At 69.2% G+C, this 57,671-nt stretch carries 40 protein-coding genes, 1 tRNA gene and 1 pseudogene (2 of these 42 only partly in view); 25 read left to right on the top strand and 17 right to left on the bottom strand.

Annotation, left to right across the window (positions count from 1 at the left end; translation table 11 throughout):
• The 13 genes from DIZ27_RS01065 to DIZ27_RS01125 all read left to right on the top strand — a co-directional run.
• Window positions 1-527, top strand: the 3' portion of a protein-coding gene (locus DIZ27_RS01065; RefSeq protein ID WP_109376343.1) for an ABC transporter permease. The gene continues 493 nt to the left of window position 1, outside the view; the window shows 527 of its 1,020 coding nt (coding positions 494-1,020); its start codon lies beyond the left edge, outside the window; it ends in the stop codon at window positions 525-527.
• A gap of 17 nt (window positions 528-544) precedes the next feature.
• A complete protein-coding gene (locus DIZ27_RS01070) occupies window positions 545-1,594 on the top strand; it encodes a substrate-binding domain-containing protein (RefSeq protein ID WP_109376344.1) in 1,050 nt (349 codons plus the stop codon).
• An 80-nt stretch (window positions 1,595-1,674) separates the two neighbouring features.
• A complete protein-coding gene (locus DIZ27_RS01075) occupies window positions 1,675-2,901 on the top strand; it encodes a Gfo/Idh/MocA family protein (protein WP_109376345.1) in 1,227 nt (408 codons plus the stop codon).
• Between the two features lie 15 nt (window positions 2,902-2,916).
• Complete coding sequence (locus DIZ27_RS01080) at window positions 2,917-3,915, top strand: sugar phosphate isomerase/epimerase (protein ID WP_109376346.1); 999 nt, start codon at window positions 2,917-2,919, stop codon at window positions 3,913-3,915.
• 268 nt (window positions 3,916-4,183) lie between these two features.
• The gene (locus DIZ27_RS01085) at window positions 4,184-7,897 is read left to right on the top strand and encodes a ThuA domain-containing protein (protein WP_109376347.1); all 3,714 of its coding nucleotides are present in this window, start codon (window positions 4,184-4,186) and stop codon (window positions 7,895-7,897) included.
• A 143-nt stretch (window positions 7,898-8,040) separates the two neighbouring features.
• A complete protein-coding gene (locus DIZ27_RS01090) occupies window positions 8,041-9,234 on the top strand; it encodes an inositol-3-phosphate synthase (protein ID WP_109376348.1) in 1,194 nt (397 codons plus the stop codon).
• Entirely contained in the window at window positions 9,231-10,304 is a 1,074-nt protein-coding gene (locus DIZ27_RS01095) for an SCO3242 family prenyltransferase (protein ID WP_109376349.1), read from the top strand. Before DIZ27_RS01090 ends, DIZ27_RS01095 begins: the two co-directional genes overlap by 4 nt.
• Window positions 10,301-11,215, top strand: coding sequence for a sugar phosphate isomerase/epimerase (locus DIZ27_RS01100; RefSeq protein WP_109376350.1), 915 nt, complete (start codon window positions 10,301-10,303; stop codon window positions 11,213-11,215). Before DIZ27_RS01095 ends, DIZ27_RS01100 begins: the two co-directional genes overlap by 4 nt.
• A 14-nt stretch (window positions 11,216-11,229) precedes the next feature.
• Window positions 11,230-11,973: an EboA domain-containing protein gene (locus DIZ27_RS01105; RefSeq protein ID WP_109376351.1), complete on the top strand. Its 744-nt coding sequence runs from the start codon at window positions 11,230-11,232 to the stop codon at window positions 11,971-11,973.
• A complete protein-coding gene (locus tag DIZ27_RS01110; protein ID WP_109376352.1) occupies window positions 11,973-12,866 on the top strand; it encodes a TatD family hydrolase in 894 nt (297 codons plus the stop codon). Before DIZ27_RS01105 ends, DIZ27_RS01110 begins: the two co-directional genes overlap by 1 nt.
• A gap of 3 nt (window positions 12,867-12,869) precedes the next feature.
• On the top strand, window positions 12,870-14,075 hold the full coding sequence (gene eboE / locus DIZ27_RS01115) for a metabolite traffic protein EboE (protein WP_109376353.1): 1,206 nt from the start codon (window positions 12,870-12,872) through the stop codon (window positions 14,073-14,075).
• Entirely contained in the window at window positions 14,072-15,478 is a 1,407-nt protein-coding gene (locus tag DIZ27_RS01120) for a nucleotide pyrophosphatase/phosphodiesterase family protein (RefSeq protein WP_109376354.1), read from the top strand. Before eboE ends, DIZ27_RS01120 begins: the two co-directional genes overlap by 4 nt.
• A 132-nt stretch (window positions 15,479-15,610) precedes the next feature.
• On the top strand, window positions 15,611-16,828 hold the full coding sequence (locus tag DIZ27_RS01125; RefSeq protein ID WP_109376355.1) for a sugar phosphate isomerase/epimerase: 1,218 nt from the start codon (window positions 15,611-15,613) through the stop codon (window positions 16,826-16,828).
• 143 nt (window positions 16,829-16,971) lie between these two features.
• Here DIZ27_RS01125 and DIZ27_RS01130 read toward each other — a convergent pair whose 3' ends face one another.
• From DIZ27_RS01130 to DIZ27_RS01145, 4 genes are all read right to left on the bottom strand, one after another.
• Entirely contained in the window at window positions 16,972-18,357 is a 1,386-nt protein-coding gene (locus tag DIZ27_RS01130) for an OFA family MFS transporter (protein WP_109376356.1), read from the bottom strand.
• 118 nt (window positions 18,358-18,475) lie between these two features.
• The gene (locus DIZ27_RS01135) at window positions 18,476-20,677 is read right to left on the bottom strand and encodes an acetate--CoA ligase family protein (protein ID WP_258308175.1); all 2,202 of its coding nucleotides are present in this window, start codon (window positions 20,675-20,677) and stop codon (window positions 18,476-18,478) included.
• A gap of 4 nt (window positions 20,678-20,681) precedes the next feature.
• Window positions 20,682-21,914 carry a formyl-CoA transferase gene (gene frc, locus DIZ27_RS01140; RefSeq protein WP_109376357.1) on the bottom strand — a complete coding sequence of 411 codons (1,233 nt, stop codon included), beginning with the start codon at window positions 21,912-21,914 and terminating at the stop codon, window positions 20,682-20,684.
• A gap of 11 nt (window positions 21,915-21,925) precedes the next feature.
• Entirely contained in the window at window positions 21,926-23,608 is a 1,683-nt protein-coding gene (locus DIZ27_RS01145) for a thiamine pyrophosphate-binding protein (protein ID WP_109376653.1), read from the bottom strand.
• Window positions 23,609-23,822: 214 nt separating this feature from the next.
• Here DIZ27_RS01145 and sucC point away from each other — a divergent pair, with 214 nt between their 5' ends.
• The 4 genes from sucC to DIZ27_RS01165 all read left to right on the top strand — a co-directional run bounded on the left by sucC (window position 23,823) and on the right by DIZ27_RS01165 (window position 27,692).
• Window positions 23,823-24,953: an ADP-forming succinate--CoA ligase subunit beta gene (gene sucC / locus DIZ27_RS01150; RefSeq protein WP_109376358.1), complete on the top strand. Its 1,131-nt coding sequence runs from the start codon at window positions 23,823-23,825 to the stop codon at window positions 24,951-24,953.
• An 11-nt stretch (window positions 24,954-24,964) separates the two neighbouring features.
• Window positions 24,965-25,849, top strand: a complete 885-nt coding sequence (sucD, locus tag DIZ27_RS01155; protein WP_109376359.1) for a succinate--CoA ligase subunit alpha — start codon at window positions 24,965-24,967, stop codon at window positions 25,847-25,849.
• 76 nt (window positions 25,850-25,925) lie between these two features.
• Entirely contained in the window at window positions 25,926-27,476 is a 1,551-nt protein-coding gene (locus tag DIZ27_RS01160) for an aldehyde dehydrogenase family protein (protein WP_109376360.1), read from the top strand.
• Between the two features lie 131 nt (window positions 27,477-27,607).
• Window positions 27,608-27,692: transfer RNA gene (locus tag DIZ27_RS01165), tRNA-Leu, on the top strand.
• 245 nt (window positions 27,693-27,937) lie between these two features.
• On the opposite strand, the gene DIZ27_RS01170 is transcribed toward DIZ27_RS01165, so the two are convergent.
• Together DIZ27_RS01170 and DIZ27_RS01175 are read right to left on the bottom strand one after the other, a co-directional pair.
• Entirely contained in the window at window positions 27,938-29,839 is a 1,902-nt protein-coding gene (locus tag DIZ27_RS01170; protein WP_146228892.1) for a hypothetical protein, read from the bottom strand.
• Window positions 29,836-30,840, bottom strand: coding sequence for a hypothetical protein (locus DIZ27_RS01175; protein WP_146228893.1), 1,005 nt, complete (start codon window positions 30,838-30,840; stop codon window positions 29,836-29,838). The genes DIZ27_RS01170 and DIZ27_RS01175 overlap by 4 nt, the downstream gene beginning before the upstream one ends.
• A gap of 21 nt (window positions 30,841-30,861) precedes the next feature.
• Here DIZ27_RS01175 and DIZ27_RS01180 point away from each other — a divergent pair, with 21 nt between their 5' ends.
• The gene (locus tag DIZ27_RS01180) at window positions 30,862-31,182 is read left to right on the top strand and encodes a helix-turn-helix transcriptional regulator (protein WP_109376363.1); all 321 of its coding nucleotides are present in this window, start codon (window positions 30,862-30,864) and stop codon (window positions 31,180-31,182) included.
• Between the two features lie 211 nt (window positions 31,183-31,393).
• On the opposite strand, the gene DIZ27_RS01185 is transcribed toward DIZ27_RS01180, so the two are convergent.
• Window positions 31,394-31,915 carry a hypothetical protein gene (locus DIZ27_RS01185; RefSeq protein ID WP_109376364.1) on the bottom strand — a complete coding sequence of 174 codons (522 nt, stop codon included), beginning with the start codon at window positions 31,913-31,915 and terminating at the stop codon, window positions 31,394-31,396.
• A 278-nt stretch (window positions 31,916-32,193) separates the two neighbouring features.
• On the opposite strand from DIZ27_RS01185, the gene DIZ27_RS01190 reads away from it, so the two are divergent.
• Complete coding sequence (locus DIZ27_RS01190) at window positions 32,194-32,961, top strand: IclR family transcriptional regulator (protein WP_181383327.1); 768 nt, start codon at window positions 32,194-32,196, stop codon at window positions 32,959-32,961.
• Between the two features lie 24 nt (window positions 32,962-32,985).
• Here the strand turns inward: DIZ27_RS01190 and DIZ27_RS48665 are convergent, their stop codons facing one another.
• Window positions 32,986-33,432: an NUDIX hydrolase gene (locus DIZ27_RS48665; protein ID WP_375231924.1), complete on the bottom strand. Its 447-nt coding sequence runs from the start codon at window positions 33,430-33,432 to the stop codon at window positions 32,986-32,988.
• 343 nt (window positions 33,433-33,775) lie between these two features.
• Here DIZ27_RS48665 and DIZ27_RS01195 point away from each other — a divergent pair, with 343 nt between their 5' ends.
• Entirely contained in the window at window positions 33,776-34,318 is a 543-nt protein-coding gene (locus DIZ27_RS01195; RefSeq protein WP_258308176.1) for a hypothetical protein, read from the top strand.
• A gap of 40 nt (window positions 34,319-34,358) precedes the next feature.
• Here the strand turns inward: DIZ27_RS01195 and DIZ27_RS01200 are convergent, their stop codons facing one another.
• Entirely contained in the window at window positions 34,359-35,555 is a 1,197-nt protein-coding gene (locus DIZ27_RS01200; protein WP_146228894.1) for a PIN domain-containing protein, read from the bottom strand.
• A gap of 208 nt (window positions 35,556-35,763) precedes the next feature.
• On the opposite strand from DIZ27_RS01200, the pseudogene DIZ27_RS01205 reads away from it, so the two are divergent.
• Window positions 35,764-35,907, top strand: a pseudogene (locus tag DIZ27_RS01205) (DUF397 domain-containing protein); the annotation flags it as partial.
• 256 nt (window positions 35,908-36,163) lie between these two features.
• On the opposite strand, the gene DIZ27_RS01210 reads toward DIZ27_RS01205, so the two are convergent.
• The 8 genes from DIZ27_RS01210 to DIZ27_RS01245 form a co-directional block, all read right to left on the bottom strand.
• Complete coding sequence (locus DIZ27_RS01210; RefSeq protein WP_109376367.1) at window positions 36,164-39,262, bottom strand: DEAD/DEAH box helicase family protein; 3,099 nt, start codon at window positions 39,260-39,262, stop codon at window positions 36,164-36,166.
• Window positions 39,263-41,254: a site-specific DNA-methyltransferase gene (locus DIZ27_RS01215; RefSeq protein WP_109376368.1), complete on the bottom strand. Its 1,992-nt coding sequence runs from the start codon at window positions 41,252-41,254 to the stop codon at window positions 39,263-39,265.
• Between the two features lie 45 nt (window positions 41,255-41,299).
• A complete protein-coding gene (locus DIZ27_RS01220; protein WP_181383329.1) occupies window positions 41,300-42,070 on the bottom strand; it encodes a DUF4391 domain-containing protein in 771 nt (256 codons plus the stop codon).
• Complete coding sequence (locus DIZ27_RS01225) at window positions 42,067-45,243, bottom strand: helicase-related protein (RefSeq protein WP_219933577.1); 3,177 nt, start codon at window positions 45,241-45,243, stop codon at window positions 42,067-42,069. The genes DIZ27_RS01220 and DIZ27_RS01225 overlap by 4 nt, the downstream gene beginning before the upstream one ends.
• Before the next feature lie 277 nt (window positions 45,244-45,520).
• Window positions 45,521-46,885 (bottom strand): AAA family ATPase, encoded by a 1,365-nt coding sequence (locus DIZ27_RS01230; protein ID WP_109376370.1) that lies wholly within the window; start codon window positions 46,883-46,885, stop codon window positions 45,521-45,523.
• Window positions 46,882-48,393, bottom strand: a complete 1,512-nt coding sequence (locus DIZ27_RS01235; RefSeq protein WP_109376371.1) for a hypothetical protein — start codon at window positions 48,391-48,393, stop codon at window positions 46,882-46,884. The genes DIZ27_RS01230 and DIZ27_RS01235 overlap by 4 nt, the downstream gene beginning before the upstream one ends.
• Window positions 48,390-49,508: a hypothetical protein gene (locus tag DIZ27_RS01240; RefSeq protein ID WP_109376372.1), complete on the bottom strand. Its 1,119-nt coding sequence runs from the start codon at window positions 49,506-49,508 to the stop codon at window positions 48,390-48,392. The genes DIZ27_RS01235 and DIZ27_RS01240 overlap by 4 nt, the downstream gene beginning before the upstream one ends.
• Window positions 49,509-49,586: 78 nt before the next feature.
• Complete coding sequence (locus tag DIZ27_RS01245) at window positions 49,587-50,480, bottom strand: hypothetical protein (protein ID WP_109376373.1); 894 nt, start codon at window positions 50,478-50,480, stop codon at window positions 49,587-49,589.
• Between the two features lie 136 nt (window positions 50,481-50,616).
• On the opposite strand from DIZ27_RS01245, the gene DIZ27_RS01250 reads away from it, so the two are divergent.
• From DIZ27_RS01250 to DIZ27_RS01265, 4 genes are all read left to right on the top strand, one after another.
• A complete protein-coding gene (locus DIZ27_RS01250) occupies window positions 50,617-52,257 on the top strand; it encodes a PD-(D/E)XK nuclease family protein (protein ID WP_109376374.1) in 1,641 nt (546 codons plus the stop codon).
• A complete protein-coding gene (locus DIZ27_RS01255; RefSeq protein WP_258308177.1) occupies window positions 52,254-53,429 on the top strand; it encodes a hypothetical protein in 1,176 nt (391 codons plus the stop codon). Before DIZ27_RS01250 ends, DIZ27_RS01255 begins: the two co-directional genes overlap by 4 nt.
• Complete coding sequence (locus DIZ27_RS01260; RefSeq protein ID WP_109376376.1) at window positions 53,422-56,859, top strand: signal recognition particle; 3,438 nt, start codon at window positions 53,422-53,424, stop codon at window positions 56,857-56,859. The genes DIZ27_RS01255 and DIZ27_RS01260 overlap by 8 nt, the downstream gene beginning before the upstream one ends.
• An 84-nt stretch (window positions 56,860-56,943) precedes the next feature.
• Window positions 56,944-57,671: the start of a pPIWI_RE module domain-containing protein gene (locus tag DIZ27_RS01265; RefSeq protein ID WP_109376377.1), read on the top strand. 2,143 nt of this gene lie beyond the right edge of the window; only the first 728 of its 2,871 coding nucleotides appear in the window; the start codon lies at window positions 56,944-56,946; its stop codon lies off the right edge, out of view.

Here is a 57,671-nt window from a genome sequence, read left to right on the forward strand (position 1 = left end):
GGACCCAGGTCGTCACCGTCGACGGGGTCCTCAATCTCGGTGAACGCGACTCCTACGTCCTCGGCATCCCGCCCCTGGTCCTGGTGTTCGCGGCGGTCACCGTCATCGGCTGGCTGGTGCTCAACCGGACCACCTTCGGGCGCCGCACCGTCGCCGTCGGCGGCAACCCGGAGGCGGCCCGGCTCGCCGGCATCGACGTCCGGCGCCAGCGGCTGTACCTCTACCTGCTGTCCGGGCTGTGCTGCGGCATCGCCGCCTTCCTGCTGATCGTCCTGGCCGGCTCCGGCCAGAACACCAACGGCAACCTCTACGAACTCGACGCCATCGCCGCCGCGATCATCGGCGGCACCCTGCTCACCGGAGGCCGCGGCACCATCGTCGGCTCCGTGCTGGGCGTCCTGATCTTCACCACGATCACCAACATCTTCGCCCTGAACAACCTGCAGAGCGACGTCCAGCAGATCGCCAAGGGCGCGATCATCGTCGCCGCCGTGCTGGTCCAGCGCCGTACCGCGAGCACGACCTGACGAAAGGGTTCACCGCCATGCCAGAGCCGACGCCTTTCACGAGCCGCAGAGGGCTGCTCTTCTCAGCCGCCGCCGTGTCCGCCGGTGTCCTCGTCACCGGCTGCACCAGCAACGAACCGAGCGACGCGAAGCCGACCGCCGCCGACCGGCCGGCCGCCGACGACAAGCCCGGCAAGCCGGTCACCATCGGCTTCGCCGGACCGCAGGCCGACCACGGCTGGCTCAACGCCATCAACGACCAGGCCAAGAAGCGCGCCGAGAAGTACTCCGACGTCACCATGGAGACCACCGAGGGCTCCAACGACACCGCCCAGCAGATCGGCCAGATCGAGACCCTCATCAACAAGAAGGTCGACGTCCTGGTGGTGCTGCCCGCCGACGGCAAGGCGCTCACCCAGGTCGGGCTGAAGGCGATGCGCGCCGGCATCCCCGTCGTCAACCTCGACCGCATCTTCAACACCCCGCAGGCATACCGCTGCTGGATCGGCGGCGACAACTACGGGATGGGCCTGAACGCCGGGCACTACATCGGCGAGAAGCTCAAGGACACCCCGAACGCCCGGGTCATCGAACTGGCCGGCCTGGACAACCTGGAGCTCACCAAGCAGCGCACCCAGGGCTTCGACGACGCACTGAAGAACTACCCCAACATCAAGAAGGTGGCCCGCCAGGCCGCCGAGTTCACCGTAGAGTCCGGTCAGGCCAAGATGGCCCAACTCCTCCAGGCACAGTCGAAGTTCGACGCACTGTGGAACCACGACGACGACCAGGGCGTGGGTGCGCTGCGGGCCATCGAGCAGGCCGGGCGCGACGACTTCCTGATGGTCGGCGGGGCGGGCGCGCTCTCCGCCTTCGAGGCGATCAAGGCGGACAACGGCGTCCTGAAGGCGACGGTGCTGTACCCGCCGTCGATGGCCGCCTCCGCGATCGACCTGGCCCGCGCCCTCGGCCAGGGCAAGGGCGTCGGCGGCCTCGCCGAGTTCGAGATCCCCACCTCGCTGACCTGCTACTCGGCCGTGGTCGACAAGGAGAACGTCGACCAGTACATGCCCACCGGCTTCAAGTGAGGAGCTCCGCCCCACGGGCCTGACCAGCCCACCGGGCGGGGCCCACCCCCGCCCGCCACGACGACGAGGAGGACAACCGTATGGCACAGCCGCAGCAGTCAGATGGGGCAGACGGCACAGAAACGGGGAAGCCACCCCTGCGCGTCGGCATGGTCGGCTACGCCTTCATGGGTGCCGCCCACTCCCAGGGCTGGCGCACCGCGGGCCGCGTCTTCGACCTGCCGCTGAGCCCCGAACTGGCCGTGATCTGCGGCCGGGACGCCACCGCGGTGCGCGCGGCGGCCGACCGCCACGGCTGGGCGGACACCGAGACCGACTGGCGTGCCCTGGTCGAACGGGACGACGTCGACCTCGTCGACATCTGCACCCCGGGCGACAGCCACGCCGAGATCGCGGTGGCCGCCCTCGCCGCGGGCAAGCACGTGCTGTGCGAGAAGCCCCTCGCCAACACCGTGGCCGAGGCCGAGGCGATGGTCCGCGCCGCCGAAGAGGCCCAGGGGCAAGGCCGGTTGGCGATGATCGGCTTCAACTACCGCCGGATACCCGCGACCGCGCTGGCCCGGCGGATGGTGGCCGAGGACCGCATCGGCACCCTGCGGCACGTACGGGTGGCGTACCTGCAGGACTGGCTGGTGGACCCCGCGTTCCCGCTGACCTGGCGGCTGCGCCGGGAACAGGCCGGCTCCGGCTCGCTCGGCGACCTCGGCGCGCACATCGTCGACCTGGCGCAGTACCTGGCGGGGGAGCCGCTGGCGGGCGTCTCCGCGCTCACCGAGACGTTCGTCCGCCGGCGGCCGCTGCCCACCGGGCCCACCAGCGGACTGGCCGCCGTCGATGCCGTCGGGGCTACCGGCACCGGCCAGGTCACCGTCGACGACGCCGCCCTGTTCACCGGCCGCTTCGCCTCCGGCGCCCTCGCCTCCTTCGAGGCCACCCGGTACGCCACCGGCCGGAAGAACGCCCTGCGCATCGAACTCAACGGCGAGCGCGGCTCCTTGGCCTTCGACCTGGAACGGCTCAACGAGCTCTCCTACCACGACGGGACCGAGCCCGGCGCGCACGCGGGGTTCCGCCGCATCCTCGTCACCGAACCCGACCACCCCTACCTGGACGCCTGGTGGCCGCCGGGCCACGGCCTCGGCTACGAGCACACCTTCGTGCACCAGGCCCGCGACCTGGTCCACGCGGTCGCCGACGGCCGCACACCCGAACCCTCCTTCGCCGACGGGCTGCAGGTGCAACGCGTGCTCGCGGCCGTGGAGGAGAGCGCCGAGAAGAACTCCCTCTACACGCCGATCGCCGCCTGAGGAGGACGGATACCGATGCCGCGCAACTTCACGCTGTTCACCGGGCAGTGGGCGGACCTGCCCCTGGAGGAAGTCTGCCGACTCGCCCGTGACTTCGGCTACGACGGTCTCGAACTCGCTTGCTGGGGAGACCACTTCGAGGTCGACAAGGCGCTCGCCGACCCGTCCTACGTCGCCTCCCGCCACCAGCTCCTCGACAAGTACGGCCTCAAGTGCTGGGCGATCTCCAACCACCTGGTCGGCCAGGCGGTGTGCGACGCCATCATCGACGAACGCCACCAGGCCATCCTGCCCGCCAGGATCTGGGGCGACGGCGAACCCGAGGGCGTACGGCAGCGGGCCGCCGCCGAGATCAAGGACACCGCGCGCGCGGCAGCCCGCCTCGGCGTCGACACCGTCATCGGATTCACCGGGTCGGCGATCTGGCATCTGGTCGCCATGTTCCCACCCGCTCCCGAGTCGATGATCGACCGCGGCTACGAGGACTTCGCGACGCGCTGGAACCCGATCCTGGACGTCTTCGACGCCGAGGGCGTGCGGTTCGCGCACGAGGTGCACCCCAGTGAGATCGCGTACGACTACTGGACCACCGTGCGCACCCTGGAGGCGGTCGACCACCGGCCGGCCTTCGGGCTCAACTTCGACCCCTCCCACTTCGTGTGGCAGGACCTCGACCCGGTCGGCTTCCTGTGGGACTTCCGCGACCGGATCTACCACGTGGACTGCAAGGAGGCCCGCAAGCGCCTCGACGGCCGCAACGGCCGCCTCGGCTCCCACCTGCCCTGGGGCGACCCCCGGCGCGGCTGGGACTTCGTCTCCGCCGGCCACGGCGACGTCCCCTGGGAGGACGTCTTCCGCATGCTGCGCTCCATCGGCTACCAGGGCCCCGTCTCCGTCGAATGGGAGGACGCCGGCATGGACCGGCTCCAGGGCGCCCCGGAGGCGCTGACCCGGCTCAAGGCCTACGACTTCGAGCCACCCAGCGCGTCCTTCGACGCCGCGTTCAACAGCTGAACCGCACGCCCGACGGCAGGTCGGGGGCGGGGGCCGGAGCATCCGCCGGTCCCCGGTCCGACCTGCCCGGATCCCGCTTTGTCCTGTGTTGGGGAAAAGTTCGACCAGCCCTGGCCCAAGGGGTGTTCGTTCCGGAAGAACGCGGTTACCGTCCCTGAAGTGTTCAGGACACCCACGCCTCCGGGGTGACGGCGCACCCCGGCATCCGCACGCACCGCACGTCTTCGCACTGTTCCGTACGGCCCCACCCCGTTCCCGGAGGGACTTCGTGCACAGAAGCAGACTCAAACCCACCCACACCACGAGGCGTCCCAGACTTCGCACCACCCTCGCCCTGTTCACCGGCCTGATGCTGGCCGTGGGCGCCCCGGCGACCGTCGCCGGCGCCCATCCGGGCCACCCGGAGCACGACGAACCGGCAGCCGCCGAGGGGCAGTTCCAGCAGGTACCGCTCGCCAAGGGCGAGCCCGAGACGGGCGAGCCGATGTCGCTCGCCGTGCTCCCGAACCGCAGCGTCCTGCACACCTCGCGCGACGGCACACTGCGCCTCACCGACCAGGGCGGCGTCACCAAGGTCGCCGGCAAGATCCCCGTCTACAGCCATGACGAGGAGGGTCTGCAGGGCGTCGGCATCGACCCGGACTTCGAGAACAACCGGGCGATCTACCTCTACTACGCCCCGCCGCTCGACACCCCCGCGGGCGACGCCCCGGAGACCGGCACCGCCGAGGACTTCGAGAAGTTCGACGGTGTCAACCGCCTCTCCCGGTTCGTCCTCAACCCCAACGGCACGCTGGACATGGCCAGCGAGAAGAAGGTGCTGGACGTTGAGGCGTCCCGCGGCATCTGCTGCCACGTCGGCGGCGACATCGACTTCGACGCCGAGGGCAACCTCTACCTGTCCACCGGCGACGACACCAACCCCTTCGCCTCCGACGGCTTCACCCCGATCGACGAGCGGCCCGGCCGCAACCCCGCCTTCGACGCCCGCCGCAGCTCCGGCAACACCAACGACCTGCGCGGCAAGATCCTCCGCATCAAGGTCGCCGAGGACGGCTCGTACACCGTCCCGGAGGGCAACCTCTTCGCCCCCGGCACCGAGAAGACCCGCCCCGAGATCTACGCGATGGGCTTCCGCAACCCGTTCCGGATCAGCGTCGACGAGAAGACCGGCACCGTCTACGTCGGAGACTACGGCCCCGACGCCGGCGCCGCCGACCCGAAGCGGGGCCCGGCGGGACAGGTCGAGTTCGTCAAGGTCACCGAGCCCGCCAACTTCGGCTGGCCGTTCTGCACCGGCGACAACGACGCCTACGTCGACTACGACTTCGCCACCAAGACCTCCGGCGAGAAGTTCGACTGCGACGCCCCGAAGAACACCTCGCCGCACAACACCGGTCTCACCGACCTGCCGCCTGCCCAGCCCGCCTGGATCCCGTACGACGGCGGCTCCGTGCCCGAGTTCGGCAGCGGCTCCGAGTCCCCGATGGCCGGCCCGGTCTACCGCTACGACCCGGACCTCGACTCCAAGGTGAAGTTCCCCGAGGCGTACGACGGCGACTTCTTCGCGGGCGAGTTCGGCCGCCGCTGGATCAAGCGGATCGAGCAGACCGAGAACGGCTCCGTCGCGAAGATCAACGACTTCCCGTGGACCGGCACCCAGATCATGGACATGGAGTTCGGCCCCGACGGCGCGCTCTACGTCCTGGACTACGGCCTCTCCTGGTTCCAGGGCGACGACAACTCCGCGCTGTACCGGATCGAGAACGCCCAGGACGGCTTCTCCCCGATCGCCGAGGTGAGCGCCGACAAGACCTCCGGCGCGGCCGGCCTCAAGGTGGCCTTCACCGCCTCCGCCAAGGACGCCGACTCCCCGGACCTCACCTACAGCTGGGACTTCGGCGACGGCACCAAGGGCGAGGGCCTCACCCCCACCCACAAGTACAAGAAGGTCGGCACCTACAACGCGACCTTCACCGCGAAGGACCCCGAGGGCAACACCGGCAACGCCAGCGTCCGCATCGTGGTCGGCAACACCGAGCCCAAGGTGACGATCGACGTTCCGGGCAACGGCAGCCTGGCCGCCTTCGGCGAGCCCGTTCCGTTCAAGGTGACCGTCACCGACCCCGAGGAGAAGGTCGACTGCTCCAGGGTCAAGGTCGTCTACAGCCTCGGCCACGACTCCCACGCCCACGAGCTGACCAGCGAGACGGGCTGTGAGGGCACCCTCAAGCCGCCCGCAGGGGACGGCGGTCACGACCCCAACGCCAACATCTACGGTGTCGTCGGCGCCAGTTACACCGACGGCGGGGCCAACGGGCAGGAGGCCCTGACCGGCACCGCGCGCACCGTGCTCCAGCCGCTGCACCGCCAAGCCGAGCACTTCACCACCCAGTCGGGCGTGAAGACCTTCGACAAGACCGCCGCCAACGGCGGCAAGACCGTCGGCGACATCCACGACGGCGACTGGATCTCCTTCAGCCCCTACCGGTTCGACGGGCAGAAGAAGATGACCGTGCGGGCCTCCTCCGGCGGCGCCGGCGGCTTCGTCGAACTGCGCACCGGCTCGCCCGACGGCAAGCTGCACGGCTCGGCGTACATCCCGCCGACCGGCAGCTGGGAGACGTTCCAGAACGTCGACGTGCCGCTGCGGTCGCTGCCGAAGAAGACCACGGAGATCTACCTGGTCTTCCGGGGCGGCGACGGCGCGCTGTACGACGTGGACGACTTCGAGTTCTCCACCCAGCCGTTCAAGGGCGGCAAGAAGGTCCTGGTCTTCTCCAAGACCGCCGGCTTCCGGCACGACTCCATCCCGGCCGGCATCGCCGCCCTCAAGGAACTCGGCACCCCGGCAGGCATCACGGTCGACGCGACCGAGGAGGCCGGACAGTTCACCACGGCCAACCTCGCCAAGTACGACGCGGTGGCCTTCCTGTCCACCACCGGCGACGTTCTGGGCGCCACCCAGCAGAAGGCGTTCGAGAACTACGTCAAGAACGGCGGCGGCTACCTGGGCATCCACGCCGCCGCCGACACCGAGTACGACTGGGAGTTCTACGGCGGCCTCGTCGGCGCCTACTTCGACTCGCACCCGGCCATCCAGAAGGCCACCGTGCGCGTCGAGGACCACGACCACCCGTCCACCGCGCACCTGGACGACGCCTGGGAGCGCACCGACGAGTGGTACAACTACCGCACCAACCCGCGTGAGCAGGCCAAGGTCCTCGCCACCCTCGACGAGACGACCTACCAGGGCGGCACCATGAAGGGCGACCACCCGATCGCCTGGTGCCAGAGCTACGGCGGCGGCCGCTCCTTCTACACCGGCGGCGGCCACACCAAGGAGTCCTACGCCGAGGAGGCCTTCCGCGCCCATCTGCTCGGCGGTCTGCAGTACGCCACCGGCCAGGTCAAGGCGGACTGCAAGCCCGGCAAGGACTACCGGAAGATCTTCAACGGCCAGACCCTGGACGGCTGGAAGCAGGCCGGCCCCGGCAAGTTCAACGTCAAGGACGGCACCCTGGAGACCGAGGGCGGCATGGGGCTGCTCTGGTACCAGGCCAAGGAGCTGAAGTCGTACTCCCTCAAGCTCGACTGGAAGATGCGGGGCGACGACAACTCCGGTGTCTTCGTGGGCTTCCCGGCCTCCGACGACCCCTGGTCCGCGGTGAACAAGGGCTACGAGATCCAGATCGACGCCACGGACGCGCCCGACCGCACCACGGGCTCCGTCTACTCGTTCCAGTCGGCGAACATCAAGGCCCGTGACCAGGTCCTGCGTCCGCCCGGCCAGTGGAACTCCTACGAGATCAAGGTCCAGGGCGAACGGCTCCAGGTGTTCCTCAACGGAGTCAAGATCAACGACTTCACCAACAAGGACCCCGAGCGGAGCCTGACCGACGGCTACATCGGCCTCCAGAACCACGGGGCCGACGACCAGGTCTCCTTCCGCAACATCCAGCTGAAGGAGCTGCCCTCCTAAGGGCGACCGGAACGGCGGCGGGCGGAGGACGCCGGACCTCCGCCCGCCGTCCGGCCGGGCCCCGCGCCCGGCACCCCGCCGGGCCCCCGCGGGCCCGCTTCCGGCGCCTCACACCCGGTTCGCGTACGACAAGGAGGCTGCCCATGTCCGCCGAACCGTCCCTCCCCACCCCCGCCCCCACCTCCGTCCCCTCCCCGGCCCCGCGCTTCGGCGTCTGGCTCATCGGGGCGCGCGGATCCGTGGCCACGACCGCGATCGCGGGCTGCGCCGCCGTCGCCGCCGGACTCCACCCGCCGACCGGCATGGTCACCGAGACCCCCGACTTCACCTCGTGCGGCCTGCCGCCGCTGTCGTCCCTCGTCTTCGGCGGCCACGACACCGTCGACTGCCCGCTGCCCAAACGTGCCGAACACCTCGCCGCCGGCGGTGTCCTGCCGCACGGCCTGCCCTCCGCCGTGCACGCCGAACTCGTCGCCGCCGACCGGGAGATCAGACCCGGCGGCCCCCTGCCCGGTGCCACGGACGGCGGCTCGGAGCGCCACGACGACGAACTGATCGACGTGTTCGCCGACGACATCCGCGACTTCGTGCGCCGCCAGGGCCTCGCGGGCGCCGTCGTGGTGAACGTCGCCTCCACCGAGCCCGCTCCCGCCGACGGCTCCCTGCCGCCGAGCTCCCGCTACGCGGCGGCAGCCCTGCGCGCCGGCTGCCCCTACGTGAACTTCACCCCCTCCACGGGCCTGCACCACCCGGCACTGGCTCCGCTCGCCGAGTCCTCGGGTCTGCCGTACGCGGGCCGCGACGGCAAGACCGGGCAGACCCTGCTGCGCTCCGTGCTCGGCCCGATGTTCCTGCAGCGCGCCCTCGCGGTGCGCGCCTGGTCCGGCACCAACCTCCTGGGCGGCGGCGACGGTGCCGCCCTCGCCGACCCCGCGGCCGCCGCCGCCAAGAACGCCGGCAAGGACCGCGTCCTCGCCGACACCCTCGGCACCACCCCCGAGGGCGAGGTCCACATCGACGACGTACCCGCGCTCGGCGACTGGAAGACGGCCTGGGACCACATCGCCTTCGACGGCTTCCTCGGCGCCCGCATGGTCCTGCAGACCACCTGGCAGGGCTGCGACTCGGCGCTCGCCGCGCCGCTCGTCCTCGACCTGGCCCGGCTGGTCGTCCGCGCCCGGCAGCGGGGCCTGTCCGGCCCGCTGAGCGAGCTGGGCTTCTACTTCAAGGACCCGGTGGGGGACGGCCCGTCCTCGCTGGCCGAGCAGTACGCGGAGCTGAGGCGCTTCGCCGGGCGGCTGCGGGACGGCGCCGACGAGCACGGGGTACGGCGATGAGCCGCGCGGCCGCCCCGGCACGGGACACGCCCGCGCCGGCCGGGCCGACGGCGACGGACGGCCCGGCCCCCGGGAACCCCGCCACGCCCCTTTCCGGCCCCGCGCCCCGCACCTCCCGCCCCCGCTCCGGCCGCGCGGGCGCCTGGGCCGAACTACTGCGCCTGCCCGCGCTGTTCACCGTCCCCGGCGACGCCCTGGCCGGCGCGGCGGCGGCCGGCGCGCGCCCCGGGCCCCGCACCCTGCTCGCCATCGGCTCCTCCCTGTGCCTGTACGAGGCCGGCATGGCCCTGAACGACTGGGCGGACCGCGCCGAGGACGCCGTGGAACGCCCGCACCGCCCGCTTCCGTCCGGCCGCATCCGTCCGGTCGCCGCTCTCACCGCCGCCGGTGTCCTCACCGGCGCCGGACTGGCGCTCGCCGCCGGTGCGGGACGCCCCGCCCTCGCGGTGGCCGCGCCCCTGGCGGCGACCGTCTGGGCCTACGACCTCGCCCTGAAGCACACCCCCGCCGGTCCCGCGGCCATGGCCGCCGCCCGCGGACTGGACCTGCTCCTGGGCGCGGCCGCCACCGGCGGCGGCACCCGGGCCGCGCTGCCCTCCGCCGCGCTGCTCGGCACGCACACCCTCGCGGTCACGGCCGTCTCCCGCCGGGAGACCACCGGCGGCTCGGTCCTGGCCCCGCTGGCGGCCCTCGCGACGACGGGGGCGCTGACACGACTGGTCACCCGCCCCACCCGACCCCCGGCAGGCCGACGGGCAGCAGCCGCCCCCGGCCTGCCGGGCTCCAGCCCGGCCGAGGGCCCGCCCAGGGCCACCGGCGTCCTCACCACCGCCCTGGGCACCGCCTACGCCGCCACGGCCGCCCGGCCCTACTTCCACGCCACGCTCAACCCCTCGCCCCCGCTCACCCAACGCGCCGTCGGGAGCGGCATCCGGGCCACGATCCCGCTCCAGGCCGCGCTCGCCGCCCGCTCCGGCTCGGCCGTCACCTCCCTGCTCGTCGCGGCCCTGGCCCCGGCCGGCCGGATGTTCGCGAGGAGGTCCGGCATGAGGAAGGTGAGCATCACGTGAGCCGGAACCCGGACGGCGTTCCTTCGCCCCCTCTCCGCTTCGGCTACGGCACCAACGGCCTCGCGGACCTCCGCCTCGACGACGCCCTCGCCCTGCTCGCCGACCTGGGCTACGACGGGGTCGGACTGACCCTCGACCACATGCACCTCGACCCGCTCGCCCCGGACCTCGCCGCCCGCACCCGCCGGGTCGCGCACCGGCTGGACGCGCTCGGGCTCGGCGTCACCGTGGAGACCGGCGCCCGCTATGTGCTCGACCCCCGCCGCAAGCACGGCCCGTCGCTGCTGGACCCCGACCCGGACGACCGCGCCCGCCGCGCCGACCTCCTCCTGAGGGCGGTCCGCGTCGCCGCCGACCTCGGCGCGCACGCCGTGCACTGCTTCAGCGGCACCGTCCCCGACGGCACGGACGAGGACACCGCCTGGGAACGCCTCGCCGAGACCCTCACCCCCGTCCTGGACGCCGCCGCCACCGCCGGCGTCCCGCTCGCCGTCGAACCCGAGCCCGGCCACCTCCTCGCCACCCTCGCCGACTTCCACCACCTGCGCCGCACGCTCGGCGACCCCGAACCCCTCGGCCTCACCCTGGACCTCGGCCACTGCCAGTGCCTCGAACCCCTCCCGCCCGCCGACTGCGTACGCGACGCCGCCCCCTGGCTGCGCCACGTCCAGATCGAGGACATGCGCCGCGGTGTCCACGAGCACCTGCCCTTCGGAGAGGGCGAGATCGACTTCCCGCCCGTCCTCGCGGCCCTCGCCGCCACCGGCTACCAGGGCCTGACCGTGGTCGAACTGCCCCGCCACTCCCACGCGGGGCCCCACTTCGCCGAACGCTCTCTCCCGTTCCTCCACCGGGCCGCGGCGGCGTCCCCCCGCACGAACCGCTCGGGCGAGCCCTCCGCCACCCACTGAAGGGAGCCACCCCCATGACGCAGCCACACGCCACCCACGCCACCCGGGACGCGGACGGCACCCCCGCCGGGCAGGACCCCCAGGGCACCACCCCCGCCCACGTCCCGCCCGCCGACCTGCGCGCCGCCCTCACCGCCGAGCTCGGCGGAGCCGCCCGCGCCTGGCTCGACCAGGCCCTCGAAGAGGCGGCCGGCCGGCCCGGCGCCCACGGGCCCCTCTCCATCTGGGAGCTGCGCCTGGCCGAGGCCGGCCGCCGCTGCGGCGCCGCCCACGCCGACGCCGCCCGCGTCCTGATCCTGCACGCGGCCCGCGCCGACCTCGAGGCGCTGACCCGGGTCTACCACCAGGGCACCGCCGACGAACGCCGGGCCGTCCTGCACGCCCTGCCCCACCTCGTGCCCGGCCCCGACGCCCGCCCGCTCGTCGAGGACGCGCTGCGCACCAACGACACCCGGCTCGTCTCCGCCGCCGTCGGCCCGTACAGCGCCCGGCACCTCGACGCCCACGCCTGGCGGCACGCCGTACTGAAGTGCCTCTTCACCGGCGTCTCCCTCGACCACGTGGCGGACCTGCCCCGGCGCGCCCGGGGCGACGGCGAACTCGCCCGCATGCTCGGCGACTACGCCGACGAACGCACCGCCGCGGGCCGCCCCGTCCCGGAGGACCTGCACCGCGTACAGGCACTGATCCGGTCCGAGCCCGCCCCCTCGACGCCCGCCACGGACGACCCCCACGGCCCCCACGGCAAGGAGTCCTGATGCGCCTCTTCGACCCCCACATCCACATGACGTCGCGGACCACCGACGACTACGAGGCCATGTACGCGGCGGGTGTCCGCGCCGTCGTCGAGCCCGCCTTCTGGCTCGGCCAGCCCCGCACCTCGCCGGCCTCCTTCCTCGACTACTTCGACGCCCTCCTCGGCTGGGAACCCTTCCGGGCCGCCCAGTACGGCATCGCCCACCACTGCACCCTCGCCCTCAACCCCAAGGAGGCCAACGACCCGCGCTGCACGCCCGTCCTCGACCTGCTGCCCCGGTATCTCGTCAAGGACAACGTCGTGGCCGTCGGCGAGATCGGCTACGACTCCATGACGCCCGCCGAGGACACCGCGCTCGCCGCCCAGCTCCAGCTCGCGGCCGACCACGGCCTGCCCGCGATGGTGCACACCCCGCACCGCGACAAGCTCGCCGGTCTGCGCCGCACGCTCGACGTCGTCCGGGAGTCCGCGCTGCCCGTGGACCGTGTCCTGGTGGACCACCTCAACGAGACCACCGTCAAGGAGGCCAAGGACAGCGGCTGCTGGCTGGGCTTCTCCGTCTATCCCGACACCAAGATGGACGAGGAGCGGATGGTCGCGATCCTGCGCGCCCACGGCCCCGAGCGGGTCCTGGTCAACTCCGCGGCCGACTGGGGAAAGAGCGACCCGCTCAAGACCCGCAAGGTCGCCGACCTGATGCTCGCCGAGGGCTTCACCGAGGACGACGTCGACCGGGTGCTGTGGCGCAACCCCGTCGCCTTCTACGGACTCAGCGGCCGGCTGGCCCTCGACGTCACCGCCACCGAGGCCACCCACGAGGGCAACTCCATCCTGCGCGGCGCGCCCAGGGACGAGCCCGCGCGGGCCGCCGGCACCCCCGCCGCGGAGGCGTGAGCCATGCGCTTCCGCCACCCCGACGGCTCCACCGTCCACCTGGCCTACTGCACCAACGTCCACCCCGCCGAGACCCTCGACGGCGTCCTCGCCCAGCTGCGGGACCACTGCGAGCCCGTCCGCCGCCGCCTGGGCCGGGACAGGCTCGGCATCGGCCTGTGGCTCGCCAAGGACGCCGCCCACGCCCTGGTCACCGACCCGTCCGCGCTGCGCGGCCTGCGCTGCGAACTCGACCGGCGCGGCCTCGAGGTCGTCACCCTCAACGGCTTCCCCTACGAGGGCTTCGGCGCCGAGGAGGTCAAGTACCGCGTCTACAAGCCGGACTGGGCCGATCCCGAGCGCCTGGAGCACACCACCTCGCTGGCCCGCCTGCTCGCCGGACTCCTCCCCGACGACGTCCCCGACGGCAGCATCTCCACCCTGCCGCTGGCCTGGCGCACCGCCCACGACCCGGAGCGCGCCGAAACCTCCCGCGCCGCCCTGCGCACCCTCGCCGAACGCCTCGACGCGCTCCAGGAGCTGACCGGGCGCTCCATCCGCATCGCCCTGGAGCCGGAACCCGGCTGCGTCGTCGAAACCACCCACGACGCCATCGAACCGCTCACCGCGATCGACCACGACCGCATCGGCATCTGTGTCGACACCTGCCACCTCGCCACCTCCTTCGAAGACCCGCACACCGCCCTGGACGACCTCACCCGGGCCGGCGTCCCCGTGGTCAAGTCCCAGCTCTCCGCCGCACTGCACGCCGAACAGCCCCACCTCCCCGAGGTCCGCGAGGCCCTGGCCGCCTTCGCGGAACCCCGCTTCCTGCACCAGACCCGCACCTCCCCCACTCTCGACTCCGCTCGAGCGGGAGGGACCCCCATCGCCGCCGGACTGCGCGGCACCGACGACCTCGCCGAGGCCCTGGCCGGCGACGCCCTGCCCGACGCGGCACCCTGGCGCGCCCACTTCCACGTCCCGCTGCACGCGGCCCCCACCGCACCCCTCACCTCCACGCTGCCCGTCCTGAAGGCCGCCCTGACCCGGCTCGTCGGCGGCCCGCACCCGCTCACCTGCCACCTCGAGGTCGAGACCTACACCTGGCAGGCCCTCCCACCCGAGCTGCGGCCCCGGGGCCGCGCCCAGCTCGCCGACGGCATCGCCGCCGAACTCACCCTCGCCCGCGACCTGCTGACGGACCTAGGCCTGAAGGAACTCCCATGACCCCGGACCCCACAGCGGACCCCACCGCCGGCCCCACCCCCCTCCTCGTCCTCGACGTCGTGGGTCTCACCCCCCGCCTCCTCGACCACATGCCCCACCTCAAGAAGCTCGGCCAGTCCGGCTCCCGCGCACCGCTCGGCACCGTGCTGCCCGCCGTCACCTGCGCCGCCCAGTCCACCTTCCTCACCGGCACCCTCCCCTCCGAACACGGCATCGTCGGCAACGGCTGGTACTTCCGCGAACTCGGTGACGTCCTGCTGTGGCGCCAGCACAACGGACTCGTCGCCGGGGACAAACTCTGGGACGCCGCCCGCCGCGCCCACCCCGGCTACACCGTCGCCAACATCTGCTGGTGGTACGCCATGGGCGCCGACACCGACATCACCGTCACCCCCCGCCCGGTCTACTACGCCGACGGCCGCAAGGAACCCGACTGCTACACCAGGCCCCCGGCCCTGCACGACGAACTCACCGAAGAACTCGGCACCTTCCCGCTCTTCCACTTCTGGGGCCCCGGCGCGGACCTCGTCTCCAGCCGGTGGATCATCGACGCGACCCGCCACATCAACCGCACCCGCCACCCCGACCTGACCCTCTGCTACCTCCCTCACCTCGACTACGACCTGCAGCGCTTCGGCCCCGACGACCCGCGCTCCCTGAAAGCCGCCGCCGACCTGGACGCCGCCCTGGCCCCGCTCCTGGACGACGCCCGCGCCGAGGGGCGCACCGTCGTCGCGCTGTCCGAGTACGGCATCACCCGGGTGAACCGGGCCGTGGACATCAACCGCGCCCTGCGCCGCGCGGGCCTGCTGGAGGTACACACGCAGGACGGCATGGAATACCTCGACCCGATGGCGTCGCGCGCCTTCGCGGTCGCCGACCATCAGATCGCCCACGTCTACGTGCGCCGCCCCGAGGACCTCGACGCCACCCGGGCCGCCCTCGAAGGGCTCCCCGGGATCGAGCAACTCCTCGACGACGAGGGCAAGAAGGCGCACCACCTCGACCACCCGCGCGCCGGCGAACTGGTCGCCGTCGCCGAACCCGACGCCTGGTTCACGTACTACTACTGGCTCGACGACGAGCGCGCGCCCGACTTCGCGCAACTCGTCGAGATCCACCGCAAACCCGGCTACGACCCGGTCGAGCTCTTCATGGACCCCCTCGACCCGTACGTCAAGGTCAAGGCGGCCACTGCACTGGCGCGCAAGAAGATCGGCATGCGCTACCGGATGGCGGTCGTGCCCCTCGACCCCTCGCCTGTTCGGGGCAGCCACGGCCGCCTCCCCGCGAGCGACGACGACGGTCCGCTCCTCATCTGCTCCACCCCCCGTGCCGTCGGCGACCGCGTCGCGGCCACCGATGTCAAACAACTCCTGCTCCGGCTCGCCGGACTCGGCTGACGCACCACCACGGCTGACGCACCACCACGCAGCCCCTCCGAGATCCAGCTACGGAGAGTGAAACACACGGTACTGACAACGGCCGGTCCCGGCAGGACCGGAACCGGCCACGACCGAAAAGGCAGGCCACTCGTGACCCTGTACTCCGACCCCTCCCGCGCCGAGACCGTCACCGCCTCGGCCACCGACGCCCCGGACGAGGGACTGCGCCGCTCCCTGGGCGTGGACCGGCGCCGTTTCCTCAGCACCTGCACCGCCGTGGCGGCCGGGGCCGTCGCGCTCCCCGTCTTCGGGGCCGCCCCCGCCCTGGCCCACGACCGCGGCAGAGACCACGGCCACGGGCACGACCACGGTCACGGGAGCGGCGGGCAGGTGCTCGTCCCGCCGCACAAGCGCGGCATCATCCTCTACACCGTCCGTGACGCCACCGGCCGCGACCCCCTGTCCACCGATCTGCCCTCCGGCTTCCGCGAGGTGTTCAAGCAGCTGGCCCGCCACGGCTACCGCCAGGTGGAGTTCGCCGGCTACAACCAGCACGCGAACGCACCCGGCGGCGCCAGTCTCGAATCCGTCGCGGGAGCGAGGCTGCTGCGCTCCTGGCTCGACGACTACGGCCTGCGCGCCCAGGGCAACCACGGCTTCATCCCGTCCTCCTGGCCGTTGACCACGACGGACCTGGACACCTTCAAGAAGCACCTCGAGATCGCCAACATCCTCGGCCTGGAGCACATGGGCACCGGCGGCGACCCCACCGGCAGCTCCCACCGCGCCGACTGGGACGTGGCCGCCGACAAGTGGAACGCCCTCGGCGCGATCGCCCGCCGCGAGGGCATCAAGCTCTACACCCACAACCACGACGGCGCCTACGGCTTCCTGCTCGACGGCGGCCCGCTGGACGACCAGGGTCGGCCGACCCGCAGTTCGGGCATCCGGAAGCTGGAGTACTTCCTCAAGATCACCGACCCCAAGGCCGTCTGGCTGGAGATGGACATCTTCTGGGCGCACGTCGCCCAGTACAAGTTCCACACGTACACCGCCCACGACGGCTCCACGCGCAGGAACGTCTTCGACCCGGCCGGCCTGGTCGCCCGCAACAACAAGCGCTACCCGCTGTTCCACGCCAAGGACGGCGTCGTCAGCACGACCAACGGCATGGGCTACGAGATGGTGCCCTTCGGAACCGGCGTCATCGACTACACGACGTTCTTCTCCCGGGTCGGGCAGCGGAACTACCACAACCCGATGGTCGAGGACGACACCGCCCCGAGCGCCACCGACCCCGGGCAGTCGCTGCGCGAGGCCAAGATCAGCTACGACAACCTGGCGGCCCTGCGCAAGCGTCGCCGCTGACCGGGAAAGCGCACACGGACCGGGCGGTCCCTCCCGCAGTACGCGGGAGGGACCGCCCGGTCCGTGTGGACGAAGCTCTCGTGCCGGTGTCGGTGCCGGTGTCGTGAAACAGGGACGGTGTGCGGCTCCGGCGGTCCGCGGGCTCACGCAGTCTCGTCACCGAGCGGCCGCGGGTTCGGGGTGATGCGGGCCTTCGGCCGGCCCGGGGGGTGCAGGAACAGGGCCACGAAACCGGCGAACAGGGAGATCGAGCCGGCGAGGATGAACGCGCCCGCGTAGTCCCACGCGCCCACCACGACGGCACCCATACCGGACCCGAGCAGACCGGAGACCAGCTTCGAGGAGTAGACCAGGCCGTAGTTGGAGGCGTTGTTGTTCTCACCGAAGTAGTCGGCGGTCATCGCCGCGAACATCGGGAAGATGGCACCGCCGCCGAAGCCGGAGATGGACGAGAACAGCAGGAACAGCGGCAGGTTCCCGATGTTCCCGGAGACCAGGATGCCGTACTGGGACAGTCCGAGGACGATGCAGACGAAGATCAGGCACTGCTTGCGGCCGTACCGGTCGGAGAGCCAGCCGATGACCCCGCGGCCGGTGCCGTTGACGATCGCCTTCAGGGACATGGCGGTCGCCACGATGCCTCCGGCGAAGCCCGCTTCGTTGCCGAAGGGCACCTGGAAGGCGATGCCGAAGATGTTCACGCCCGAGGTGCACAGCAGGCAGAACCACATCAGCGCCACCCGGCCGGTGCGCCACGCCTCCATGGGGGTGTACTGGTGCACGGCCGGCGGGTTCTTCTCCAGCGCGCGCCGGGTGCGTGCGTCGGTCGGCTTCTTCAGCGGATCGATGTCGGCCGGCCACCAGTTCTTCGGCGGGTCCTTGAAGAAGTAGCCGGACACCGCCACCACACCGGCCAGGAACACACCCACGGAGACCAGCACCCACCGGAAGTTGGTGAGGTCCATGAAGCCGGTGAAGATGAAGACGAACGGCACCGAACCGTAGGCGAAACCGCCGTTCACGAAGCCGGTCTTGCCGCCCTTGCGCTCCGGATACCACTTGGCGACCATGTTCACGCAGGTCGCGTACACCATGCCGGCGCCCATGCCGCTGAACATGCCGAAGCCGATGTACGCGACGATCACATGCGGTGCGAAGGCGAGCGAGAGATAGCCCAGCAGCGTCCCGACCGCACCGAACATCATCGCCCAGCGGGCCGGCAGTCGGCCGCTCTCCCGCAGCTTGCCCGCCGGGAAGGCCACCGCCGCCTGGAAGAAGACCCAGACCCCCAGCATCCAGAAGATGTGCGCGCTGCTCCACGAGTGAGCCGTGTGCAGGGTGTCCTCGGCCGACGCGAACGCGTACTCAGCCGAGCTGATGCCCATCATGCCGACCCACGGCAGGATGACCATCCACTTGCGTTTGCGGCCCATGATGTCGACGTCGGTCTCACCGAGGCGGTAGACGCGTCCGTTCGCGTCCGTCACCTCCCGGTAGGGAACCGAATTGCGTAGATCAGTCGTTGTCATGTCGTGTTGCACCCCTTGCGTCGAAAGTTCTGGCCAGCGCCCCCTGTCCAATGCCTTTCGTGCGCGTTCGGGTCCCGGGGCCGGCCGACGCGCACCGTCGGCCGGCCCCCCGGTTCACTCACCTCATGAACCGCCCCCCAACATCCCGCCCGTCGCCCGCCACCGCCCTGTCGGAGGGGCCTTCGGCCCCCAGCTTTGACGCCGCACGCGCCCAGCGGTACTTCGCGCCGAGCACGGCCACCGGCTGCTCGGTCGTGTACGGGTACGCCACGACCCCCCGCTCGAAGAGGTACTGGCACGCCTCCTCGACCTCCACGTCACCCGCGAGCGACGCCACCACCGGCTTCTCGACACCCCGTTCGCGGAACTCGGCCACCACCCGCGCGGTGAGCTCGGCGAACACCATGGGAGGCGTGACGATCGTGTGCCAGTAACCGAGGACCAGCGCGTGGATGCGCGGGTCCTCGAGACCCAGCCGGATCGTCGCCTCGTACGTCGACGGCGGCTCGCCCCCGGTGATGTCCACCGGGTTGCCGGCCGCCCCGAACGGCGGGATGAACGCCCGGAACGCCGCGTCCAGATCCGGCGGGATCTCCATCAGCGACAGCCCGTTGTCCGTCACCGCGTCCGACAGCAGCACCCCGCTGCCGCCCGCCCCCGTGATGATCACGACGTTGTCGCCCTTCGGGGTGGGCAGCACCGGCAACGCGCGCGCGTACTCGAGCATGTCGTTCAGGCCCGGCGCGCGGATCACGCCGGCCTGCCGCAGGATGTCGTCGTACACGGCGTCGTCACCCGCCAGGGCGCCGGTGTGCGAGCCCGCGGCCTTCGCGCCCGCCGCCGTACGCCCCGCCTTCAGCACCACGACCGGCTTCTTCGGCACGGTCTCCCGCGCGGCCCGCACGAACGCCCGCCCGTCCTTGAGGTCCTCCAGGTGCATGGCGATGCAGTCGGTGCGCGGGTCCTCCCCGAACCAGGTCAGCAGGTCGTCCTCGTCCAGGTCCGACTTGTTGCCCAGCCCGACGATCGCCGACACACCCGTCCTGGTGGTGCGGGCGAAGCCCAGGATGGCCATCCCGATGCCGCCCGACTGGGAGGTCAGCGCGACCCCGCCCTTGACGTCGTACGGCGTGCAGAACGTGGCGCACAGGTCCTGCCAGGTCGAGTAGTAGCCGTAGATGTTGGGCCCGAGCAGCCGGATGCCGTTCCGCTCGGCGATCGCCACGATCTCGTCCTGGAGTTCGTGCTCACCGGTCTCGGCGAACCCGGAGGGGATGAGGACGGCGTTCGGGATCTTCTTGCGCCCCACCTCCTCCAGCGCCGCGGCCACGAACTTGGCGGGGATCGCGAAGACCGCCACATCCACCTCACCGGGGACGTCCGTGACACTCTTGTACGCCTTGCGGCCCAGAATGTCATCGGCCTTGGGGTTCACCGGATGGATCTCCCCGGCGAAACCGCCGTCGACGAGGTTGCGCATCACCGAGTTGCCGATCTTGCCCGCCTCGTTGGAGGCGCCGATCACGGCCACCGAACGCGGCTGCATCAGCCGCCGCATCGAGGTCAGGATCTCCTCGCGCGAGTACTGGCGGCGCTCCCTGGGCGGCTCGGTGGACAGGATCACGCGGATGTCCGCGGCGACGGCCCCGTCCGGGGTGGCGATCACCGGGTTGAGGTCCACCTCGGCGATCTCCGGGAAGTCCGTGACGAGTTCCGACACCCGGCGGATCTGCTCGGCGACCGCCCACCGGTCCACGCCCGCCTGGCCGCGCACCCCGCGCAGGATCTCCGCCGACCGGATCGAGTCCAGCATCGACAGCGCCTCGTCGGCCTCCACCGGCGCGAGCCGGAAGGTGACGTCCTTGAGCACCTCGACGAGCACCCCGCCGAGACCGAACGCCACCACCTTCCCGAACGTCGGATCGGTGACCGCGCCGACGATGACCTCCTGCCCCTGCGGCAGCAGCTCCTGCACCTGCACACCGTCGATCCGGGCGGCGGGGTCGTAGGCGCGCGCGTTCTCCACGATCCGGCAGAACGCCGCCCGCACATCGGCCGAGCCCTCCACACCGACGATCACACCGCCGGCGTCGGTCTTGTGCAGGATGTCCGGTGAGACGATCTTCATCACGACGGGCCCGCCGAACCGTGCCGCGTACGCCACGGCCTCCTCGACGTCCGTCGCCAGCTCCTCACCCGGTACGGCGATCCCGTACGCGTCCGCCAGCACCTTGCCCTCGGGCGCGGTGAGGGCGGTGCGCCCGTCGGCGCGCACCGCGTCGAGCAGCGCGCGCACCCGGAGCGTGCGGTCCTCGGCCATCACGTCAGATCACTCCGTTCGACTTGAGCAGACGCAGTTCCTCGTCGCCGATCCCGAGCTCGCCGACGAACACCTCTTCGTTGTGCTCGCCGAGCAGCGGGGAGGCGACCACGTCGACGGGGGAGTCGGAGAGCTTCAGCGGGCTGCCGACGGTGACGAACTCGCCGCGCTCGGGGTGCGGGACGGTGACGACCATCTCGTTCGCGGCCAGCGAGGGGTCCTCGATGATCTCCTTGGTGGACAGGATCGGCCCGCACGGGATGTTGTGCGCGTTCAGCCGCTCCAGCACCTCCCACTTGGGCAGCGTCGAGGACCACTCCTCGATCAGCTGGAACATCTTGTTGAGCTGGGGCAACCGCGCCTCCGGTGTCGCCCACTCGGGGTCCTCGGCCAGCTCCGGCCGGCCGATCAGCTCACTGATCGGCTTCCAGCCGACGGGCTGCACGATGACGTACACGTAGTCGTTCGGCCCGCCCGGCGCGCACTTGACCGCCCAGCCGGGCTGCCCCCCGCCGGAGGCGTTTCCGGACCGGGGAACCTCGTCGCCGAAGTCCTCGTTGGGATATTCGGCGAGCGGACCGTGGGTCAGGCGCTGCTGGTCGCGCAGCTTCACCCGGCAGAGGTTGAGCACCGCGTGCTGCATGGCCACGTTCACCCGCTGCCCGCGCCCGGTGTGCTCCCGTTGGAACAGCGCGGCGAGGATGCCCGCCACCACGTGGATGCCCGTGCCCGAGTCCCCGATCTGGGCCCCCGTCGCCAGCGGCGGTCCGTCCTCGAAACCGGTGGTCGACATAGACCCGCCCATGGCCTGCGCGACGACCTCGTACGCCTTGAAGCCGGTGTACGGGCCCTCGCCGAACCCCTTGATGGAGGCGTAGACGATCCGTGGATTGATCTCCTTGATGCGGTCCCAGGTGAAGCCCATCCGGTCGACGGCACCCGGCCCGAAGTTCTCGACCATGACGTCCGAGCGCCGGATCAGCTCGGTGAGGATCTCCTTGCCGCGCTCGGTCTTGGTGTTGAGGGTGATGCTCCGCTTGTTGCAGTTGAGCATCGTGAAGTAGAGGGAGTCGACGTCCGGGAGGTCGCGCAGCTGCTTGCGCGTGATGTCCCCGGTCGGGGCCTCCAGTTTGACGACGTCCGCGCCGAGCCAGGCCAGCAGCTGGGTCGCGGAGGGCCCGGACTGGACATGCGTCATGTCCAGGACGCGGATGCCGTCAAGTGCCTTGGCGGTCATGGGCGTGCACCTCACTTGTACATCGTCTGGTTCATGGTTCCGGGGGCGTACGCGTCCGGGTCCACCCAGACGTTGATCAGGGACGGCTTGCCCGACTCGCGGGCCCGGCGCAGCGCGGGGCCGATGTCGGCGGGGTCGCGGACCTCCTCGCCGTGACCGCCCAGCATCCGCGCGAACTGGTCGTACGGGACGTCGCCGAGGGTGTTGCCGATCCGCTCCCGCTCCTTGCCGTACTTGGCGGCCTGGCCGTAACGGATCTGGTTCATCGAGGAGTTGTTGCCGACGATGCCGACGAAGGGCAGGTCGTAGCGGACGAGGGTCTCGAAGTCCCAGCCGGTCAGGGAGAAGGCGCCGTCGCCGAAGAGGGCGACGACCTCCTTGTCGGGCCGCGCCTGCTTGGCCGCGAGCACGAAGGGGACACCGACGCCGAGGGTGCCCAGCGGGCCCGGGTCCATCCAGTGGCCGGGCGACTTGGGCTGGACGACCTGCCCGGAGAAGGTGACGATGTCGCCGCCGTCCCCGATGTAGATCGAGTCCTCGGTGAGGAAGTCGTTGATCTCGCTGACCAGCCGGTAGGGGTGGATGGGCGAGGCGTCCGACCTGAGCTGCGGCAGCCGCTTCTCCAGCGCGGTCTGCTCGGCCGCACGCAGCTCGTCCAGCCACTCCTTGCGCCTGGAGGCGCCGCCGTTGATCCTTCCGGACACCGCCTCGGTCACCGACTTCAGCACCAGCCCCGCGTCACCGACGATGCCGAGGTCGATGTCGCGGTTCTTGCCGACGGTGCGGTAGTCGAGGTCGATCTGCACGACGGTCGCGGTGGGGGAGAGCCGCTTGCCGTAGCCCATGCGGAAGTCGAAGGGTGTGCCGACGATCACGATGACGTCGGCGTTGGAGAAGGCGTACCGGCGCGACAGCTGGAAGTGGTGCGGGTCGCCGGGCGGCAGGGTGCCGCGTCCCGCGCCGTTCATGTACGCGGGGATGTTGAGGGTGCGGACGAGTTCGGTGGCCGCCTCGGTGCCCCGGGTGGTCCACACCTGGCTGCCGAGCAGGATCGCCGGCTTCTCGGCGTGGGTCAGCAGGTCGGCGAGCTTCTCGACGGCCTCGGGGTCGCCGGCCGAGCGCGTCGAGGCGCGGTAGGCGCCCTGCCGCGGCACGCGTGCCGTGGACGCCGGGACCTTGGCGTCCAGTACGTCGCGCGGGATCTCCAGGAAGGAGGGGCCGGGCGCGCCGTGGTAGCACTCGCGGTAGGCCATCGACACCATGTCCGCCGCGCGCGCCGTGTCCGGCACGGTCGCCGCGAACTTGGTGATGGGGTTCATCATGTCGACGTGCGGCAGGTCCTGCAGGGACCCCATCTTGTGCTGGGTCAGGGCTCCCTGACCGCCGATCAGCAGCATCGGCGACTCGGCGCGGAAGGCGTTGGCGACACCGGTGACGGCGTCGGTGGTGCCGGGGCCCGCGGTGACGACCGCGCAGCCGGGCTTGCCGGTGATCCGTGCGTAGCCGTCGGCCGCGTGCGCGGCCACTTGTTCGTGACGTACGTCGACGACCTCGATGCCCTCGTCCACGCAGCCGTCGTAGATGTCGATGATGTGGCCGCCGCACAGCGTGTAGATGCGGTCGACGCCCTCGGCCTTGAGGGCCTTGGCGACGAGGTGACCGCCGGAGATCAGGTCCTGTGTGTCGTCGGGCATGGCGAAGTCCTGTCCCTTCATAGGGGGTGGGAACGCTCTCGCGTACTGCTCGCGTACCGCTCTCGCAGTACATTGCATACAGTCGACGAATACTGTATGAAGCTTGTTATCCCGCATCCCATGAGTGGTGTCCAGGGGGTGTGCGGCACTTTTCCCCCGCCGGACTCCGGCTTCTCCCAGCGACCTTCCGGCGACTTCGCAGACAGGAGCCGAGATGGACCTGTACGAACACCAGGCAAGGCAACTCTTCGAGGAACACGGCATCGTGGTGCCGAAGGCCGAGGTCACCGACGCGCCCAAGGAAGCCCGCTTGATCGCCCGCCGGCTCGGCGGCCGCGTCGTCGTCAAGGCGCAGGTCAAGACCGGCGGACGCGGCAAGGCGGGCGGAGTGAAGATCGCCGCCGACCCGGCCGCCGCCGAACTGACGGCGCGCCAGATCCTCGGCATGGACATCAAGGGGCACACGGTCGGCAAGGTCATGCTGGCCCAGCCCGTGGAGATCGAGGACGAGTTCTACGTCTCCTACGTCCTCGACCGCGCCGCCGGCCGCTTCCTCGCCATCGTCTCCGCCGAGGGCGGCATGGACATCGAGGAGGTCGCCGCCACCCGCCCCGAGGCCGTCGCGCGCATCCCCGTCGATCCTGCCGAGGGCGTCACCTCGGCGACCGCGGCCCGCATCGCCGAGGCGGCGGGCCTCCCGCCGCAGACCGTCGACGTCCTCGTCCGGCTCTGGGAGGTCCTCGTCCGCGAGGACGCCCTGCTCGTCGAGGTCAATCCGCTCGTCCGCACGCGCGACGGACGGATCATGGCCCTCGACGGCAAGGTCACCCTCGACGACAACGCCCGCTTCCGGCAGGCCCGGTGGGGAGCGGAGGACTCGGCCCACGACGACCCGCTGGAGGCGGCCGCGGCGGCGAAGGGCCTCAACTACGTCAAACTGGACGGCGAGGTCGGCATCATCGGCAACGGCGCCGGCCTGGTCATGTCGACCCTCGACGTCGTCGCCGGCTGCGGAGCCCGCCCCGCCAACTTCCTCGACATCGGCGGCGGGGCGTCGGCGCAGATCATGTCGGACGGACTGTCCGTCATCCTCTCCGACCCGGCCGTGAAATCCGTCTTCGTCAACGTCTTCGGCGGCATCACCGCCTGCGACGCGGTGGCCAACGGCATCGTCCGCGCCCTGGACACCGTCCGGCTGACCAAACCGCTCGTCGTACGCCTCGACGGCAACAACGCGGCCCGGGGCCGCGCCATCCTGGACGATCGCGCCCACCCGCTGGTCGAACAGGCCACCACGATGGACGGCGCTGCGAACCGCGCGGCCCGACTCGCCACCACAGCCTGAGGAGACGGGACATGGCGATCCACCTCACCAAGGAGAGCAAGGTCCTCGTCCAGGGCATGACCGGCGGCGAGGGCATGAAGCACACCCGGCGGATGCTCGCCGCCGGCACGAACGTCGTCGGCGGAGTCAACCCGCGCAAAGCCGGCCGGAGCGTCGACTTCGACGACCGCGCGGTGCCCGTCTTCGGGTCGGTCGCCGATGGCATGCGGGCGACCGGAGCCGACGTCACGGTCGTCTTCGTACCGCCCGCCCACGCCAAGGCCGCCGTCCTGGAGGCGGCCGACGCCGGCATCGGCCTCGCCGTCGTCATCACCGAGGGCATCCCCGTCCACGACTCCGTCGCCTTCACCACGTACGCACGGCGGAAGGGCACCCGGGTCATCGGCCCCAACTGCCCCGGCCTGATCACCCCCGGACAGTCCAACGCCGGCATCATCCCCGCCGACATCACCAAGCCGGGCCGCATCGGACTGGTCTCCAAGTCCGGCACGCTCACCTACCAGCTCATGTACGAGCTGCGGGACATCGGCTTCTCGACCTGCGTCGGCATCGGCGGCGACCCCGTCGTCGGCACCACCCACATCGACTGCCTCGCCGCCTTCCAGGACGACCCCGACACCGACGTCATCGTCCTCATCGGAGAGATCGGTGGCGACGCCGAGGAACGCGCGGCCGCCTACATCGGCGAGCACGTCACCAAGCCGGTCGTCGCCTACATCGCGGGCTTCACCGCACCGGAGGGCCGTACCATGGGCCATGCGGGCGCGATCGTCTCCGGCTCCTCGGGCACGGCACAGGCGAAGCAGGACGCCCTGGAAGCCGTCGGCGTCCGGGTGGGTGGCACACCCACGGAAACGGCACGACACGTACTCGCCGTCCTCGAAGCAGGACGGTGAACCAGAGCGAACCCCAGCCAAGGGCGGCCCCACGGCCCCCTTCTCTCGACCGTGCACCGAGAGCGGAGCGAACCGCATGGCATCCACCACACCCACCCTCACCCTCAAAGCCGGCACCTCCTGGACCGACGCCTGGCAACGCTGCCTCGCCGTCGCCCCCGAGGCCTTCCGGGACGACCGCGTCCTCAACCTCTGGAACGCCGCCTGGCAGGCTGACGGCAGCACGCTGCCCGCCGTCAGCCCCGTCGACGGCAGCCCCGTCGTCGGCCCGCCGCGCCTGGACCGGGCCACCGCCCAGGACGCCGTACGCGCCGCGCTCGACCAGCACCGCGCCTGGCGGCACGTCCCGCTGCCGGAACGCCGCGCCCGCGTCGCCGCCACCCTGGACGCCCTCATCGAACACCGTGAACTGCTCGCCCTCCTCCTCGTCTGGGAGATCGGCAAACCCTGGCGGCTCGCCCAGGCGGACGTCGACCGGGCCATCGACGGCGTGCGCTGGTACGTCGACGGCATCGACGCCATGGTCGCCGGCCGGGCCCCGCTGGACGGGCCGGTGTCCAACATCGCGAGCTGGAACTACCCGATGAGCGTGCTCGTCCACGCCATGCTGGTCCAGGCACTGGCGGGCAACGCGGTCATCGCCAAGACCCCGACCGACGGCGGCGTCGCCTGCCTGACCCTGGCCTCGGCGCTCGCCGTTCGCGAGGGGATCCCCGTCACCCTCGTCAGTGGCAGCGGGGGCGAGCTGTCCGAGGCGCTGGTGCGGGCGCCCGAGATCGGCTGCGTCTCCTTCGTCGGCGGTCGCGACACCGGCGCGGCGGTGGCCACGGCCGTCGCCGACCTCGGCAAGCGGCACATCCTCGAACAGGAGGGACTCAACACCTGGGGCATCTGGAACCACTCGGACTGGGACGCGCTCGCGGCGGTCGTCCCCAAGCTCTTCGACTACGGCAAGCAGCGCTGCACGGCGTATCCGCGCTTCGTCGTCCAGCGACAGCTCTTCGACGAGTTCCTGGCCGCGTACCTCCCCGCGGTGCGCACGCTCAGGATCGGTCACCCGCTCGCCGTGGAGCACCCCGACGACCCCCACCCGCGGCTGGACTTCGGGCCGGTGATCAACGCGGCCAAGGCGAAGGAGCTGCGCGACCAGGTCGCCGAGGCCGTCGAGCGCGGCGCCGTACCGCTGCACCACGGCGACGAGGCGGACGCCCGCTTCCTGCCCGGCCAGGACACCTCGGCGTACGTCCAGCCCGTCACGCTGCTGGACCCGCCCCCGTCGTCGCCGCTGTACCACGCGGAGCCGTTCGGGCCGGTCGACACGATCGTCCTGGTCGACACCGAGGCGGAACTGCTGGCCGCCATGAACGCGTCCAACGGCGCGCTGGTGGCCACGCTGTCCACGGACGACCGGGCCACCTACGACCGGCTCGCCCCGCAGATCCGTGCCTTCAAGGTCGGCCACGGCACCCCGCGCTCCCGCGGTGACCGGGACGAACTGTTCGGCGGGTTCGGCGCCTCCTGGCGCGGCGCCTTCGTCGGCGGCGAGCTGCTGGTCCGCGCCGTGACGCAGGGCCCGGCGGAGGAGCGGCTGCCGGGCAACTTCCCGGAGTACCACCTCATGCCCTGACGAGCCCCGTGCCCCGGGCAGGTCCGGACCCCTGTCCGGGCACGGAAACGCAGGTGAAAGGCACTGCGAAACCTTGGTATGGTTGTCCACGTCGCCGAGGGGAACGCCCCTGACAAGGCGGCACACACCTGGTCCGGGTGGCGGAATGGCAGACGCGCTAGCTTGAGGTGCTAGTGCCCTTTATCGGGCGTGGGGGTTCAAGTCCCCCCTCGGACACTCGCGGGACGTTCACGAGATCGTCCCGAAGCGTTCACGAATTACCGGCCGAGTCATGTTACTCGCCGGTATTTCGTCGTTCCTGGGGCCATCGAGTCTCGTGATCGGCTCGGTGAGGGGGTGGGGCGGTGGCGGTCCAGGTGCTGCGCCTCTCACCTGCGGAAACAGAACATGCCTGCGCGACGGCCGGTAGCCGTGGCGCAGGCATGTGGGGTTTTCAGGGGGCGGAGCGCGGCGTGGGTGTGTCACTCGCGTGGCGGAGGCTCGACCTGCTCGGTCGGAAGCGGTCGTGCCTGGGGTGCATTGGAGGGCTCATCGGGTTGGGTTGCGGCGCTCTGTGTGCTGGCTTTGCGGGGCTGGATGCCCTGGTCGCGGAGGAACCGTCGGATGGCTCTGAGGTTCGCCACGAAGATGATGACGGCATTGAGCAGGGTCTGTGCGACGCGTCCGTGCGGCAGGCGGAGCTGGGGATCGTCGATGCTGTCGAGGGCGGACTTCTTGAGGTTGCCGTTGCCGCCCTCGTTCTGACTGCGCAGTCCGGACCAGGCTTCCTGCCACAGAGGGGTGAACAGGGGGTATTTCTGCCGCCACTTGGCCAACACGATGCCCGGCACGGTGATGCTCTTTCCCCGGCAGATGTCGGGGTAGTCGCGGGTGTCCCGCTTGGGCCTGGGAATGGTGGGCAGGGCTGCCGGGGTACGGACTGTGGGGGCGTCGAGGTCGACGACGGTGGACGCGCGTGGCTGGGGCCGGCGGTAGCACGTGACCGTGGCGTGCGACCCGAGGGCGGGGCACTGCCGGCGCTGGTCCCCGGCGGGCCCGTACTCCTTGATCTTGGCCTGGTAGTCCTTCCGGGACTGGATCAAGTTGAGTGCGTGGGCGCGGTCCTCGGCCGTGCGGCTGTCGATGTATGCGGTGCCCGCGGTGACGAGCGGGGTGGGCATCAGCGGGCAGTAGAACTCGCCGCCAACCAGCTGCATGCCGCGGAACTCCCCCTGCCGGTCGACCTTGTCGTCGTTGTAGTGCTTCACCGTGTTGAGGCCGAGTTTGAGCAGCTGCAGATGCAGGTTGTGAGGCTTGGCCTGGGTGATGCCCCGGTCGGCGCAGAACAGGTCTTTGACCAGGCCTCGTTCGAATGCCGGCTGGATGGCGCGCAGGGCGGCCGGTCCGGGTTCGGTGCCCGGGGTGTGGAGGATCATGCCGAGGCAGACCGCGGGGTAGGCGCCGGCGAGGTCGCCATGGCCATGGCCCGGAAACGCGGCCATCATGGCGTAGCGGAACTCTCTCTTCTCCAGCGTCTTGGCCTTCTTCTCCTGTGCCGACTTGGTCTTGCGAGTCGCCGGCTTGTTCGTCGTGCCGCGCCGGGTGCCAGTGTTCGTGGAGGCCGCAGCTTTGTCGCTGGGCCCCGACTTCTTCTGCGTTCCTCCCTTCACGTACATCCCGGCGGTGATCTCAAGCGAGGCCCGGTCCTGGTGGTAGTCCGGCTCTTTGCCCCAGACCGGAACCGGAGTGTCGTCGACCGCGACGTGGCCAGGCCACTGAGCGAAGTCGCCGCGCCGGTAGGAAGCCATGACCGGAGCGAGGATCAGATCCTGGGCGATGGCTTCCAGATTGCGCACGATGTCCTGGTTGGCGCGGGCATTCCACTTCCGTCGGATCTTCTTGGCCTCGCTGAGCGACAGCCGCTTGCGGCGGTCGTGTGGTGCCGGGTCGAGGCGCCGGGTCATCGAGGCCCAGGACCGGTAGACGCGCTTCGACGTCGCGTACTGGTGGTGTGCGACGCGGTCGATCTCTTCTCGGGTTGCGCCCTCGGGGATGTGCAGGTCGACGTCGGGGACGTCAAGGAGGGCTTTGGACCCTGGAGACAGTGCGAAGAAGAGTGTCTCCCACGCGTCGTCGATGTTCGCGCTCTTTCCCATGTACTGCGACAGGATCAGGCCGATCAGCACTGTGCGGAACGGGAAGCCCTTCGGGCCTGGCCGGTGCTCGTTGGAGGGAAGGCGTTCCAGTGCTCCGCTGTGGCGCACGAGGTCGAAGACCTGGCTCACAACGCGGTCGCTGAGGGTACGGCCGGGGGCCTGCGGTGCAGGGCGTAGGGCGAGGCCGGTACGCCGGCAGGGTTTGTTCTCCGGGTTCTTCCTGCTCATGCCGCCGCCCCCCGCAACAGATCGGATGCCTCCGCTTCGGGCACGTCGTGGAGGAAGACGAGGTAGCGCGACAGGCTGTGCAGGGTCCCGAGTCCCGACGCTTTGAGGATCACCTTCAGCGGAATACCTGCATTCAGCAGATCGACGAGCCAGGTCGTACGCAGCCGTTGGGTCTGCAGCACTGCACCGTCACAACGGCCGATGATCCGCGGGTACTTGGCCAGCCAGTCCGATGCGATGTGCTTGCTGGTGCGGTCCTGCCAGTCCGGCCGGAAGGCGTACGCGTCTGCCGGGATGTGGGCGGCTTCCGCCAGCAGCAGTTCTTCGTAGGCGTACCGGCATACGACAGTGCGCGGACGGCGCCCGTGCACCTTGACCAGTGCCCGGCCGGTGGGGCCCGCGAGGATATCCTGCCCCTGAACGTACACAAGATCCTCAACGGCGAGTCCGCAGCCGACGCCGAGACAGAACAGCAGGCAGGCGTTGCGCCGCTGGGCCGGGGTGGGCAGGCTCTGCGCCCAGATCAGCCAGTGGGCGACTTCCGCCGGCGGGTAGGGGGCCACCGGGGTCGCGGTGGCCTTCAGCCGGATTGGCGCGTGCTGTCCGAGTTGATCCAGCAGGAGGGCTTCGGAGGCCCGGCGCAGTTGGCTGTTGCAGGTTCGGCGGCTGTTGGCGGCCATGTCGCGGCAGCCGACGAGGATGAACCGTTCGACGGTGCTCTGGTCAAGGAGTACCGAGGGTTCGAGCGGGAGGCCCTGGGCTTCGGCCCAGGCGACCAGCCGTGTGAGCGGCGTCATGATTACGTCCGGGCCGTAGGGCCCCGCTGCGACGGCCAGGAATCCCAGCGAGCGGACGACCGGCGCGATGCGGCGCCACTGGGCGGGCGGCACCGTCTCCGTCTTCGGTGCGTAGGCCAGCAGGCGATTCGACACAGACACCTCCAAGCGCAAGGCCCATGACATGCGGCCGGTTAACCGGCCGCTGATGTCAGTGTCGATCACGATCTGAAGGAATGCATCTTTATGACCGGAGGCCGAGCGCGCACGGCGCCGCCATGGAGCTACGCCGTCGATCCGGAGGAGTGGCCGGATGCCCAAATCGCCGGGGAGCCCGCCGCGGCAGTCGTCCAAACGATTGCCCGCCGCCTCGCCGCCGCCCTGCGTGAGAGGCCGGAGCTCTCGCTGCGCGCACTGGCCGCCCAGAGCAACGTCGGCAGACAGACCATCGGCGATCTGCTGGCGGGAGCCACCTGGCCGGATGTCCTGACGGTCTGCCGACTGGAGCGCGCCCTGGGCCTGGCGCTCTGGCCCGGATCGAATGCGACCCAATGTGCTCATGACTGATCCCCAATTGTCTGTTTGAGGTCAGTCGTGCACGCTCAAGCGCGGAATGGCGCAGACTCCCTATAGCGCCACCGGTGGGAGCGCTAAAGTGAGCGTGCGCGACGGACCGGAACCGTGGTAGGAGAAGCGTCCGTTCGCGCGTTTGGGCGGCCTCCCTCGACCGATAATCGAGGGAGGCCTGCTTGTTGGGTTGGGGCCGCGCTCAGATGGATCAAGCAGCCCGGGATGACAGCACGGCCCGGAACATTCCCGGTGCTACGTTTTCCACCTCACCAAGTTGCTTCATGCGGTTGAGGGTTTTGCCTACGGATGAGCGGACCGTCGCGTCCGCGCCCGGGCGCACCGCCGCCGCGATATCGGTGATGGACATTGCCTCTTGGGCGGCGCACAGGAGTGTGAGGATCGCATCACGCATGCTTCCGTTACGCGGCGGCCCCAGGGGCCGAGTACCAGAGCCCAGGCGCACCCCTTCTGACGAAGGATCCTCGTCGGCGACAGAAACTTCAGACGGATCCTCCCGGGAAGGCTGGGCGGTTGCCGGGGCGTCGCCAGTGTCCGGCCGCTCTTCGCGGATATCGGTGGATTCGTCGCCCTGGCACATCATCGCGTACACAGCTTCCAACGTGGCCAACTCGCTTCGCAGTGAAGTGATCAATTCCTCCACGGCATGCCGGGCCAGGCCGATGTAGACACCCTTGTCTGGCGCAGGTGCGCTGGTCCGGTATCCCGCCATAGTGAACTCCTGAGGAAGGCCGCTGCCAGTGTAGGGACGGCACACTGTGGCACGCACGCAGTTCCTGTGAGGCGCTATCAAACGGTCAGCAGTGCGCTCAAGCACGGCAAGTCCGGTCGGGGTTAGCGCAGGACTCGACCTGTCTTGGCGCAGAGTTGGCTCGCTGGGTTCGTGCGATGCCGCACCGGAACGGTGAGGCGTGCCACCACAGAATTCTGACGTGTGGATTCTGTCGAAGCTCCCGGTCTCCGGGAGCGTTTGAGCGTTACGGTTCCTTCATGGTGGATGGCAAGCATCTGTCGGCGACGGAGGCCTTGGCGTCGGTGACGAAGGCCCTGGATGTTCTCGTCCTGGCGTATGACCGGGGGGAAATCGGTGTTACCGAAACCGCCCGGGAGCTCGGTATCTCACGTTCCACCGCACACCGCATCCTGGTCACCCTGCAGCGCACGGGTTTCCTGCGCCACGATCCGGGCCAGCGCGGATACTCAGCGGGGCCGCAGCTCGTGCGCATGGGACTGGCCGCGATCGCCCAGCTGGACGTCCGACGACAGGCTCGCAGACCCTTGGAGGAGCTCTCCGAGAAGCTGCAGGAGACGGTGTGCCTGTATTCCCTGGATGCGGCCGTCGTCCGACTGCTTGACGGAGTCGAGTGCCGGCATGTCCTGCGCGTCAGCGTTCCGCTCGGACAGGATCTCCCCGCCCACGTCACAGCGGCGGGCAAGGCCCTGCTCGCACTGCGCGACCCGGCAGATGTACGCGCGGCACTCCCGGCCGCGCTCCCTGCCACGGCGGCAGGAAGCATCACTGAGTGGCCTCTGCTTGAGGTGGAGTTGGAGGAAGTCAGAGTCCGGGGATGGGCGGCAGACCTCGAGGAAAGCGCACACGACCTGCATGGCGTAGGCGTGGCCATCCGCAACCGCATCGGGGAACCACTCGCCGCGATCTCCGTGCACGCCCCTGCCGTGCGCCTGCGTGAACAGGACATGCCAGCGGTTGCTACGGCCCTGCAGGAGACCGCCACCACGATTGCCAGGGCAGAGTGACAGCGGGCGCCGAGGTGCCGGGACTCAAGGCCCCAACGTGATTCGCCCGTCCGGGATCCACCCCTCCAGGTATCCCGTCAACAGCACATCCACATCTGGCAGGTCGCACCGTGTGCACAACTCCTGCCACTGCTCAGGCCCCGCCCAGCGTGTCGCTCCCCTCCATGGCAGATGCTCCGGCGGATCTCCAGCCGCAGCGAGACGAAAGATGAACACGTGCGCCTCTCGACGGCCCCGGCCTACGGGCGCAGGTACCTGAGCCCAACGGCATCCTTCAACGGCGCCCCCGCGCACCGGCACTGCGCCGACCGCATCGCGGAGTACGCGCACTGCCGCCTCACGGTAGGTTTCTGTGGCTCGGGCGGATCCTGAAGGGAGTACCCATCGGGGAAGAGCTCCAGACAGGTCGTCTGCCACCAGGGCAAGCCGCCCGTCCGAGCTCAGCACCGCGACGAACACCACCCGCCGCATCCTGGGAGGCGGCACGGCAGGGCGCCCCGAACTCTCGGCAGCGTCCAGGAAAACAGGCACGGTCCGATCCTGACATGCGGCCGCTTAACCGGCCAGTTTTTACCCCGTGTCGACGAGGGTCTTATCGTGGATGAGCTGGAGAACTTAGTCGGCTTGTGGGCTCCGGCATGCGCATCAGCGACGGGATGGCTCTCCCTGGGGGAGGAAGCCTGCACCGGGCAGTCGCGGAAGCCCCGTCCTGCTCATACACTGCTCTCCCAGTGAGGCGCTCGCGACAGCCTGGGCGCCGAGCCCGTATGCGCCACGACCAAGAAGACCATTAGTCGAAAGGTGTCGAGGTGGAGTGACAGGTGCGACAGGCTGCCGCCTGGGTATCCTGATCGGCGTGCCGTCGACACACCTGCTGATCATCAGTGACCGTGCCGCACTGAGCTGGGTGGTGACCGCCCAGCAGATGGCCTTCCCCGCGAGGCGTTCCAAGACGGCTCAGGTCCTGGAGGAAGGCGACGAGGCCTTCCTCTACACCACGCGGGGCTGCTTCAGGAACCCGACACGCGATATCGGGCGCGTCATCGGCCGGGCCCGGGTCGTTGGCCCCGTGGGAGTTCTGCAGGTTCCGGTCGTCTTCGGAGAGCGCACCTTCACCGAAGGTTGCCGCCTGGAGGTGTCCGGCCTGGCTCGGTTCCGCGAGGGGCTGGTTCTGCGTGATCTTGTGCCGCGGCTTTCCGTGTTCCCTGATCCGGCCACCTGGAGCGTCCGCATGCGCAGGGCGTTGCTGACTCTGCCGCCGGGGGACGCCGACTTGTTGCGTACAGAGTTGGAACCGCTGTTGTTTCCCTACGGCAAGGCAGTTGAGGGCTACCGTTGGGAGCCGGCATCGGCCTGACCCGGCGGCCGGAGCGCCGTGATCCTCTACAGGGTCGAGCCTAATGCTCGTCGTTGTCCGCCAAGTCGTTGATCAACGGGACGAGGAGAGGTGGAACCTTGAAGCCGGAAGCACGGCCGGGGCCGTTCTCATACTCGGCGGTGAGAACCGGCACTGCCGAGTCCGGGATGACCCCCTGCTCCATCAGATTTCCGCTGATTCGCTTGATGGGTCTGGTGAAGCCCCTCAGACTACGCTCGTCGTCGTAATCACAGATGTCGTACACGGACGACGCCTCGATGCGGCCGTCCAGCTCGGCCGCGTAGCGGATGACGTCTACGCGATTGCCGTAACCCTCGTATGAGAGGCCGTTGAAGAGCGCCTCGATCGCAGCGGTGGTCCAACCGCCCTGGGCGGGCTCGGCCTCAATGCGTTCCACCCGCTCGATGTCCTCGACGGAGCCGGCTTGGAGACTGAGTTGCAGGATGGGGGCGGCTACTTCCAGGAACTGTCTCGGCGACAGCAGGAACAGCCGGCCTCCGCCCCGCCTCCGGAGTTCCGCGGTCAGCTCCGGGCGAGGACCCCGGTTGTAACCGTGCTCCTTCCGCCACCAGTCTTCCTTGGCATCCGCCGTCACGAAAAGGACGTCGCTCCGGCGCTCGGACGCCGCACGAAGAAGCTCTTCCCACACGAAGAAGTCGCCGACCGCTCCATCGTCGTCCTTCTTGGCATCCATGTAACCGGGCGGAACGCGCTTCTTGACGCGCTCCTTGCCCTCTTCGGTGAGTTCGGCACGTTCCTCGGGGCTGAAGGGCGTGCCGACACGGCCAGCCAGTGCACGCTCCAGCCCGGCGATCACCGGATCGGTGCTGGTGTCATGAGTGATGTTCTGCCATTCACCTTCACCGACCTCGGTGATCTTCTTCTGCACCTCGCCGAAGACATCCATCAGCCGGTCGCGGAGGTCTGCCAAGTCCTCGTCGCTCAGGGCCACTCGGTTGGCCCAGGTGCGTAGGGTCTGCACCGCCGTCCCGGCGTGGCCGCTCATCTCCTGGGAAGCGCTCTTGCTTGTCGATCGCGCTTCGCTGATGACACTTTCCCTGTTCCGCCAGAACTCGTCGACGACCTGGTGCGGAACCCACAGTCGGTCTCCGAGAGCGCCGAGTGCCCCGAGAAGGTCGGTCCGTGCCTGCTCCGTGTACCGGTAGAGATTCAGCAGCACGTTCGCGTCGGGGGCGACCAATCCGTCCGTCAGCACGGCGGTGAAGTCCGCCGTCGTCGGGGTCCGATAGGCGCCGAAGTCCTCGAAGATTCCACGACCGCTCTCGCCGGTCGTCGTGTCACTCGCCACAGCCACCCCGCCTACATCGCGCGCCGGGTCCCCTACGCCAGCGCATCCGACGTGACCTTAGCGTTTTCAACGGCGCGGCGTCGCGAACAACTGAGATTCCCCGTCAACGCCCGTTGGCACCCAGGGCGACAGCTGCGTCGAGGTCGCCCTCACTGGACAGGCCGTCTACGTACGGGATTCCAAGGACGTGACGCGCCCTCATTCCGCGGTGGGGCGCGAGGGGTGGTCGCGGTTCGTGGGGTTCGTGGCGGAGGTTTGAGCGGTGTAGGCGTAGACGGGTGATGACCGGAGTGGTGCGGGAGCGGTGCCATCCGCCCTCGCACCACACCGTCGGCATGGCTACGTTTCGAACTCCGTATGCCCAGCTGTGCCAAGGCGTCATGGGCACCGTTCCTGATCCGCTTCCCAGATCGGAAGAAGGCAGCGCGGAGCTGGATCTCATGGTTGATGAAACGGCCAGTGGAGCCGTGAGTTCCAGCTCACTTCGCTGACGGATCAGCGCGCTGGTGGTGCGCCTACTGCGGATCGCTCCGTTCCATTATGGCGGTCGCCGCCTCAATGCCGTTGACTACCTGGTACTCGAGGTCGCTGATCCCGACTCCATGGATTACGGCTTCGAAGTGCTTGCGGGCCGAAGCGATCTTGTTTTGTTCCATGGGGCGCAGCAGTTCGAGCTCGTTGACATCCTTGGTCTCAAAGACGATGTAGCGGCTGCCATCGGTTCGCTCAACGGCTAGCGCCCAGTCGGGGTTGTAACTACCCAAAGGGGTTGGGATCTTGAAAGACGCCGGAAGTTTCACGAAGGTCTTGACTTCCTGGTGCTGCAGGAGTGCGAGCGCGAATTCCTTCTCCGGAGTCGAGTCGATGACCAGGTACCGGTATACCGACTTCTCTTCGAATGGGACCGCGTTGCCGTCCGCGTCGGTGACGATGTTCCCTCCGGGCCCGGTGTACCCGGCGAGGTCGGCTTCGCGGAAAAGGCTGAGCGCGTACCTGCGGTCTGCTTCGGGCCGGGAGGAGTCCACCAGCTCGTAGCGCACTCCCTTGACCAGGAAATCGGCCTTGGTGATGTTGAGTTGGCGGCTCACCTGGTCGATGTATGTCTGCGGATTGTTCCGGAACTGTCCGAGCGTGCCGGACTCGGTGAGGACGTGGGCGAGCGTGGCACGGGTCAGTTGGGTGCGGTCTGCGAGCACGGAAAGAATGTCGGGCAGGTCCTCGCTGTCCGCGTAGGTGACGTCCGCGCGTCGCGCCGCTGCTGCCTCCGCGGTCAGACCGCTCTGGTCGATGCGCTGCACGCGGTGTGTGCGCCACTCGCCCCGACGCTTGGGTACGGGAAGCATGTCACGCAGCGCCTTGACCATCGCCTTACGCAGGCTGTCTTCGTCGACCTCGACGCGGTACTCCGTTCGATGCCGGATGCGGTTCCACAATTCCTGGAACTCGGGGCTCTCCAAGCGTTCCTGGACGAGAGGCACCGCGACGCGTTCGCCGGCCTTCTTGACATCGATCGGCTTGGCCAGGCGCTTGATGAGTCCGAGCACCGCCTTGGCTGCGGCCTGGGACTCCACGGAGTCGCTGACAATCTTGGTGAGGTTCTCGTCGCCGGTCCTTACGGCCTGGCGCAGGCTGTCCTGTACTTTTCCCTTGGCGTCGATGTACCCCTCGGTGAACAGAGCCTGGTACAGGGTCTGCGCGGCGGCCGAGCCGACCGGAACGACATTTCCGTCCTCCGCCTTGAAGGGCAGGCGTGCGAAGCCGTCCACGGTGACGATGCCGAACTGGATGCCCAGGTCCTCTGCCAACTCGTGCTGAAGCCGATCGGCGAACTCCTCGTAGGACTCGTTCGCGATCACGGTGAGGCGGTTGATGTCGAAGCCGTGTACACGGTTGCCGGACCCATCCACGCACAGACGCAGGCCACGACCGATGGACTGTCGCCTCCACCGTTCGGTGCCCATGTTCCTCAGCACACAGATCTGGAAGACGTTGGGGTTGTCCCAGCCCTCCTGCAACGCGGAGTGGCTGAAGATGAACCGGATGGAGGTGCCCGGTGTGGTCAGACCGACCTTGTCCCGCATGATCTGCTCGTAGGCGAGACCTGCCTGTTGACGTCCCTTGTCGGTGGTCTCCTTGGTGTCCACCAGTACTTCGGCGCCACCCTTGCGGCGGTCCACGGAGAAGTACCCCTGGTGGGCCTCCCTCGCAACCTGGTCTGCGGCGCTGTCGTCCAGCAGGGTGTTGAACTCCGGCTCGGAGGCGATACGCGTGTACTCCTCTTCGAAGATCCGCTGGTACTCGCCGGGAAGAGCCTCTCCATCGGGGCCGTACTCGCGGTACTTGGCCACGGAGTCGACGAAGAAGAGGCTGAGCACCTTTATGTCGCGTCCGTGGATCGCGAACTCCTGCTCCTTGCGCAAGTGCTGCCGGATGGTCTGAGCGATCATCTGGCGGGCTCGCTCGCCGATACTGACCTCGGCGCCGATGCTGTCGCCTGCTTTCAGCGGCTGCGCAACGGTGTCGAAGGAGATGCTCTGCTGCCCCTGAGCCGCGTTGATGGCGACCACGGTGAGGTCTTTGTACAGGTCGCGACCCGTGACGTCCGCGAGGTTGCTGCGGGACGTGGTGTCCACGGTGACAGCCTTGCGCTTGATCTCGTTGCCCTGCTCGACGTCCGCCTCGACGCGTGCCGTGATCGCTCCGTTGCCGCGCTTCACGTCGAGCAGTCTGACGTACGGCGTTGTCCCGCTGGCGGAGGTGACCAGGGAGTCGACCTCGATCTGCTTGACCAGCTGATTCTCGTAGGCGGCGATGGCATCCAGGCGATAGACGAGGTTGGCCTTGTCGCCCTTTGGGTGGGTGGCCGAGTAGCGCAGGGTGGCCAGGGCGTTGAAATTCTCCAGCGCGCTGCGACCCGCCCCCTTCTTCTTGCCGGTACCGGTGTCGCCGTACACGCTCTGCGGCTCGTCGACGATGATGATCGGGTTCGTGGCCCGGATCAGGTCGGCGGGTACCTCGAAGTCGAGTTCCTCGGCCGGCTGGTAGACCTTGTTGGTCTTCTTGTTGATCGCCCCGACGGTGACGATCATGATCTCGATGCTCGGCGAGGCGGCGAACGAACGCACGCGAGAGGGGTTGTTGCCGTCGAACTGGAAGAAGTTCATCGGCGGGTTGCCGTACAGGGCCCCGAAGTGCTCGCGCAGCATCCGGATGGACGTCTCAACGCCCTCCTTGATAGCCACCGACGGCACCACCACCATGAACTTGGTGAAGCCATAGAACTGGTTGAGCTCGTAGATGGTGCGCAGGTAGACGTATGTCTTGCCGGTGCCCGTCTCCATCTCGATGGTGAAGTTCATCGAGTCCAACGACGGCTCCGGAGTAAGACCGGTGCGGTTCTGCACTTCGTGCAGATTATCCAGGATCGTCTTCCGATCCAGGTGCAGCATGTTCCCGTACCCCAGGTCAGTGAGCCCGTCGAGCCCGGCGCGCGCTGAGGGGTGCGCGTGCACGGTGAACTGGGATTCCATCCTTTCCTGGCCCTTGAACAGCCCCGTAACCGCGTCGATGGCCTCGCGCTGGTAGTCGAGATCCGCGTCGAAGGAAAACTTCATTCAGATACTCCGCAGCGTGGTGAAGCCGGCCTGCTCGACAGCGGCGGCGAAGTTGAGCTTGGCGGAAGAATCGACGAAGCCCGTGTCACGGACGACGACTGTGGTGTCGGCGTCGCCCGGGTCCTCATCGCGCCAGGCCACCAGAGCTTTTGCGACCTCGCTCGCACGCTCCACCGTGATGTCCGTGCCGAAGTATGCGAACAGCGTGCCGGCCAGGTTGTACAAGGTGCTGCCGGCGACCTTGCGCGTCTCCAGCGGCGTGGTCAGGTCCACGCCCAGGCGCAGCATCATCTCGACCAGCAGATCGTCCGTGGTGCGGCTGGCGACGAGGTTGTCCACGGATTCGAGAAGGTTGAGCTGGTCGGGGGTTCCGTTCCAGGGCTTTAGGTTGCTGGAGGCTAGGTGATACGACCGGAAGCCGGTGTCGATGTGTGCGGCGTCAGGGCTCTGATTGGAGACGATCTGCTGGCCTGCACGGCGCAGCCGCTCGCGGGTGATGTCCGCGATGGTGTCGTAGCCGTCCTTGTCAACGGGCTCGTCAAGCTGAACCAGGATGTAACGACGGTTGCCGCCGTCAGCTGCGTTGAGGTCCATTACGGAGTGCCCCGTGGAGCCAGATCCCGCAAAGAAGTCAAGGAAAATGGCATTTGGATTTTGCAATGAAGCGATGTCAAGCCATCTGGCCACGACTTTGACGTCTTTGGGGAACGGGAAAACATCCGCACCCAGAAGCTTCACCAGCGCTTTCCCCGCCGCAGTTCGCTCTTGACTGAAGACCGACTCTGCCACCTGATCAGACATTTCGTCCAGGAAGATCTTCCCGCGCGGAATCTTTGTCTCGTCCTCACCGAAAGCGATACGACCCTCGGCGATCATCTGGCGAGCGGATTCTTCCGTCATGGCCCACCCGCGTTGAGGTCGCGTCACAGCCTTCCCGGTAACCGGATGGTAGATGTCGTAAATCCCGCTCGCGCGAAGATTTGGAGAAGAAAGATCGCGGTCGGCGTTATACGGGCGCCCGGTTGCTTCGTCGAGACTTGCGAACCTCAGAACGCCTGCCCTCGCTCCCATCTTCTCCATGCCCTTGAGGTATTTCCTATAGACCTCATTGGCTTTTTGCTTGTCCGCGTTGGAAGACCAAATCTCTGCAGCGCGCACCAAGATTTCATCAACGCCAGGTTTCTTTTCCCGCCACCGAATGTCTCGCTGACGCAGAACCCCCTCGTTCTTAGCATAGATGAGCATGTAGTCATGCCCAACCGAAATATAGCGCGAGTCGTTCTTTCGGCCGCCCTGCCAAACGATGCTGGCGATGAAGTTTTCCGCACCAAAGATCCGGTCCATGAGCAACTTGAGCCGCGCGTGCTCGGTGTCGTCAATGGCGACCATGATGGCGCCAGTCTCTTTAAGTAGATGGTGGGCTACAAGGAGGCGCGGGTACATCATCGAGAGCCACTTCGTATGCAATGATGCGCCGACCTTGCGGTCTTGGGCCCGGTCGGACCACCTACCGGTTTGGAGCGCCCCCTCTTCGTCTCGCTGCCCAGCCGCTGCCTCGTGATCAGCTTGGGAGGTAGTGCGCTTGTCGTCGTAGACGAAGTCGTTGCCCGTGTTGTAGGGCGGGTCGATGTAGATCACGTCGACCTTGTTGGTGTATCCGCGCCGCAGCAGGCGCAGGACCTCAAGGTTGTCGCCCTCGATCATGATGTTGCGGGTGTTGTCCCAATCCACGGATTCCTCGGGCTTGGGCAGAAGCGTGCCCGTCGCCGGGAGGGTGGACAGGCGGCGAGCCTCGGCCATGCCGGGCCAGCGCAGGCCGAATGCCTCGGCGGTGTTCGCGGAGGCGTTGTCACCCAGCAGGTCCCGGAGGGCCTCGATGTCGACGGTGCCGTCGACGACGGCGTCGGGGAAGAGGCGGGCCAGAAGGTCGAGGTTCGACTTGGCCTCGCCGGGGCCGGTCAGGTCGTCGACTGGTTCGAAGTCCAGGGTCACGGGTCGTGTCTTCCTATGTGGGGCGGGAGCGGACTTGGGAGCCGTTCAGGCGATGCCGTGGTGGTCGTCGGTACTGTATAGGTTGCCTCTGACATGCCTGATCTGTGCACGTAGAGCCCGCGCTGCAAGGTTGAGCTCGATGCGGCGTTGCTGGTTTTTCGCTCGTTTCGCGTCCCGTACGACGGTGATCAGTTCGCTTTCCAGATCGGTCAGCCGTCGGCGCAGGGCGATGGCCTCCACCGCTTGCAGGGCAGTGCTGGCGGGTCGCCCGTCAGCCGCGGCGGTACGCACAAGGTCGCGGTACAACGCCCACATGTCGGTGCGGTCGAGCCGATCAAGGTACAGGGCGCCCGGCTCGATCCCTCCGGCCGGCACCATGACGTGCGCATCGATCACGGAGGTCGACTGGGTAGGGTCCGTACGGCTGACGTGGCTGAGTGCAAGGGAGAGTGTCGTATGGCCGTCCGGCATGTGAGCGAGTAGCACCACAGGCTTGGCCATGCTGCGGTGAACGAGTTCGGTCACACGGGTGCGGTCAGCCGCTGACGTCTTCTCCGACACGAGGACTTCCAAGACCGGAACGTCGACGACAGCACGTTCGGCGTCCTGGTACTTGGGCACCTGGATGGTCTCCGGGCGCAGTATCCCGACCAGCTGCGCCAAGGTCACCGCCTTGGTGAGCAGGCGGGCATCGGCGGGTGCCTGGTCCTCGAACTGCGCGGCGAGCATCTTCTTCGCGATGCGGTGCTGCTGGCACGCCGCATCGGGCAGGCCAAGCAGGCCGGCGCTGTCGTGCACGGCGGGTATGTCGGTCACGGGATCACCGGCATCCAGGCGACGACGTCCACGGCGTCCAGGCCAGGGGCGGTGGCGTCTGTGCCGAGCTGGGAAGGGCCTGCGGAGAACAAGGAGGCGACCATGCTCTCCTCGGCCTTGCCGGAAGCGGCTCGGACCGCCACGTCCAGAAGGTCGCGGTAGTGCTTCATGGACTTGCCCGACCTGGTCGCTCTGTCGAAATCTGCGAGGACAGTGGCGTCAGGGGCGGTGTTGCCCAGGCAGTGGTGGCGCAGCACGTCGAGGGCCAGCTTGGGTTCTTCGATCTCGTGGGCGAGCCTGCCGTCGTCGGTCACGTAGGCGAGCACATACGGGGCCAGCGGGTACGCCTTGGAGAAGGTGAACGCGTCGTCCCGCACTCTCAGGAGGAAGGCCACTCCAGGTGCGAGTCCGTCGTCGGCCAGGGCCTTTTCGAAGCGGGTGACTCCGAAGAGGGCCAGGGGCCAGCTGGTGATTTCCTGAATTTCTCCACGCTTGCGTGCGGCAGCGTCCATGCGGAAGTCGGAGAGGGTCAGGTCGGTGATGCTCAGACCGCCAGCGAGGTCCTCCATGGTGGGGGCGGCCTGCTGCATCTGCTGCAGCTGCTTGCGTCGGTAGTCGAGGTCGTTCATGTCACCGGACGTGCCGTCCAGGATGTTCTCCTCGCCGGTCGCGGAGACGTCCAGCAGGGTCATGCGGCTGGACACGCGTGTTTCGAGGTTGATGTACGCGTCCAGGTCCATGTTGGGCCAGAAGTTTACGAGTTGGACGCTGGTGTTGATCGTGCCCAGGCGATCTACTCGGCCGAAGCGCTGGACAATGCGCACGGGGTTCCAGTGGATGTCGTAGTTGATCACCGTGTCGCAGTCCTGAAGGTTCTGGCCTTCGGAGATGGTGTCGGTGGCGATCACGATGTCGATCTGCGGGTCTTCCAGGTCGCCGCCCTTGGAGCGCGGTGAGAACGCGGTGAGAACGTCGATCATGTGGACGCGCTTCATCGGGAGGGTGGTTCGGGTGCTCTGCCCGGTAATCAGGGCTACGTGTACGCCCAGCTCGTCGGCGGCCCACCGCGCCACATGCTCATAGAGGTACTCGGCCGTGTCACTGAACGCGGTGAACACCAGAGCCTTGCGGTTGCCGTCGTTCGTGGGGTGCTCGACCTTGTCGCGCAGGAAGTCCTTGAGCTCGGCCAGTTTGGCGTCGCGACTGGCGTCGACCGCCGTCACTTCGGCAAGCAGGGAGGCCACGGTGTCGCGGTCCTGTTCGAGTTCCTGCCTCCACCGAATCCGGTCGATGTCGGCGAGGAACACCTTGACGCTGCCGCCGACGGTGTCCTCGAATTGAGGGTCGTCCAGGTCGATCTTCTCCAGGTCGGCGAAGCTGTCGATGGAGGTTCCCTCGGTCCCATTCGCCTCGTAGGCGTCGATGCTGGCGATCGCGCCGTCCATGGTGGCCAGGATCTTGCCGAGGGTCTTGCCCAGCGAGTTGACCGAGGACTCAAGGCGCTTGAGCAGCCCAACCCGCAGCAGATGGACCACGTTGTTCTCACGGTCGGTCTGCTTCCACACGCGCTGGCCGCCTGTGCGTACCCGCTGGTCGTACAGCTCGGCGTACTTACTCTCGTACTTCGCGCTGACGTAGGAGGTGGGCTTGTAGGCCGCCAGGTTCAGACGCAGGATCGACCTGTTGATCTCTTCCAGCGGGATCATCGTGTCGGTCATGTCGATGGGCGGGGTGAGGTTGATCGGAGCCAGGCGATCGGGGAACTTCCCCACGTCCTTGGTGCCGTAGTACTTCTGGATGTGCTTACGCGATCGGGCGATCGTGACCAGGTCCAGCAGACGGATGTAGTCCATGCCGAGTGTGCCGACCAATGACTTCGTGCTCCGGGTGGCCGCGGGCATGCGCTGCCATTCCCTGAAGAGTTTCTGTGCCTTGGCCAGGGTTGCCTCGATGCTCTTGATCCCGTCTGCGGCCAGGGCCTGATCGTCTCCCTCGGTGGCGAACAGAACCTGGTTCTTGAGGTCGGCCAGACGGGTGTTCACAGGCGTGGCGCTGAGCATGAGGACTTTGGTCTTGACTCCGGACCTGAAGACCTCGTTCATGAGGCGCTCGTATCGGGTCGTTCGGCCCTTGACCTGAGGGTTGTTGCGGAAGTTATGCGATTCGTCGATCACGACGAGGTCATAGTTGCCCCAGTTGATGTTGGCCAGGTCGATGTCCCCTGACAGCCCGCCGGCTCGGCTGAGGTCGGTGTGGTTAAGGACGTCGTAGTGGAAACGATCCGCGGCCAGCGGGTTGCGCCTGTCGTTGCCGCGGTAGACGGTCCAGTTCTCTCGCAGCCGCTTGGGTGCGAGGACGAGGACGCGGTCGTTGCGCAACTCGTAGTACTTGATGACGGCGAGGGCTTCGAAGGTCTTCCCCAGGCCCACGCTGTCAGCGATGATGCAGCCGTTGTGGCGCTCAAGCTTCTCGATCGCGCCGAGCACGCCGTCACGCTGGAACTTGTAGAGCTTCTTCCAGACGACGGAGTCGTAGAAGCCGGTTCTGCCGCGCTCGGCGGTCTCTTCGCCGGCTTCTTCGACGAAGTCCTTGAACAGGGAAGTCAGGATACGCAGGTAGACGGACTCGGGGGCCCTGTCCTCAAAGAGGGCTCGGGCAGCGGCGAGGAACTCCTCCTGGGCGGCGCGGGTGGTCGCGTCGTCGTGCCACATCCGCTCGAAGTTGACGACGGTCTGCGCCACCTTGTCCGCGTCCGTGGTCTCCAGGGGGAAGTACAGGTTCGGAGAGGCCACCAGGCCGAGGCTCTCGGCCTCAAGTCCCGCGCCGTCGACTACATAGGGGAACGGGCCGTCGACGCTCGCCCAGGTGTCGCGCGTCCGTCGCTTTAGCGCTCTTGCCTGGAGGTGGTCTTCGGCCCAGGCCACGAACGCGCGGGCGATGCGGTGCTGGTCCAGCCGGGCACGCTTGAGGTTCTCCTCCGCAAGCCCGTTGAGGGGGAACTCCTCGAGGCTGTGGCCGTGCAGGAGCAGACGCAGGTCGACATCGGTGAGCTCGTCCTGGAGCGCTTCGTAGACGAACAGCGAGAACGACTCCGACAGCGAGTCCAGGCGGGTGGCGCCAGTCAGGTGCTTGCGCAGCTGGTCGATGGCGCGACCTGCGTCGCTGGGGACCATGTGAGTGGAACCTCCGGGTGTGCACTTGGACATGGTGGGCGTAAGTCACATCAAGGGATGGGATGTTGGAGTGAGGTCTCGCTCGGGTGGCGGCCGGGTACTCGCTCACCGGTCCGTCGGCCCTGCTGGTCTAGCTCCCAGTGCCAGCCTGGCTCCGAGTATGGCGAAGTGATGATCGGGCCCTCGATCACTGCTGCCATGCTCTAGATATCTCCCTCATGCCACATCTGCGTGGACCGTACATCCTGCCACCGACAATGACCCCATTCGTGCATGATCAGGTAATCGGCACCCGGTGCTCCCCCCGCTCCAGCCACCCCATGACCACCTGATGTGCCCGCCACCCATCTGGAAACTTCGGCGGCACGTCCAGATACACAGGACTGCTCCGCGGATGCTGGTCCAGCAGATCCCGGATACCGGCGCGGGCCACCACGATGCAGGCGAAGCGGTGCCGGGACAGCAGGACGCACAGGCGGCCCGTCTCCAGGTGGAAGGCCGAGGCGTCCTGGCGGCCGGACAGCGGGTGCCAGACCAAGGTCACGTCGAACTCGCGGCCCTGGAGGCGGTTGGCGGTGTCCACGGTGATGCCGGTCAGGCCGCGGGCGGCGAGGCGGGACCGGACCGCCTCCGCCTGCACGGTGCGGGCCGTGCCGATCGCGATGCGGTCCGCGGTCAGGGGCTCGCCGTTGACCAGCGCGCCGCGCTCCAGCAGCCGGGCCGCCGTCGCCGCGAGGGCATCCGCCACCTCCGGGTCCTGGTCGAGGGTGTGGCGGGCGGGGAGTTCCAGGTGGCCCCAGCCGGAGTCGGCGGCGCGGGCGAGGACGTCGTCCAGCGGGCCGGAGCCGTGGGACAGGCTGGCGTATGACAGCACGCGCTCCGGTGCCGTCGTGCCGGGGACGAACCGGTAGAAGGGATAGAAGGCCTCCTCGACCAGGGGTGCCGCCGTCTCCGGCAGGCGCCAGGAGACGGGGAGCTGGTGGCGGAGGAGGTCGGAGTTGTGGGCGAGGGTGACGTCGACCGCGTTGCGCAGGGGGTCCCAGGTCAGGCCGTGCCAGCGGTCGGACTCCACGGTCGCGAAGGGGTCGAGCTGGCCGGGGTCGCCGACGAAGAGGACCTGCGAGTCGTCCTGGGAGAACAGCGGGGCCGTCGCCAGGAGCCCGTCCGAGCGCATCTGGTACGCCTCGTCGACGATGGCCCACCGCCACGGCGCGCACTTGTCCGGGGTGACGAACGACCACTTCTTCGCGGTGGACACCACGACGGGCAGGTCGCGCAGGTCCGTCACCTGGTTACTCCCGGTGACGTTGGGGTGCCGGGTGACGCGAGGCGGGAGGACGTGGCCGCCGGCGTGGAGGCGGCCGAGCGCCAGGCCGGGATGCTCCCGCGCGATGCGGTCCACCAGGTCGTCGACCTGCTCGTTGGTCTGCGCGACGATCATGAGCTGGTGGCCCGCGGACGTCAGGTGCCCGGTGGCCTTCACCACCAGCGTGGACTTCCCGGCCCCGGGAGGTGAGTCCACGACGACGCCCCGGCCGGGCGCGGTGTCGAGGCTGGCCAGGATGCCCGCGACCGCCCGGTCCGCGCGTTCGCCGGGGGTGAGGGCTTCGGGCTCCCCGGTGTCGGGAAGGAGGGCGGTCACTCCCAGGTCTCCTCTGCGTCCTCGTCGGTGGGTTCGTACGGCTGGGGCGGACCGCCGTGGGTCCAGGGGGTGTTCTCCTCGTCGGGCAGGGCGGACGGCATGGCGGTGGGGTTGAGCGTGGTGTACGTCAGCTCTTCGCCGGTCTCGGCGAGGGTGCTGGCCGGTGCCGGGGGTTTGCGCTTGTTCGCGAAGCCGCCCTTGAGCTGGAGCAGCACGGTGTGGCCGCCGTCGTCCTCCTGCCGTACGTCGAGGATCCGGGCTCCTTGGCCGGGCCGGGCGGGGGACTTCACCTCCGTGCCGACCGCGAGACCGACGCGGGCGTCGGTGCGCAGCGTGAGCGTCGGACGCCACACCTGGGAGCCGGGACGGTCGCCGGGAATGAAGCGGTCCTCGTCCCTGGCCGTCACCGTGCCCGTGAACGCCTCGCCGGTCAGCTCGTACTCCGCCATCACCAGCGGGTCGTCGTACGCGCGCTCCGCCTCGTAGCGGGCGACCGCGTCCTCCAGCCGGGCCAGGCGGCGGGCGGCCCTGACGGCCTGGTCGCGGCGGGCCTGCGGGCGGCCGTCGGCGTCCAGGTACTCGGCGTACTCGGAGAACCAGCGCCGGTCGAGGGCCCAGCGGCCGGGGACGTGGGCGCCCTCGGGCAGATCGCGGAGCAGCTCCACGCCGTGCCACATCAGCCGCCAGGTGGGCAGCATCTGGCCGTGCAGCTCACGGTCGATCTGGCGGCCGACCGCTTCGCGTCCGCGGTCGTCGGACGCCTGGTCGTAGCGCGTCATCAGCTCGTGGAGGGTCCGGTCGAAGACCGGGTCCGTGGACGGGCCGGCCGGCGGCCACACCGCGGGATCCTCCGCCTCGCGCGCCGCCTGCGCGCCGTCGCTGCCCTCCGGCGGATCGATCCAGGCGAGCAGGGAAGCGAGGTGGGAGTCCTCCGAGGGGCTCTGGCCCGTGGCCCAGTGCGCGGAGAGCAGCCGGGTCATCGCGAGGAGCACGCCGGAGTTCGGGAACTCGGCCAACTCGGCGTACCAAGTCAGCCACTTGCCGAGGGCGGGCACGGACGGGTCGACCGCGTAGGGCCCCTCGGTGGCGCGCAGCCGGGTCAGTCGGCCGAGCAGGCGTACGTACGCGATGCCCTCGCCGTTCGGTACGAGGAGCTGTGGGGCCCGCTGGAAGCGCAGGCGTTCCTCCTTCTCCTTGCCGCGGCCGACGGTGTAGGGCTCCGTCTCCGTCCGGCATCCGTCGATGTGCGCGAGGAGGAGTGCGGCGAGGCGTTCGGCGAACCGGAAGCGTTCGGCGCGGTTGCGCGGCTGGCGGACGGTGAGGAGGGTCGGGTGTTCGGGGTCCGTACCCGCGAGCGCGGCCAGGGGTGCGCACGCTTCGCCGGCGAGGGTGAGCGGTACCAGGACGAACGGCTTCTCGTCCAGGTGCTGGTGGCGGACGGTCGTCAGCGGTTCGGCACGGCCGGTGCGGGAGGCCGTGAGCGCCGCGACGGTGGACAGGACGCTCATGCGGCCCCCTGACGGAGTCGGCGCAGCCGAGCGGCGGCGCGCAGCAGGTCGGCGGCTTCCGTCTCGGCCTCTCCGGGGGCGGCGACGCCGTCCAGGTAGTCGAGTGCGATGCGGGTGGAGTCGATGCCCGGCAGGTCGTTGCGCACGCCGCTGCCCAGGCGGGCCGGCGAGGCGCATCCGTCGGCCTCGTCGCGGCAGTAGCGCGCCATTTCGCAGAAGGACAGGCAGGAAGGCGTGTACGACGCTTCCAATGCCTCTATGGAGGAAGAGAGTTCGTCCATGCTTCGGGTCGTGTCCAGGGTCGCCGTCTCGGGCAGTTGGGCCGCGAGGTCCTCTGCGCGCCGCAGCCGCGAGAGCTGGAACTGGAGGGCGTCGAGTTCCTGCCGGAGGTCGATCAGGCGGCCGTAGGGGCGGTTGGAGAAGTCCTTGGGGCAGACGAGCAAGAATTCGTGGGAGATCTGCTCGGTGGGCAGGCTGGCTGTCTCGAAGGCGCGGTACAGCGCGAGGACGTACACCGCGGCCTGCTTGGCCGCCTCGGCGACGGCGGTCGGGTTGGCCTGGCCGTCGATCGCCGCGAACGAGCGGATCAGGACGACGTGGAACTTCCCCTCGATGCGGTGGGTGAGCGCGTCCGGCTCCAAGTACGCTGTCTGACCGGCGACTTCGAGGGTGAGCACGGGACGGTCGAGGATGAGCCGTACGTCCTGGCCGGAGGCCACGTGCGCGATGAGGCGGCGGGTCTCCCGCTCGCGCAGGTGCAGGGCCGTGTTGCCCCCTACCTCGTTGAGGTCGGTGACATGGGCCTCCGCCACGGGGACGGAGAGCTGCTCGCGCAGCAGCCGGATGAGCTCGGCGTAGCTGCCCCACTTCACGAGGCCGTGGAACGCCTGTTCGCGGGCGAGGGCGAAGGGTGACTGGCCGAAGCGCGGCTCGTATCCGACCTGCTGGGCGAGCAGCGCCTTGTCCACCCCGGCGGCGTCGAGTACGGCGCGGCGGGCGCAGGCGGGATTGGCGGTCAGGGCGGTGATCTTGCGGGCGGTGTACGGCTGAGGGGGCTGCGGTCCACGCAGCCGTGCGAGTCGGTCGTCGGGAGGTTCGGACTGCTGCGAGGGCATCGTCTCTACTTCGGGAACGTCTTCGGGAGATCACCGGCGTGCGCGGCGTCGGACGTCATCGCCGTCGGGAAGGGGTCGTCAGGACAGGGTTCCGCTCGCGTCGCGCAGGGCGTCGCGCATCGGTGCCGCACCGAACAGCTGCTGCACGTCGGCGAGTTGGGTGCGGGCGCGCTGCGCGGCCGCCTGCCGCTGCTGGCCGTCCTCCGGCTGGTGGACGGCCGCTTCGGCGTGGGCGGCTGCGATCACGCGGGCGAGGTCGGGTTCTGGGGCCGCGGCGTCGTAGGCGCCCGGGATCGTGAGGGCGAAACGGCGCAGCAGCCGCCAGGCCGCGTCCGGGGCCGGATGCCCTGCGGTGGTGAGTCGCTGGATCTGCTCGGCGGTTCCCACCGCGTGGGTGAGGAAGTCGGTGCGCGGGCTGAGCGGGCCGATGATCCGCCGTTCCACGGGCCAGGTGGACAGGGCCAGGAGTCCGCGTGCGGGGACCAGGCGGTCGTGGGTCAGTGCCGCGCAGATGTAGTACGGGCGGGCATAGCCCTGTGCCGTGAAGGAGCGTTCCTCGTCGCGGCGGAGGGACGCGAGTTTGGTTGCCACCAGTGATTCGGTGAAGAACGCCTCGTACGTGGACGAGATGAGCTTCGGGGAGGCAGGGGCGCCTAGCAGGGTGAGTGCCTGGTGGACCTGTTCGCGGATCGGGATGGAGCCGTGCGCCGGGCGCTCCGTGTGGCGTGGTGCGCCTGCGGTTGCCGACGTCTGCGGGGTCGGAGGCTCGGCCGGGAATGCCTCGCTGTCCGGTTCCGTCTCGGTCTCGGTCTCGGTCTCGGTCTCGAGGGCATGCTCCCAGGCGGCCTCGGCCTCGCGCAGCGCGCGACGGATGCGCGCGGTTTCGGCCTTGTCCCGTGCGCGCACGGCACCGCGTAGCTCGGTGCGCAGGTGGGACAGGCGCTGCTCGAGTTCCTCCAGTGATGCCGCCATGCGGGGCAGCTTAGCGCAGCAACCAACCTATGCCAAGAACTTCCAATGAGTTCCAAGATTACCTGCTACGGTCGAACGCGGCGGCGCACCCGGCCGGATCGAAGGGTGCCGTCTGTTCCGAGACAAGGGGGAGGCAATGAGTCACGACACGACGGCATGGCACAAGCCACACTGGCTGACGGGGGACGACAGCCTCGTGCGCGTGGGGCCCGGTACGGGCGGGAGCGAGGAGCACACCTGCCCCTCGCACGCCGCGGCCAAGGCTCGGCCCGGTCTCTGGCCGGCCCAGCGTCTCCGGCTTCCGAAGCCGGAGCTCGAGACGTTCACCCTCGGGCCGGTGATGGACGCCGTCGATCGGGTCGAATTTCACGGTGAGACACCCGACCAGGCCCTGGCAGGGCTGCGCTCCCGCACCCCCGCCCTCCACCCCGGTCACCTGACGTATGCCGAGCACGCCCTCCGCACGTACGTGCGAGCGCGCGCCGGCGATGGTGAGCAGTGGCTGCGGCCGGTCCGTCCGTACTGGGTAGCCCAGCGGGAGAACGGCAAGTTCTGGGAGATGTACGCCTGGTGGCGCAGGTACGAGTCGGCCGACGGACGACTGCGAGAGTACCGACGGCTGCGGCACGGCGAGGCCAAGGACTCCGAGCCCGGCGAGATCGCCATCGCTGTGTACGTGGCCGTTCACGGGCGCCAGGCGGCCTGGCCGCGGAAGTGGGCGCGCGCGTTCCAGCCGTATGGACCCACCGCCCGGCCCGAGCGGGTGCGTGTCGTCGAAGTCGGGCTCGCTGACGGAGGGCCGCGCGTGCAGTTCGACGGGACGGCCGAGGAAGCCGAGGCCTACTACGCCGAGCACGGGCACGCGCACGTGGCCCGTGTCGTGGCGGGCGGCAGGCCGGCACCCGGCTCATCCTGCGTCGACTGCAAGCAGTTCACGGGCTGCGAGGCCGTGCCGCGCAGGCCGGGCGTCCTCGGCCTTCCCTCGAGGGCGGCACCGCTGAGGAAGGTGTCGGTCAGCGATCTGCGCTATCACGCGGCCTGCCCCGCACAGGGGTTCCTCCGTGCCCTGCACCTGCCCAAGTCCGACGAGTACGGCAGCGCGGCCAGGCTCGGCCAGGCGGTGCACGGCTGGATCGAAAAGCTGCACCGGCGCCCGGGATGGCCGCCGTGCGCGGCCGGCGACATGCCCCCGGAGGTCGAGAACTGGACAGAAGGACGCTGGCGGGTCTCCGACGAGGACGCCGCGACCGGTCGGCACATGCTGCTCCACCACGTCGACGCCTGTCCCTTCCAGGACGCCGCACTCATCCAGCGGGTCGAGCCCGAAGCCCTCCGAGTCGTCCACGACACCACGGCGCAGGCCGTCGTCATCGCCAAACCCGACCTGCTCTACCAGGAGGACGGCTCATGGGTATGGCGGGAGCTCAAGACGACACGGAAACGGCGCCGCCACCACGAGGACCCTCTCGACACCTACCCCCAACTCGCCCTGGCGGTCACGCTCCTGGCTCAGGGCGCGCTGGGCGGCGATCCGGACGGCTCGCGCGTCGAGGTGGAGATCCTCCGGCCGGATGGTTCCGATCCGCACGTGATCGACCCAACGGACCCCGGCCGGCAGCGGAAGGCGCTGTCGGTGCTGCGACGGTACGCCGGTCCGTGGCGGGAGGACGAGACATGGGACGCCCGCCCCGGACCGCATTGCCGGTCCTGCCCGGTCTCCCGGTGGTGTCCGAGCGCCGCGCCCGACGGCGTCGTCGCGGGAGAGGGGGAGGCGTGACCACGACCGATATGAGGGACACACGGTCCGAGGACGCCGTCGGCACGGACGAGGGGCTGCTCCGACAGATCGCCAGCGCCCTGGCGTGCCTGTCCCGGCAGAGGACCGTACCCAACCCGGTCTACCCGGCGAAGGTGCAGAACGCATACAACCGCCTCGTCCTGCACTGCCTGTGCCGGGGCGAGGAACCGCCGGGCAGTGTGCCGCAGATGGTCCGCTGGGCTTCTGAACGACCTCTGAGCGAATGGCCGTTGGAGCTGCCGCCCGACAACTTTCCCGGAGCGGCCCTGCTCGTCGATCCGGAGACCCGGCTGCCGCACCAGTTGTGCCTGGAGTGGGAGGTGAGCGCGGCCGACCCGGCCGCCGAGCTCTTCGAGAACGAACGCATTCGGGAAGCACTCGCCGTGTGCCGTGCGGCAAAGGCCCCGCAGGTCTACACCGCGTTCCGGGCCCTGCTCACCTCCAGGCCTGTGCTGACCGGCGCTGAGCTGGCGCTGCTCGGCGGCGATCCCGACTGCGGGATGCTGCTGCAGGATGTGATCAAGCGCTGCTACGAGCCCGTGCCCGCCTCCTATCTGCAGCGCGGCACATACCGGCAGTGCGTTCGCTGCCGCTGCCTGATGGTGCCGCTGCTGCACGGCGGCCACCGCTGCGAACTGGACCGGTGCCGCCGCGACGGCACCTCGGACGAAGGCACGCCGCTCCGTGCCGACAAAGGCGGGGTCTTCCAGCTCAGCCGCCCCCTGCGGATGTTCATCACCAGCCCCGGGCTCGCGGAGACCGATCTGCAAACCGCCCTGGAGGAGAAGTTCGGGATCACCGCCGAGATGTGGCCCAACTACGACGCGTATGACCTGCGTGTCCCCCTGCCTGGGCGACGGCACTGGGCGGTGGACGTCAAGGACCGGGTGAACCCCGTTCTCCTGGCGCGCTCCCTCACGCCGTTCAGGAACGAGCCGCCGTACGACCGGGCGTTCCTCGTCGTGCCCCGCTACCGCTTCCGTGACAACGAGGCGTACGGGCGGCAGTTCCGCCGCAACCTGCAGGAGAACCTGGCCGATCGGGTCACCCTGCTGGACGACCGGGCCTTCCTGCGGCTGGTCGCCGATGAGATCTCCGCCCCGCGCGACAAGGCGGGGGACCCGCGTACCGAAGGAGGACGCCGTGCGTGACCGCAGAGGATGGCACCGGCGCTGCTCGCCGCAGCAGCTCACCGAGGTGTGGCCGGCGAACCTCGGCAGCTTCCGCCCCGGCGACCTTCTCGACGTCGAACTGGGCCTGTACCTTCTGGAGGGCGTGACCCCCACCCGCACGGCCGCCGATGTCTGGCCGCTGCTGGGCGGTTACCCGTACAGCGAGGTGTTCGGAGACGTCCGCACCGACGAACAGCGGCTGCGCGTTCTGCGCGCCCGCCACTATCTGTGGGACATGCGGCGACGGCACGCCTGGTCGGAGGCGCTGACCGACTACCTGAAGGTCCCCCAGCACCTGCGCGGATACGACATCGACGGACCCGGCTCCGTACCGAGCCGTCGCGAGCCGTCGCGCGCCGCACGCCGTTTCGAGATCTTCGAAGAACTGCTCAGCACCGCTCCGCGGTTCGCGACGCGGTCCATTCCGTTCGCCGAGGAGGGAGAGCACACCTTCCGGGTGCAGGACCGTACCCATTCCGTGGTGTTCGACGAGGAACTGCTGACGGACACCCTGCCGCGCGCCCACGCGCTTGACGCACCACCGGCCGGGCGTGGAGAGCCCGTCGACGTCACCTGGGAAGAGCTCGAGAAGGCCGCCGACGAGATGGACGCCGTCGAGGCGACGGCGCCGGAGGGGCCGCGCAACGGCTGGGCCGGGCGGCTCCGGCGGGTGAAACTGCTCGTGCGCGACGCGGAACTCGGCCGCTTCACCGAACAGGGACGGCTGAGGATCGACAGGCTGCTGCACCTCGTGGGGATGGTGGGAGCCGGCAAGTCCACCCTCCGGGACATCCTGACCTACCACCTCGTGACCCGGACACCCCGCCGGGTCACCATCGTCGTCGGCGACGTGGCCGAGACACTCGCCGTGGTGGAGCAGTTCGACCGGCTCGGTGTGCGGGCGGCGCCGATCCTCGGGCACTCCACCAGGGAGCGCAACATCAACCGGCTGCACCGCCGCACCGCCACGGCCGGCGCCGCCACCATGCTCGGGCACGACCACGCGGGCTTCGCCTACCTCAGCAGCGCCTGCCCCGTCGACGTGCTGCGCGGCCTGGAAGCCCGCCGCCCGCTCGGCGTCCGCGAAGCACCGTGCATCACGCTGTACACCGCCCCCGAGCAGCAGGCCACGGACGGCGATCCCCTCCTCGACGAGGAGTACAGCACGCAGCGTGACGCACAAGGCCCGAAGCCGCAGCGGAGACTGTGCCCGTTGTGGAACCGCTGTCCGCGCCACCGCGGGGCTCGTGATCTGGTCGACGCACAGGTGTGGGTCGCCACCCCGGCCGGTCTCGTGCACAGCTCCGTCCCGCTGCACCAGCACCAGGAACAGCTCCGGTACCTCGAACTCGCGTGCCGACTCAGCGACCTGATCATCGTCGACGAGGCAGACCGGGTCCAGATGCAGCTCGACACGGCCTTCGCGCCGGCCAGCACTCTGGTGGGCAAGGCCCCGAACTCCTGGTTCGACGAGGTCGCCGTCCACAAGTTCCAGCAGATGGCCCGGGACGGCCGGCTCCAGCTGTCCGCCCGTGACGTCGACGACTGGACCAACGCCGTCAACACGGTCAGTGCCGCCACTGACCGCCTCTTCGCCCTGCTCGTCAAGGACGACAAGCTCAGGCGGTGGATCAGCGTCGACTACTTCAGTGCCTTCACCCTCCACAACCTGCTGCTGGACAGCTGGTTCCCGGGGCGGAAGGAGGGAGAACGCCCGCCTGCGGCGGCCCGGACGCTGGACGGTGCGCTCGGCCGGTTCCGCGACGACCCGCTGCACGAGCAGCAGAGCACGGGAGACGACGATGAAGTGACACCCTTGGTGAACACCTTCGTCCACCTCGCCCTGGAACTCCTGCACGCGCCCCAGGGAGCACGGACGCGTGAGAGGCTGCGCGACACCCTCACCGACATCGTCGGAGACGACAGCACGGTGCTCGCAGACGCCGACCTCCAGGCCCGGCGCTTCGAGTTCACCCTGCTCCTTTCCGCTCTGCACAGCCGTCTCGACTTCATGACCACGCTGTGGCCGCGCGTCGAGGCCGCCCTCAATCTCGAGAGCGCCTCGAACGTGCTCTCCCGCAGGCCCCCCAAGGACTACGAGGCGGTCATCCCCGAGTCGCCCATGGGTAACGTGCTCGGCTTCCAGTTCCGCCACGACGACCGTGAGCGCGATGGTGACCGCAGCGGTGAACTCCGCTTCTTCCACTGCAACGGCGTGGGCCGCGAACTGCTCATGCGGCTCGGTGACCTGTGCGCCGTGGACGGCCGCCCGGGCCCGCACGTCCTGCTCATGTCCGCAACGAGCTGGGCGGGCACGTCGAGCAGGTACCACGTGCACGCCGACGTCGGTGCCGTTCTGCGTCCTCACAACGAGGAAGTCGAAGCCGTCCTGGGCAGCGAGTTCCGCAAGGAGTTCTTGTACTGGCCCGGAAACGACCGGCCCAAGCCGCTGCGCCTGTCCGGCTGCGACCCCGAAGAACGGCCACAGGCCCTTCTGCACATGCTGCACCAGCTCGCGGTGCCCGACCGGAGTCTGCCCGACGCCGAGAGCATGCTGGACACCGAGCTGAAGGAGATCGACGATCCAGACCGCCGCCGCATCCTGTTGCTCGTCGGCAGCTACGACGAGGCACGTCGGGCCGCCGAGTACCTCAACCAGATCCCCGAGTGGAACGGCCGCGTCACCCGACTCGTGTCCGACGACGCGGACTCCGACACCGCCTGGACCCGGCTGCCGGAGGACGCCGCCGCACGGACACTGCCCCGCGGTGACGTGAAGGCTTTCCCCTCGGTCGGCGGCGACATTCTCGTCGCGCCGCTGCTCGCCGTGGAGCGGGGACACAACATCGTCCTGCGCGATGGCAAGGCGGCCATCGGCACGGTCTACTTCCTGGCACGCCCACACCCTCGGCCCGACGACATCGCGCTCGCCATCCAGTCCATCAACGACTGGGCCGTACGCCAACTCCGGGATGCTGACGGATCCTTCCGGCAGAACGCGCTCGCCGCCGCCACCCCCGACCAGGCGGCCATGGTGTTCCGCAGCCGCGCACGCCGTCAGTGGAACCGCTTCCTCACCCGGCGGCTGGCCTGGTCCAGCCTGCGGGACGAGGAGAAGACGGCGTTCACCTGGGACCAGCTTGTCGTCATGTGGCAGGTCATCGGTCGTCTGGTGCGCGGCGGCGTGCCAGCCCGGGTGGTCTTCGTGGACGCGGCTTTCTCTCCCAGAGAAGCCGGATTCCAGGACACGGACACCCCCGACACCAGCCTGCTGGCGAGTATGCGTGAGGTGCTCGCCCCCTTCTTCGAGGACGGGAACACGGCGGAGCGGCACCTTGCCCCGATCGACAAGTCCCTGGTCCGTGAACTGTACGAACCGCTCTACCGCGCCCTGGTGGACATGGGCTGACGGCATCCGTCACCACACCGCACCCCCGACGTGTTCGCGTCGCGTCCGAAGACTTCACGCCTTGCTCTGAGGAGAACCGACACCATGGCCTACCAGTACAACCGTCCGGCGGCGTACCTGCCCGACCAGGCACGGGGACCCTTCGTCGTCCCGATGCACACGCTCTCCCTGCCCGCCCACTGGGAGGAACCACTCCTGCGCCTCTACCACGGCGGAATGACCGAGGGGCAGGCCGAGCGACGGCGCCGCGTACCCACAGCGGCTGTCAACCGGCTGATGCGCGCCACCGCGCCGGACATCGTCACGGTCGACTCCACGGCACGGTTCGGTTCGGAGAACCCCTGGCTGTACTGCCAGGACGCGTACCCGATGGCGGTGACGAACCTCTACATCGCCACCTGGCTCAAGAACCTCCCGCGCGATGCCGGCGATCCCGAGACCACGGCCCTGCTGATGAACTGCTTTCGTGACCTCGACACCGCGGCTCTCAGCTGGCGGCCCGGCAGGGTCGACCTCCTCGAGCAGAAGGTGTCGCCCGGAGGAACCGCTCTGCCCGCGCCCCACGTGTACCGGTTGCTTCCCGACGTCCTCGCCGAAAGGATCGCGCGCCAGGGACCGTACGAACACCACGGGCAGCAGCTGTCGTTCCGACAGGTCGCCGGCCGCACGGGGGCCAGGGGGCAGGGAAGCGGGGGCGCCGAGCTGATGTCGAATGTGATCGAGTACGTACCCGGGCGACGCGGTGGCGGCGACGGCAAGCCGGCCTACTACGCGGCGACCCTCCGCATCACCGTGCGCACCGTTCCCTTCTC

Origin of the sequence: Streptomyces sp. NWU339 (assembly GCF_003143855.1) — a bacterium.
Classification (GTDB): domain Bacteria; phylum Actinomycetota; class Actinomycetes; order Streptomycetales; family Streptomycetaceae; genus Streptomyces.

Coding starts and splice junctions, on each gene's coding strand:
- DIZ27_RS01075 (WP_109376345.1), top strand. CDS start 1,675: ATGGCACAGCCGCAGCAGTCAGATGGGGCAGACGGCACAGAAACGGGG.
- DIZ27_RS01250 (WP_109376374.1), top strand. CDS start 50,617: ATGAGTCACGACACGACGGCATGGCACAAGCCACACTGGCTGACGGGG.
- DIZ27_RS01160 (WP_109376360.1), top strand. CDS start 25,926: ATGGCATCCACCACACCCACCCTCACCCTCAAAGCCGGCACCTCCTGG.
- DIZ27_RS01145 (WP_109376653.1), bottom strand. CDS start 23,608: ATGCCCGACGACACACAGGACCTGATCTCCGGCGGTCACCTCGTCGCC.
- eboE (WP_109376353.1), top strand. CDS start 12,870: ATGCGCTTCCGCCACCCCGACGGCTCCACCGTCCACCTGGCCTACTGC.
- DIZ27_RS48665 (WP_375231924.1), bottom strand. CDS start 33,432: ATGCGGCGGGTGGTGTTCGTCGCGGTGCTGAGCTCGGACGGGCGGCTT.
- DIZ27_RS01120 (WP_109376354.1), top strand. CDS start 14,072: ATGACCCCGGACCCCACAGCGGACCCCACCGCCGGCCCCACCCCCCTC.
- DIZ27_RS01135 (WP_258308175.1), bottom strand. CDS start 20,677: ATGGCCGAGGACCGCACGCTCCGGGTGCGCGCGCTGCTCGACGCGGTG.
- DIZ27_RS01090 (WP_109376348.1), top strand. CDS start 8,041: ATGTCCGCCGAACCGTCCCTCCCCACCCCCGCCCCCACCTCCGTCCCC.
- DIZ27_RS01110 (WP_109376352.1), top strand. CDS start 11,973: ATGCGCCTCTTCGACCCCCACATCCACATGACGTCGCGGACCACCGAC.
- DIZ27_RS01130 (WP_109376356.1), bottom strand. CDS start 18,357: ATGACAACGACTGATCTACGCAATTCGGTTCCCTACCGGGAGGTGACG.
- frc (WP_109376357.1), bottom strand. CDS start 21,914: ATGACCGCCAAGGCACTTGACGGCATCCGCGTCCTGGACATGACGCAT.
- DIZ27_RS01245 (WP_109376373.1), bottom strand. CDS start 50,480: ATGGCGGCATCACTGGAGGAACTCGAGCAGCGCCTGTCCCACCTGCGC.
- DIZ27_RS01235 (WP_109376371.1), bottom strand. CDS start 48,393: ATGAGCGTCCTGTCCACCGTCGCGGCGCTCACGGCCTCCCGCACCGGC.
- sucC (WP_109376358.1), top strand. CDS start 23,823: ATGGACCTGTACGAACACCAGGCAAGGCAACTCTTCGAGGAACACGGC.
- DIZ27_RS01190 (WP_181383327.1), top strand. CDS start 32,194: ATGGTGGATGGCAAGCATCTGTCGGCGACGGAGGCCTTGGCGTCGGTG.
- DIZ27_RS01210 (WP_109376367.1), bottom strand. CDS start 39,262: ATGAAGTTTTCCTTCGACGCGGATCTCGACTACCAGCGCGAGGCCATC.
- DIZ27_RS01170 (WP_146228892.1), bottom strand. CDS start 29,839: ATGAGCAGGAAGAACCCGGAGAACAAACCCTGCCGGCGTACCGGCCTC.
- DIZ27_RS01180 (WP_109376363.1), top strand. CDS start 30,862: ATGACCGGAGGCCGAGCGCGCACGGCGCCGCCATGGAGCTACGCCGTC.
- DIZ27_RS01095 (WP_109376349.1), top strand. CDS start 9,231: ATGAGCCGCGCGGCCGCCCCGGCACGGGACACGCCCGCGCCGGCCGGG.
- DIZ27_RS01240 (WP_109376372.1), bottom strand. CDS start 49,508: ATGCCCTCGCAGCAGTCCGAACCTCCCGACGACCGACTCGCACGGCTG.
- sucD (WP_109376359.1), top strand. CDS start 24,965: ATGGCGATCCACCTCACCAAGGAGAGCAAGGTCCTCGTCCAGGGCATG.
- DIZ27_RS01080 (WP_109376346.1), top strand. CDS start 2,917: ATGCCGCGCAACTTCACGCTGTTCACCGGGCAGTGGGCGGACCTGCCC.
- DIZ27_RS01070 (WP_109376344.1), top strand. CDS start 545: ATGCCAGAGCCGACGCCTTTCACGAGCCGCAGAGGGCTGCTCTTCTCA.
- DIZ27_RS01225 (WP_219933577.1), bottom strand. CDS start 45,243: ATGGTCCCCAGCGACGCAGGTCGCGCCATCGACCAGCTGCGCAAGCAC.
- DIZ27_RS01185 (WP_109376364.1), bottom strand. CDS start 31,915: ATGGCGGGATACCGGACCAGCGCACCTGCGCCAGACAAGGGTGTCTAC.
- DIZ27_RS01105 (WP_109376351.1), top strand. CDS start 11,230: ATGACGCAGCCACACGCCACCCACGCCACCCGGGACGCGGACGGCACC.